We start from the raw sequence: 57,671 nt of genomic DNA, 5'->3' as shown, positions 1-57,671 counted from the left end.
AGCTAAAGCAATGCTAATTTGACGAGTCCAACGAATACCATACTCTGAAGGTTGACGGGTTCCGACAATTCCCACCATCGGTTTTTGTCCAAGATTTTCTTGTAAATCAACTTCGCCTCGATAGTATAAAACTGGTGGCGGACTGGGTGTTTCTAATAGCAAGCGAGGATAGTCTGCATCAGCTGGTGTCCAGAAATGGGGGTTTTCTTGCTGGTGTTGGATGAGTAATTGTTCTGGATGTAACTGCGATCGCATTTTGATTACTTTGTTCAAGGTTTGCAAGCCAAAACCTTCAACTTCTCCCAACTCGGCCTTACTAGCCTCCCAAGCTGTAGATAAACTGCCAAAATGCTGTTGTAACCGTTGTAATAAAACCGGGCCAATTCCCGAAATTTGCGCCCAAGCTAACCAATATGCGCGTTCTTCTACCACTTGCTGATCCTCACACCCACTATCGTTGAGTATTCCCAAATCATCCGCAGTAGCTACAGTTTTTTCAAAAATAGGGGATAGGTTACAGGTTACAGGGAACAGAGTTAACAAGCATGTCTCAAGTACTTGGCTATTGCTGTATTGATCTGTTTTGTTTGAGCCAATCAGTTAAATTAGACAGATTGGAAAAATCTAACAAGGCTTCTCCTAAAGCTTCCAGTTGATGTAGAGATAAAACATCAATTTGCGATCGCACTTCTTCTGGTAATTCTCCCACCTTGCGGCTCAATAATCGCAAAACTAGCGATCGGGCTTCTCGCTCGGCGTAAGATTGGGTTTCGATATGTACTAAAAAGCCAACTTCTTCTCCTGCTTGTCGCACTTCTACCAGCAAGTCAATTATTTTATCTTCGCCTGCGGTGAGGTCAGCAAAGTATTCTTGGGATAGAAAGCGGATAGAGTTACGATCAATTGTGCTGACAATTTACGGTAGAAATAATTCCAGAAATTCAATGAAGAAAGTCGAAAGTAATTTTTAAACAGGCGATCATGTTCTGGCATTTCAATCCCTTTTTATGCGGCAGCACCCTAATTTTGAACAACTTTTAAAGTTTGCAGACTTGAATCTGCACATCCACTAATTATCCCACCCATTGTTTGAATTTGTTGCAGATATGCTAAAGCTGCTGTAGTAATTACTTCTCCCGGCATTAAAACGGGAATTCCGGGAGGATAAGGACAAACAATTTCGGCACAAATGCGATCGCCTGTTTGTTCTATTGGTAACGTTTCACTAGCAGCAAAAAAAGCTTGTCGAGGAGATATCTGCACTGCATACTCCCAGTTATGCACAAAATTTTGCCCCTTTACAATTACTCTGTTACGGCGATATTTCTGAGCCAGAATTTTAAAACCCTGGACTAATTGCTCAATATCGCTGGCGGTGTTTCCCAAACTAATAATAAAAGTCAGATTCTGCAATGAGGCGAATTCTGCCGTCACACCTAGTTCCTCGTCTAAAATTTCCTCAGCCTCAAATCCAGTTAAACCTAAGTTAGTAACGTTAACTGTTAAGCGAGTTCTATCTAATTCCCGAAAACCAGGTGATAGTTTTGGCGACAAAATTGATAAACCAGGAATTTGGCTGATTTGGCTTCTGGCTATATCTGCAAGTTGCAAAGTCCGCGACATGAGTTGTTCACCATTCAGCGCCATTTGTTGACGTGCAGCATCTAACGAAGCTAAGAGTATGTAACTCGGACTGGTAGACTGAACTAGTTGCAAAGCTTTATTGATGCGATCGCGATCGATTCTCTCTCCTTGAATATGCAGCATCGATGCTTGGGTCATCGCACCAAGAACTTTATGAATTGACTGCACAGTTAAATCTGCACCTGCGGCTAAAGCTGGGGTAGGTAATTCAGTATGAAAAGCGAAGTGCGCGCCGTGGGCTTCATCTACGAGTAAAGGAATATTATATTGATGGGTAATGTTGGCGATCGCACCTAAATCTCCGCAGACACCGTAATATGTAGGGTAAACTGTCAACACCGCTTTGGCATCGGGGTGCTGTTGTAAGGCAGATTCTAGAGTATTGGGCGTGATGCTGTGAGCAATATCAAAAACTGGGTCATATTCAGGATTGATAAAAATTGGGATCGCCCCAGAAAGAATTAAACCCGCGATCGCTGAAGAATGTACATTACGCGGCAAAATGATTTTATCGCCCACACCACAGGTAGCGAGAATTGCCGCCTCAATGCCACAAGTAGAGCCATTGACAAGAAACCATGTTTGTGCAGCAACAAACGCCTCTGCTGCTAATACTTGGGCGGCTTGAATTACACCTTGGGGCGAAAACAAACTATCTAACTCAGCTAATTCGGTTAAATCTGCCCGAAATAACTTTTCACCCAGTAAATCAGCTAAGACTGGCGATATTCCTTGACCTCGCTTATGCCCAGGAGTGTAAAACGGCGCGTGAGGCTTGATTGTACAAGCTTTGAGCGCATCTAATAAAGGTGTTTGGTATTGATCAGGCATGAGTAAGTTTCAGACTTCACACTTCATACTTTTAATATTTTCTTAATCTCCGCTTGATTGTCGGTTGATAAGTTCATCGCATTTATACAGCAAATTCATTAAGGGTGGATATGGATTTTATCAATTGCGATCGCCTATTAGCAAATCGTTATAAACGGCGGAGTGTTTTACTTGGTGCGGGATTTTTTACAGGTTTAGCATTAACCAGCCAATGGGAACCAGCATTAGCAACATCGAGATTTTCTAGCTATCCCTTTACCTTGGGTGTAGCGTCTGGCGACCCATTACCCGATAGTGTGGTGTTATGGACAAGGTTAGCACCCGACCCCTTGAATGGCGGTGGAATGCCACCAAGAAACGTGGTGGTACACTGGGAAGTTGCCCTAGACGAGAATATGCGAAAAGTTGTCCGACGTGGTAAAACGTTAGCGATCGCAGATTTAGCGCATTCAGTACACGTTGATGTTCAAGGGTTAGAATCTAATCGTTGGTATTGGTATCAGTTCCGCGTCGGGAATGAACTTAGCCCCATCGGTCGAACACGGACAGCACCAGCATTTCATAGTTTTATCAAACAACTAAACTACGCCTTTGTTTCTTGCCAAGATTGGCAAAATGGCTTTTACACAGCTTACCGACATCTGGCTGAAGAAGATATTGAATTAGTTGTACATCTGGGTGATTACATTTACGAGTACGGGCCAGAAACTAATGGGCCGCGTCAGCATAATAGTCCAGAAATTATGACTTTGACTGATTACCGTAACCGTCACGCGCTGTATAAAACCGACCCAAATCTGCAAGCAGTTCATGCAGCCTTTCCTTGGATAGTCACCTGGGATGACCACGAAGTAGAAAACAACTACGCCAACTTAATTTCCGAAGATAACGTCAACCCACAAGTATTTGCCCAACGCCGCGCCAATGCGTATAAAGCATACTACGAACACATGCCATTGCGCCTATCTTCACTACCTATTGGTGCTAACGCCCAGCTTTATCGGCACTTGAGTTATGGGAATTTAGCCCAGTTCCACGTTTTAGATACCCGTCAATTCCGCACAGACCAACCTTGTAACGATGGACTCAAGCCGCGTTGTCTGCAAGCCTTTGATGAAAATGCAACCATGACAGGCTTAGAGCAAGAACGCTGGCTATTCCAAGGTTTAGATAAATCCCTCGCCCGTTGGAATATTATTGCCCAGCAGACAATGTTTGCTCAATTTGATTTTGATGCACGTCCAGAGATTGGGGTGTTTAACTTAGATCAATGGGATGGCTATGTAGCTGCACGTCAGCGAATTGTGAACTATCTCAACTATCGCCGTCCCTCTAACCCTGTGGTGATTACTGGTGATATCCATTCGAGTTGGGTACACGACGTAAAAGTTGATTTTAATAACCCGTCCTCCGCAACTGTAGCGACTGAGTTTGTCGGTACTTCCATTACTTCCGACTTTCCCACCTCATTCATCGCACCAGTCCAAGCCGCTTTGAGTGCTAATCCCCATACCAAGTTTTTCGACGGTGCATTCCGGGGTTACGTCCGTTGTCAAGTCACTCCTAAACAGTGGCAAAGTGATTATCGGGCTGTTTCTAGCATAGTTGACCCCAATGCTTCTATCAGCACCCTAGCTTCCTTCGTTGTCCAAGATGGGCAACCAGGAGCATATCGACAAGCTTAATTCTGGCGATCCTGTTAATAACTAGTAGTCTGCCAAGAGAACTTTGCGTGGTGGACAGCAGAGGGGCTTCGGGGCAGAGGAGTAATACCATTTCACGAAAAAAATGAGACAAATTTATGGGTTTTTCATTCTTTCCCCCTGCTCCCTGCTCCCTGCCCCCTGCCTCCTGCGGTCTATTTGTATCAAACTTAAAGTGAAACATAAGTACCTTCATTCCCCCCTGCTCCCATGCTCCCTTGCTGGGTCTAAACGGCAATATTGGGTTGTTGAACTACTAGATTGTTGTAGGTGGTATTTGCCCACCTACACTTTTTGCGTAATTTCATAGAGGAAAATCTGAAGTTTTGTTAAGCAATGCGTAATTCTTCGGAGTCACTTTGAATTTATAAATAGAGAGAAAAAGGTCACACCTTAAGCTTGTGACTAGTAACTCAGCAATGCTAAACAGCTAAATTCATTTGTCTACTACATTAAAAGGCCAAACAAAATCTATGCAATCCCAAGAAACAGAACCAACAGTTATTGATTCGCAAATATTACCAGAGTTACACGCTGAGTTGTCCAAAGAAATATACAGCAATCTAAATCATGATAAACTAGCTCAATTATTAGAAAAATATGGTCTGTCAGATCTAGAATCATTTCAATTACAGTTCTTAATCGACCTAAGTCAAGTTAAATCTAGCCAAGAAAATCAAGGAATTTTGCCTAGTATTACCCCACCAAAGGTTAAATTACAGGGTTATTACTACAATGGACAATGGTATAGCTGTGGTTTTCCTTAAAAATATACTGTGTCTTGCTCATACAAGGCAAAAAAGCAGATTGAGAAACATATTTCTGTAGTAAATATTAGAATGGAGTAATCTTTTTTTTAATATTACTAATAAGTTATGAGAACAAAATAAAAATTTTCTCAATCCAAAAAAGCGGTGTTGTCCCTATTAAAATATGGATAACACCGCTTTTTTTCATAAATTTAGTACTATTTGATAAAACTCTTTTCTCTACAAATAAAGTTGCAGAATAGCAGTAAAAATAAATATTGATAACTAAGCATAACAAACGAATTTTGTCAATTATTCAACAGATGATTGCATTTTAAAAGTACAATCACAATTGTTCAGTGAGTTATGCGGAGATATGAGCAATCTTCATTGGTGGTCAAGAATTTTAGGCAGTGCAATAGGTAGTGTTATAGCTTTTTCTGCTAACTCAACTTCTGCCCAAATCATGCAGGATAGGACATTGCCCACCAATTCTCAAGTCACAACCCAGAACAATACTACAATAATTACAGGGGGTACTCGCGTCGGTGATAACCTCTTCCATAGTTTTTTGAATTTTTCTGTCCCTGCTAACACTACAGCTAGTTTTCAAAATACTGCTGGTATTCAAAACATTATCAGCCGCGTAACAGGTAATTCTATTTCTGAAATTGATGGTACTCTCCAGGCTGGAGGTACAGCTAACCTGTTTTTGATTAACCCCAACGGAATTGTGTTTGGGTCTCAAGCTACATTAAATATTGGCGGTTCTTTTCTGGCAAGTACAGCTAGTAGCATTAACTTTGCTGATGGTAAGACATTTAGTGCCACAGATACACAAGTTTCATCTCTATTATCTGTCAGCATTCCCATTGGTTTACAATTCACAGCGATCGCAGCGCCTATCCGCAATTTATCTCAAGCAAGACCCAATGGTGCAACTAATGTGATTGATCAACCTGTTGGCTTACAGGTGCAGTCAGGTAAAACATTAGCACTAGTGGGTGGTGATTTATTCTTAGATGGAGGAAATATAACAGCGAAGTCGGGAAATATTGAATTAGGAAGTGTTGCCCCTAATAGTCTAGTTACTCTCAAGCCTATCAGCCAAGGTTGGGTCTTGGGATATGAAAGTGTCAATAATTTTCAAAATATTCGACTAGCTCAACGAATAGTTGGTAGCACGGCGGTAGGTTCTGTCCTCGATGCTAGTGGTGTAGATGGTGGCGGCAGAATTACAGTACAAGGTAACATTGTCGAACTAATTAGCCGCCATGCAATTGTTACAAGTCAAACTCTAGGTATGAGAGACGGCCAAGACTTAACAATTAACGCTAAGAACTTAATTCTTCGGGATGGCGCACAAATTCGTGTTTCTACTTTCAACAAGGGAGATGGGGGAAATTTGAATGTCAATGCTTCTGATTCAGTGGAGTTAATTGGTGGGATTGTTGAGCCAGATACAAATCGTTTTATAGCCACTGCATTGGTGAGTGATACTGCTGGTGAGGGTCATACGGGTAATATTACAGTTAACACTATTAGATTGCGCCTACAAAACGGCGCAGAAATTTCAGCTGGCTCTGGTGGTAATTTAGATCGTTCAACTTCGACCTTGATACCAGCTAGAGGTAACGGAGGAAATATAACAATAAATGCTTCTGATTCAGTGGAGATAACTGGTATCTTAGCAGTAGGTTTTCCTAGTAATTTATCTGCCACAACTATAGGCCCTGGAGCCGCAGGTACAGTGACAGTTAATACAGAAAAATTATTGATCAGAGATGGTGGTATAGCTGTTACTAGTCGAATTCCAAGACTTTCACCTGGTACTAAATATCAAGGAAATGTCAATGAACTAGGTATAGCAGGTGAAATAAATGTAAATGCTGGCTCTATTCTGCTGGATGAGAAAGGACAAATCACCTCTAATAGTCAAGGTGGTGGAGGTGGAGATATTACGTTGCAGGTGCAAGATGTATTATTATTACGCCGCAATAGTCAAATTTCCACAAATGCAGGTACAGCAAACGCTCCAGGGAATGGTGGCAATATTACTATCAATGCACCTAATGGTTTTATCGTCGCTACTTCCCAAGGGAATAATGACATTACAGCCAATGCCTTTTCTGGTGCTGGTGGTAGGATTTTCATCAACGCTAATAGTATATTTGGATTTGTGCAACGGAGTCGCGCTGACTTAGTACAACTGTTAGGTACTGAAGATTCCAGACAACTAAACCCCAACCGACTCCCCACCAGCGATATTACCGCCTTTTCCCAACAAAACCCTTCATTAAACGGTACTATTCAAATTAATACACCCGATGTTGACCCCAGTCGAGGTTTATTAGAACTCCCCGCAGAACCAGTTGATGCTTCGCGTCAAATTGCCGCAGATTGTAAACCTGGAAGTAAACTCAAAAAAGGTTCTCTTATCGCCACAGGTAGGGGGGGAATTGTACCCAGTCCCACAGAACCTTTTATGGATGATTCAATCTTAGTAAATTGGATTACTCTCAATGCTGAACGTGAGAATAGCGCAAGTTATTTGCCTCATCATGTAAGTACAAGTACACAAAAATTAGATTTTGCCCATCAAGAAACTCAAATTATCCCCGCCCAAGGATGGGTGAGAGATGGTAAAGGTAATGTGACTTTAGTTGCACAAGCACCAACTGTTACACCCCATAGTCCATTACTTAATCCGGCTTCTTGTGCTGCTAATTTATAATTTGTAGTTTGTAATTACTATGCAGAGAACTTTTTACAGTAGACGAGGAAACTCCACAGCCAAACTCTCAATTTTCCACAATAACTAACTATAGAAAAAATCAAAGTCTTTCAAAGAAATAATTCTGGCTTTGTTTAAACGGTAATGATAAGCCAATTTTCTTTGCAGAAGATCCCATTGTGTCCTTTGAGATTTACGATCAGAAGCATCTAGATGTTGTCGGACTGAATTAATCTTACCTAGCCAGGAGGGATTATATACTTTTAATCCGGCTTTAGCTGCTGCCATACCAATAGCGTTACCTTCCCCAGAATGAATTCCATGTATTTCTAAATAACGCGCTATGAAATCCCAATATTTGATAAATTCTTCAGATTTTTTGCTATCTGCGGTAACGGCAAATAAAGATTCTCCAACATAGCTAACATTCTCTAATGATAAATCTAGCTTGTCTGCTATTTTCTGAAGATATATCAACCTTTCTGGGTTATATTTCTGTGCGTGTTCTACAATATTTTCTATATGTCCTGCTGCCAAACCTTCTAAATAGCGGATTTCTGGTGATATATCAGCAATAATTTTTGTATCTGCATCAATTTGGATAACGGTGGGAAACTTTTTTAAAGCTGCTTGAATTACAAATCGCTTGTCATGATAACAATGCAAGATGCCTGTTTGTTGTAACTTAAAAGCAAAGACATTAGAATAGTTTTGGAATTCTTGAGGTTGGTCTGTGCCAATTACTAATGTAGTTCCTGGAGAGTGTTTGTCTAGAGTTTCGGCAAGTTCTTTTGCTAAGTTACGATATTTAGCTCTAAAAGCAAGGATGCAAAAGCAGAAATCTTGACTTAAGTAATTAGACATATACTAAAGTAGTAACAAAAGTTAGCTTGAGCAAGACACTTGGGTGTATTTGGTAGAGCTTCCTGCTGGATCAAGCTACTTTATTAAATGCTTTTAGGTTTACTACGAATTCGCTTATTCTAGTAGCCTTTTCAATGTACGCATATCAGTAATTATATTGAAATTTATCACAACTCTATCTAGATATTTCTGAAGTTTATGTAAAAAAACTGCCCTGTTAACTAAATAATTGTAGTTACAGTGAGCAGTTAATTGAATGATTTTACTAGTATGTAGCTTTCTTTTATCTAAGACAAAGAATCTAAATCAAGGGCTTGCATTCCTTTATTTTTGGCAAAACTCAACATACTACTCAACTGCAACCATAACAGCAAGCAAGTTAATAACCCAAGTGGTAAACCAACTCCCAAGGCGAGTAAGGTAGGAAAGCCAAAGATTGCTAAACCGGAATAAAGAAAGAGAATAATGCCAAAAGTTATGCCTAAAAATGGCACTAATAACTGTCTAGAATAAAAATTAGAGTCGGATTTTTCTGCACTATCTTTGCGCCATTTCTGTACAATTACTTTGAGTGTTCCTGTTAAACCAAAGCCAGAAGTTACAGCTATAAATAACCCAACAGCTAGGAGCAAATAAGGCGGTTGTTCGGGAAAATAATACATGTAAACTCCAAAGTATATTAAAAGTGAGAAAATTTTTTGTAATAATGTGCTAGTCAAAAAATAGGAGGTAAAAGTACCTCCTGATCTAAGACTGCAACTTTAACTTTCAACGCATTACACCTGATGCAGAATTGCCCGGATTAGCAAAGGCTGTAGCTTTTGGTAAAATGGCAGCTACACCTTCTCTCGAAAACTCTGTTAACAAGCCGATCGCCACATCTAATAAACGATTAGGCTTGATATCATCTTTGACTAAATCCCATAGACGTTGCACTTCTTCGGTATGCAGGCGATCATCTTCTGTCAGGGCTAATACTAATTGTCGCCGCAGAAATTTACCTTCTTCTGATAACAAGAATTGCAGTCCCATCTGGGCTGTAGGTAATACGTCAAAGTTACCATCAGTACGGGCGATCGCAATCAAATTTTCCAACCTCTGCCACTGAAATTTCCCATCTTTAAACAAGACGTTCAGCAACCGTCGCCGTAATTCAGGAGACTCACCAGTAAGTAAGCGTCTGGCAACATAAGGATAACCAACCTCTACAATTTTAAAATTCCGGTTGAGGCTGAGGGCAATTCCTTCTTGTGTGACCAACGAACGAATAATTAAGGCAAACTTTGCAGGAACTCGGAAGGGATATTCGTACATCAATTCCGAAAATTCATCGGTAATTGTTTTGAAGTTAAAATCCCCGACATTCTTACCAATAGCATCCCCTAATACTGCTTCTAATGCCGGCACAATGGGGCAAATATTCGTGTCGGAAGTGAGAAAACCCAAATTGACAAAATCGGCGGCTAAGTCGAGATAGTCTTTGTTAACCAGATGGACTAAGGCATCTACTAAAGTCTCTTTGGTGGTTTCTTCTAACTGATCCATCATGCCAAAGTCGATGTAAGCCATTCGACCATCGGGCATAGCAAATAAATTACCAGGGTGGGGGTCAGCGTGGAAAAAACCGAATTCTAGCAGTTGTCGTAAACCAGAGGTGACACCAATTTGAATAATCGCTTCTGGATCTAACCCAACGGCGCGAATACTTTTCGTATCTGTAAGTTTGAAGCCGTTAATCCATTCCAGGGTTAAAACATGATTGCTAGTATAACGCCAGTAAATCGCCGGGACTTTCACCTGGGGGTCGTTACGGAAATTATTGGCAAATTTTTCGGCGTTGCGACCTTCGTTGATGTAGTCAATTTCTTCAAATAACTTGGTGCCGAACTCGTCCACAATTAAGGTCAAGTCGTGGCCAAGATTCAAGGGTAGCCAAGGTGCCAGCCAAGCCGCAGCCCACCGCATTAAATAAAGGTCTAAGGTGAGAATTGGTCGTAGGTTAGGGCGCTGTACCTTCACCGCTACTTCTTCACCACTGAGCAAACGACCACGGTAAACTTGACCTAAACTAGCCGCAGCGACCGGTGATGGAGATAATTCGCTGTAAACAGCCGATATCGCACAGTCGAGTTCTTTTTCGATAATTGCGTAAGCGATCGCATTATCGAAGGGTGGTAGTTGGTCTTGTAGTTTGACCAACTCTTCTAAGAAATCTTTGCGGATTAGGTCAGGACGGGTAGAGAGGGCTTGACCAACTTTAATAAAGGTGGGGCCTAGGCTAGTGAGTAGTTGTCGCAACTGGGTAGCTCGTTTTCCCCGATTCTGCTCTACTTGATTTTGCCATTCATCCCACTTTAGACTCAAAATGAATCCAGCAAAAGACCAGATTATTCTCAGCAAGCGTCCCCATGCTAACCAGGGGCGGTAACGATAGTGACGAGCGATCGCTTCTGGATTGTAGCGCTTTAGCTGAGCAGGTTGATACTGACCCACGCTTTTGTTTGCCTCTTCAACTGGGAAATCTACACTGTTGTTTTTTGGCATCCCAAATTACAAGCTAATTGCTTGTTGAGGATAACCTTAGTTTTTTATAAAAAACTATTAAACTTTACCTTTTTCGGGTACACACTCGGCGATAAAAGCCTACCGTGCTTACCTAACTTTGTTATGTTTTTCTTAATTATACTTTATAAAAGTACAAAAAATCCCCGCGAATGGGGCGAAAACAAACTCTCAATAATTAAAGAATTGTTAAGATAAAGGTTTTCCTGGGTATATTGTTACTGAGCGTGGATGTGATTATGTTTATTTGCTACAAATTATCATCCACCACAGAAGTTAGAAGATGACTTGTAGTGATCGCACTCCCTCATATCACTAGCGGTGCTTGTCGATCTGCTGCATTTGAGTCTTAGGTCGCGCTTGGCTGACAATTTAACAACTGTTCTGTCACTTTCGGCTTGCTTCTTTTGCCAGTCTGCAAACATCGCGTTTAAGTCGCAGTTAAAAGACTCGACGTGTTCTTCACGAATTTTATGAATTTCTTCTAGAATCTCATCTGGCAACATGGCGAAATCTTCTAATAGTTAGTGCTGCTCAATAAACCTCGTCATGGCTACCGATATCTACAAATACAGCTTTTCCATCTTCTGTAAAGTAGAAAAGGACTCTTTCATCGTAATCTACACTAAAACTCCAGAATTCTTGAAGCTTGCCTGATAGTTTGTGCGTTTTCAAGCTCGGATCAAATGGATCTACAGTGAATTGTTCCAGTTTTTGCCAAAACTTTGCTTCTAAATCTATGTTGCCTTTGATGCGCTTTTTAAAAGCACGTTTGAATGCAGAACTGAAACTAACTTCCACAACTACTCCTCTATCAGTTGTCTCAGCTCATCGATGTTGGATGAAAACTTCAGTTCACCTTTTTGCTGTTCCATTTTTGCCGACTGAAAGTTGTCGTATATTTCTTCACGGCGCTCTTCACGGAGGTATTGCTGCAACAAAAGTTGAAGTTCAAGCTTCTCATCTACGGAGAGACTTTTGATTACTTCGACCACATCACTAAAAGTCATCGATTGCAAAACCTCATTGTACTCACTAATCATTCTAGCTGGCGAGAAACCAAGCTCTCAATATTCAAAAGGTGCATGAATGAAATATCACGCACCCTATATGTATAAATACCTCTAACCCCCAGCCTCTACTTAGACTTAGCCTCCAAATTTTCTAAACGACTTTTGAGTTCTTGGTTTTGTTGTTTGAGTTGGTCGAGTTCTTCGCGCAATTGACGCAGGGCAGTTTCTGAGCCGATATGCTTTTGGACATTGGCAATTTCTTCGTCAGCATAGCGGCGTACCCGGCCATCAGGGGTTTGTTCAGCAAGCGATCGCAAAACCCCAATCGCTTTTGGTGTTTCCATCTGTCCCAAGGCTGCAACTACCGCCATTTGAGTTAAAAAGAAAGTTTCTTTGGCGATTTCGGCTAATCTGTCTAAAATCCGTTCTAGATTCACTGGTGTTTGACCGACAGAAATTTTACCTAAAGCTCGAATTGCTGCTAAACGTAATGCTTGGGGAACTCCTTGTTTTGTATATTCCAGCAACAAATTTACAGCGGCTTCGGAGGTTTTGAGTTCTGCTAAACCGCCAACTGCACCACTACGCACTACTTCATTCCACCCAGCTTTCTCTTCTAAAACAGACTTTAGCAGCTTGATGACTTTTTCTTCTTTAGGCTTGTCATCTAGATTACCAGCTGCAATCGCACCAATTGCACGGGCGGCGGCGGCTTCTACATAATAACTGCGATCGCCTTCCTGCACTATTTCTTTCACAGCTTTATAACTGTCATGGGTTTTAATGGTCGCCAATGCAGTAACTACAGCACGGCGCACATAAGGATTTTTATCTTTTAATCCTGTCACTAACCCATCAAAAGCTTGATCTAATTTGACTTCTGCGAGTTGTTTCGCCACTTCTACCCGCACACCCCAAAAAGGATCGTTTTTCAATGAGGTTGATAAGGCTTTAGTCGCTTCCAAACCGCCTTTGTTCGCTAAAGCCGCAGCTGCATAAATGCGGGAAAGGGGGTCAGGATCAAATTCTAACTGTGCTTTTAACTCTGGAATGGGATATTCCAAGGTTACAGTTTTCAAGAAATGATTCCCGACATCAAAGCTAATAAAATCAGGCTTGGCTGACAGTGGGAAGTAGAAGCTTTGTTCGTGTTCGTGAACTCGGACTGTGAACGTGGTTAGGGGGGAGTCCTGATTGCTGTAGCCGAAACCAATGGGGATTTTCAGGTCAAATAAATTTTTACTGCTATTGTTATCAGCTTGGGTTTGGGTAATTGTGACCTTGGCTAAATTTGCATCCCCATCCCAAGAGTAAGCCACTTTAAAATCAGGATGGCCGCCACGATAAACATATTGGTCGAATAAAAAAGCTAAATTTCGCCCTGTTGCTTTGTCAATGGCGCGGAGTAAGTCTACTGTTTCCACAGTTTTATGGGCATTATCTTGGACAAATGTTTGAATAGCGTGCCAAAATAATTCTTCTCCCAATTCCGCCCGAATCATGTGATAAACACAAGACCCTTTTTCGTAGATGTGACGGTCATATAGTTCAATGGCTTCGCGGTAAACATGCGTTACCATTGGGCGGCGGTAGCGGCTGCTATCTTCGCTTAAATAACTCCGCGCCTCTAATAAACGATAATATGCTGCTTCTGCGGCACTATATTCCTGTTCCGTCCACATAACTTCGGAGTAAGAAGCCATACCTTCTTTGATCCAAGCATGAGACCAATGCTTAATTACTAGCAAATCACCAAACCACTGATGCGCTAGTTCGTGAACAACTAAACTTTCGGTGTTGCGGTTATCTAAAGCGGCGCGTTCATCTAAAAGACAACGGTCTGTTAATAAGGTGGTGGAAGTATTTTCCATCCCGCCAAAAATGAAGTCATCAACGCAAACTTGAGCATATTTGGGAAAAGCGTAAGCATAACCATACTTTTCACTTAAAAATTCAATCATACGGGGAGTTTTACCCATGCTGCGTTTAGCATCGGCTTCCCTGCCTTTTTCGACGTAGTAGGTGACAGGTTTACCTTTCCATTCATCTCGAATTTCGGCAAAGTCACCCACAGCCAGAGTCATTAAATATGTAGGATGAACTTGCTGCTGTGACCAATGATAAATTTTTTCTGCACCTTCCTCAGCGGTATCAATTAATTCACCGTTGGAAATGGCGACTAATGCTTTAGGAACCCGCACCCGAATTTCTGATGTTGAGAGTTGTCCGGGATAGTCAAAGCAGGGAAACCAAAAACGTGAGTCTTCGTCTTCTCCTTGAGTCCAGACTTGGGTGGGTTTGTGGGGATAATGCTTGTCTGGTTGGATAAAGTAGATACCACGTTGGGGTTTTTCGGCTGAATAGGCGATCGCAATCAAAATTCTTTTACCCAGTTGTGTGGGTTGGTCAAGTTTGATCGCCAGCTGTTCACCATCATAGTCAAACTTTTGCGCCACCTCATCTACTTGCACAGACTGGATATTTAAATTCACTGCATCCAGTATCAAACGGTCAATCCCAGAGCGAATCGGTAATAGGCGAATACTACAACTACCGTGATAACTTTGCTTAGGGATATCTAAGTGCAAGTCGAGAAAAATATGCTCTACCTGTCCAGGGCGATCTGGATTATAGTGTGGTCTGGCTCCTGGTAACTCAAAAGATTTGTGTCCGTTATTATCTGTATCAAAATAGGAATGTGTCATTGATGCTGACTGACCTTGTAATCCTAAAAAATCTAAGTAAGTTTACGAGAATAATGCTATCGGTGATGTTTGTTCATCTAAACAGCGGATAGAAAATATGCGATCGTTGCAATTGTTTGACAGATTCTCATGAATCTTCTGCGGGGATATTTGTGATGATTTTTCCTTGAGTACAAATACTCGGCAAATTTTCTTATTAGCTTAGGATAGCCTGCCTCTTTACCACAAGCTATCTCTCAAGATGAATAACCTAGCATTTACGGATTTGCCTCTCATTTCTTTGAAGTATTTTTTTGGAGTTTTTTCCCAGATCTATGTGTAAATTCACTAATTTTATCAGTATAAACCGAATACTTAGTGAAATTTATTCATAATTCCGCGAACTCAACAATGACGTTTTTACTAACCTCAGTAAAAATCTGAGGAAAAGAGGACAGTAACAATGCCTGAACGTAAATCGAAGTTTTTAATTCCTGCTATTGGTGCAGTTGTTGCAGTAGTAGGAGGCGTGGCAGTTTATACCTATCTTTTTAAAGGGCCTGCTGGAGATATTTCTGGGGCTTTAGGCAGTGCTAAATTAGTTCCAGCATCAGCATTGATGGCTACATATATTTCTACTGATGCACAAGCTTGGTCAAAATTGCAGCAGTTCGGTACCCCAGAAGCGCAAAAGCTGCTGACAAAAAGTCTAGAAGACTTGAACAAAGATATGTTTAAAGGCAGTGATATTTCTTACGAAAAAGATATCAAGCCTTGGGTTGGTGGTGTAATGTTTGCCGTGTTACCTCCCAGTACAATTAAACCGGCTCAGTTCCCAACTCCGGGGAATGCAGCCAAGCCCCCAATAAAATTACAACAAGAAACAAATATTTTAATGGTGGTAGGGATCAAAGATAAACTTACTGCTTTAAATTTTGCCAATAAATTAAAAAGTCAAAAAGGAGTGAAAAGTAAAGAATATGATTATAAAGGTGAAAAGATTACCGAAACAATAGAAAATTCAAGACCAACATATAATGTAGTCGTCAATAATAGTTATTTGTTATTAGCTCCAGAAAAACAATCTGTAGAAAAAGCAATTGATACCTTAAAAGGGCAACCTTCCTTTGCTAATAAAGAAGGGGTTAATAATCTTCTCAGCAAGAGTGTAAATCTGCAAAATACTCTGGCGCAAATTTATGTACCAGACTATGCTGGCATGATACAGCAATTTGCAGCAGCCAATGGACAGGGCAAAGCAGTACCGCCACAAACATTGTCACAGTTGAAACAGGTAAAATCAATGGTGGCTGGTGTTGGTGTAGATGATCAGGGCGTGCGGGTAAAAGCGATCGCTAATTTAGATCCGCAACTAAGCAAATTTCAGTATCAAAACACACCAGCTAAGATATTGGCACAATTTCCTAGTGATACCTTTGCGCTGATTAATGGTAATGGTATCAGTCGGGGCTGGCAAACACTCGTAGAACAGTCAAAAGATTATCCAGAAGTTCAACAAACCCTGCAACAAGTCCGCAGTCAATTAAAATTAGCCAATATTGACTTAGATAAAGAAATTTTTGGTTGGATGGATGGGGAATTTGGCGTTGGGGCGATTCCCTCTAATCAAGGCGTGTTAGCAAGTGTAGGTTTTGGTGGTGCTTTTGTGTTTGATACAAGCGATCGCAAAACCGCAGAAGCCACCTTTACTAAACTTGACGACCTAGCCAAAGCCCAAAGAATTAACATCGCCACCCGCAAAATTGGAGGTAAAGATGTCACAGAATGGCAAATACCCCAACAAGGAGCATTATTAGCTCATGGTTGGTTAGATCAAGATACTGTCTTTTTAGCACTTGGCGGCCCTGTTGCTGACGCTTTAGCAGCTGGTAAAAGCCCTTCTCTCGATCAAAGCGATACCTTTAAAACTGTTACCAGTTCACTGCAACAACCTAACGGCGGTTACTTCTACTTAGATATGGATAAAACTGTATCTTTAGTTAATCGTTTTGCTGCCCAAGGTAGACCAATTCCACCTGAGACTACTGCCCTTCTAAATTCGATTCGTGGTTTGGCTGCAACCGCCACTAGTCCCGACAAATCTACTAGTCAACTAGAAGTGCTGTTGGCGCTCAAACCAAGTAAAAATTAAGGTGTAGGGATTGGGAAAGAGTTTTCTCTAACTCAATCCTTAATTGTTTACACTCAGCACTTTGTTATCACTACTGTTTTACAGGAATTTGAATTCTAAACTCAGTTCCTTGGCCGGGAGTAGAGAAACAATCTAACTTGCCGTGATGCTTTTCGGTAATAATTTGATAACTAATCGCCATACCCATACCTGTACCTTTCCCCACAGGCTTAGTTGTAAAGAAGGGGTCAAAAATGCGGTTTTTTACTTGTTCTGGCATTCCTGTTCCATTATCAGCGATCGCAATTTCTACCCATTGGCCATCAATAGCTGAGGTGCGAATAGTAATTTGCGGTTTTTCTGGTGTAGACTTTTGACTGTTAAAAAATGACTCTTCCAAAGCATCAATTGCATTTACTAATATATTCATCAAAACTTGATTCATCTGTCCAGCAAAAGATTCTACTGGAGGTAAATTCCCATAGTCTCGAATAACTTCAATTCCGGGAAAGTCTGGCTTTTCTTTCAGGCGATATTGCAAAATTAATAATGTACTTTCAATACCTTCATGAATATCAACTGTTTTAAAATCCGCTTCATCCATACGCGAAAAGTTTCGCAATGACAGCACAATGTTACGAATTCGCTCAGTTCCCATTTTCATAGAAGGCAGAATCTTATCTAAATCTGCTATCAAAAAATCTAAATCAATTTCTTCAGCTAGTGCTTGGATTTTTGGGTCTTCATCAGGATAGCATTCTTGGTAAAGATGCAGTATTTGAACCAGACTTTGAGTGTATTCGCTCAAATGAGTAATATTACCGTGAATAAAATTTACTGGATTATTAATTTCATGGGCAACTCCTGCAACTAATTGACCAAGACTCGACATTTTTTCATTTTGAATTACTTGTGCCTGGGTACGGGTTAATTCGCTTAATGCTGTCTTTAGTTCGGCAGTACGTTCTTCCACTCGGTCTTCTAATTCTGCTTTACTTTTTTCTAAGGCAGTAAAAGATTGCCGTAATCCTTCTGCCATATAATTAAAAGATTGAGCTAGTGTATTGAGTTCTGCAATGTGTCCAATATTTACGGTTTGTTTTAAGTTACCTGATGCCATTGCTTGACTAGCACGGTTTATCCGCAAAATCGGCTGTATTACCCAGCTAGAAGTGAAATAACCGACGACTGTTGCTACAACTAATGCAGCTAAACAGAGCAAGATTGTAATTTGAGTATTGGCACTAATTTTTGCCATAAAGGCATTTTCTGGCACGCTCACTATGACTAACCAATCAAGTCCATATTGATCACGCCAAGGAGTGACATATAAAAATTGTGTTTCCTTCAGAAGTTTCAATTCCAGTTTTTTTTGTTCAGTAATTGACTGGAATCCATGAAATTTTTGTTCAATATATTTAGCAGTATTTTTAACTATTGGATCAGTACTTTCTGTAGCTTTGATTCTCTTAACTTCATCATTAACTACGAAAAAAGTTTCTTGTTTACTAGAGTTGGCAATTAACATACCATTTCGTTCTACAATAAACACCTGTCCAAAATTGCTAACATCCAAACGCCGCAAAAATTCACTTAACTTCAATAAATGGATGTCTGCACCAACCATTCCTAGTAAACGCTGATTTGCGTCATAGATTGGACGACCTGTCGCAGCAGTGATATAAGCACCACTAGGAGAATTCCAGGTGTAAATGCGCGACCAAATTGGTTTACCAGCCTTCATGGGTTCTGTATACCAATTTTCTTTGAAGTTATTGTATTCAAAAGTATTATTAATGTGGAGGCGATCGCCTTGCTGATTAGTTGTATAGTTGCGGCCATTATTTGGTAATTTAGCACTCCAATCATCAATGGTGACAGTTTTGCCATCGTAGCGGGCGGCTCCTAATCCCTCACCTGTAGTCAATCCTAGACCAATGTAAGTGAGGTCATAGGCTTGCATTTGTTTCCAAAAATACTTAGCAATAGTTTGGCGATCGCGTACATTCAATAATCCCATTGCGATCGCATCGGCATTAATCTGATTTACCTTGTGGGGAATAGATAAATAAGCATCTAGATGTTGTTGTACTATAGTATTAGTACGATTCATTAACTGATCTGCTAAGTCATTGACTGCTTGTCGCCCATTTTTAAATGACAGATAGCCAACTAAACCAACGGCTCCAAATATTTGCACGGTAAAGGGAATAATCAGCACCAGCTGTAATGGAAAAGCTTTAACTTTGCGAGAGTCAGTTCTACTCATTTAATTTCTATCCTCCAACATTGGATAGATTAAAATTTACACTCCGTGAGTTAGTATTCCCACAGGTACTAGCGAACTCAACATTTAGAAAAAAAATTAATTTTTATTAATTACGGATGATCTGATGTAGCGTCTTCCAGACTAATTTAGGACGGTTATTCCCACCGGAAATTATCAACAGCATTTGTCAAAATAAAAGGTAACTTGAGGGCTAAAAAATGAAATTTTCAATTGAGGCTGTATACACTTGGTATCGCAATTTAATTCGTAACCCAAAATATCGCTGGTGGGTAATTTTAGGAACACTAGTTTATTTTGTCAGCCCTATTGATATTGTTCCTGATATTTTTCCCATCGTTGGTCAAATTGACGATGTTCTGCTAATGACACTGTTAGTTAGTGAAGTTTCTGGATTAGTACTTGAAGGTTGGAAAGCTCGTAAAGGTGTAGACACAACTGTGAATACTGCTAATACCGCCACTACTTCCGATGATGCTACTTCTGGTGCCAAAACCGTTGATGTTGATGCTGTGTCAGTTAAATAGTTTTTTACAAAAAATACATTAATCCTCTGTTTGTCAAACCGAACAGGGGCTATTTTTTTAACATAGAAAGGTGTAGTAAATTAGGCTTGGCGTTAATTGCAAATTTAGCGATCGCCACAAAGTTAACTCCCCTACTATCCAGTGGCTGAGGATCTATAGAACTTACGCATAAAAACGAAAAATCAAGGGTTTTGGGAAGGGTGTATGTATCTAAAACCCTTAGACCCTATACCCTTACACCCCCACACCCAGTCTCCACAGACAATTGTTGTGCGTAAGTCCTGATCTAGTTTAGGAAAAGTCTCACTGATGGCAGAAGTTTTACGGAGTCAGTTTTTCTACAATCAAGCATGGAAAAACTGATACTAGCTAACAATGCGAATACTTCTGGTAGAAGATGATACAGCCCAATTAGAACCCTTACAAACAGCATTGTCTCAAGCTGGACATATTGTAGATGGTTTGGAAAATGGCGCGATCGCTCAATGGGCAATTACCCAGCGAGACTATGACTTATTGATATTAGACTGGATGCTACCGGAAATCAGTGGTTTAGATTTATGTCGGCAATATCGCCAAGCAGGGAAAACTGCACCTGTATTGATGTTGACGGCAAAAGATACCACAGGAGAAAAAGTTACAGGTTTGGATGCTGGTGCAGATGATTATTTAGTCAAACCGACAGATTTATTTGAATTATTAGCCAGAGTGCGGGCTTTAGGTAGGCGATCGCCTGTTTGGCAAGGTGAAAAACTTCAACTTGCAGATCTACAATTGCACATTTCAACGCTGACAGTAGAACGAGGTCAAGCAACAGTAGAATTATCTACCCGCGAATTTCAGTTATTAGAATACTTTATGCGTCATCCATATCAAGTTTTAAGCCGCGATCAAATTGAACAAGCTTTATGGGAATGGGGTAGTGAACCAGAAAGTAACGCCACAACAACCTTAGTACGTCGTCTGCGTCAGCGTTTACAGTTGTTAGATGTAGCAGACTGGCTAGAAACTATTTATGGGATGGGGTATCGTCTCAATCCTGATCAAAACAATAACGCTTAACTTTTTGAGTCATGTTCAACCGTAGCCGTCGTAACTTGGCTAGTTGGTTCACTCTGTCAATGGGCAGTATTCTCTTAATTTTTGCCGGGATTCTTTATTATCAAGAATCCATCCAACAGTTAGAAGTTATAGATTTAATTCTCTACAAAAAAGCTAGAGTTATTACATCCAGTGTGCGGTATAAAGACGACCAAGGAGAAAAACGAGTATTTCTCAAACATTTACCAGTTTTAGGAAATAACCCGCCACCCGAAGATAGTGAAATTATTTATGCTCGTTGGTATGACACCAAAGGTAATTTGAAGCGTTACTTTGGTCAGCTTCCTCACAAAAAAATCACCCCAATATTTGCATATCAGACATTAAAAGTTACTAATCCTTCAGGTATTTCCTCACAAGTTATTTGGCTACGCGAAATCACTTTACCAGTGCAGTATCAAGGTGAGTTAATTGGTTATTTGCAAATGGCAATGCCGATGAATCGTGTCCAAGAATTACTCCATAAATTTTTACTTTTACTAATATCAACGGTATTCATTGCTTTAGGAATAACCAGTTTAACTGGATGGTTTCTTAGCGGCATAGCAATGCAACCTATATACCTGAGTTATAAACAACTCGAACGATTTACAGCCCATGCTTCTCATGAATTACGTACCCCTTTAGCGGCAATTCTGAGTAATGCTCAAGTTGGCTTACTTGCACAAATGGAAGATAGTGCGAGTAAACATCTGCGTCTAGAAAAAGTTGCCGAAGTAGCTAAATCAATGAATACATTGATTGGAAATCTGCTATTCCTCGCACGCCGAACAGGACTTTTAACTCCAGAATCTTTAAAAGCAGTTGATGTGAGAGATTTACTAAAGGAAGTACTAAATTCATCTTCTGTGAAGACTGCGGCTAAACATTTAAATCTCAAGAGTGATTTACCAAAATCTCCAATTATGGTGCGTGTAGATGCCGAGTTAATTTGTTTAGCTGTGATCAATTTGCTGGGCAACGCCTGTAAGTATACTCCGGCTGGCGGTTTGGTAGAGTTACGTTTGTTGACTAAATATAATCAGGCAGTAATTGAAGTAGAAGACAATGGTATAGGGATTGCCGCAACAGATTTACCCCATATCTTTGAGCAATTTTATCGAGTAGAACAACACCAGACAAATTCGACTAATAGCTTTGGGTTAGGATTAGCGATCGCTCAACAAATTATTGAAGTACATAATGGCCATCTCAGTGTGAAAAGCAAACTAGGTCAGGGTTCTGTTTTTCAAATTAAATTACCTATGTAGCTAATTAGGCAGATTTTGTCACTTTCCTGTCACATTTATCCTTAACCATAAAAAGTAATTGATATTTTCTTCCATAACATTGCTCGTTACATTCAATAACCGAGCAGGAGTCCATGTGAATAGAAATGAAAAGTACAGATTACTTGAAGGTTTAGCAACTACAGAAGCAGCACCAAAGCCATCACTGACCTTATCAGATGCTGTCGCATTGATTGTTGGTATTGTCATTGGTGCAGGAATTTTTGAAACTCCTGCTTTAGTAGCAACTCAAGCAGGAAGCAGTTTTGCTGTACTGCTGTTTTGGTTCATTGGTGGATTGGTTTCTCTGATAGGAGCATTGTGCTACGCAGAGTTAGCCACAACATATCCCGATGTGGGTGGAGTTTATTATTATCTCAAACGTGCCTTTGGGCGAGAAGTTGCCTTTTTATTTGCCTGGGCGCGGATGACAGTTATTCAAACTGGCTCTATTGCTTTATTGGCATTTGTTTTTGGTGACTACGCTTCGCAAATTTGGCAGCTAGGAGGCTTTTCAGCTTCGATTTATGCCGCAATTGCGATCGCATTATTAACTGCGTTAAATATCATCGGCTTACAACAAGGTAAGTGGACGCAAAACTTACTCACGGCGGCGAAAGTCCTGGGTTTGTTGCTAGTGGTGTTAATTGGCTTAACTATTACCCCTAATGCTCCCACGCCTGTGGAATCTACCTCAATAGGAACCTGGGGACTAGCGATGGTGTTTGTCTTGTTGTCTTATGGTGGTTGGAATGAAGCCGCTTATATTTCCGCCGAAATTCAAAATCGTCAACGGAATATTGTGCGATCGCTTCTTTGGAGTATTGGCACAATCACTGTAATTTACTTGCTAATTAATCTGGCTTATCTGCGGGGATTGGGGTTAGCAAATATGTCCAACTCCCAAGCCGTAGCAGCTGATTTAATGCGGGCCTTTTGGGGTGAACCAGGGGCTTGGTTTATCAGTTTGTTGATTGCGGTTTCCACTTTGGGCGCACTCAACGCCACTTTATTCACTGGGGCGCGGACTAATTACGCTTTAGGACAAGATTTTGCTATTTTCAGTTTTATGGGACACTGGCGGCAACGTCCTAGCACACCTAGTTATGCTTTATTATTGCAAGCTGCGATCGCATTGGCGTTGGTTTTGTTAGGTACGTTCACCCGCAAAGGCTTTGAAACAATGGTGGACTATACCGCACCCATATTTTGGTTTTTCTTTTTACTTTCAGGTATATCGCTGCTAGTGCTACGCAATCGAGAACCGCAGATTACACGACCATTTCGCGTCCCATTTTATCCCTTGACACCATTATTATTTTGTGCAGTCTGTGGATACTTACTTTATTCCAGCTTGGTGTATACCGGGGTGGGCGCAGTTGTGGGGGTTTTAGTCGTAGCCGCAGGTATTCCCCTATTGTTGTGGAATCGTTACCGCCAAGGTAGAGCGTAATTCATCCAATTATTCACCTATTTTTGCTTTAGGAGTAGATTCATGTTGAAAAAAATTCTGCTTTCATTAATTACAGGTGTGAGTGTCACCACTTTAGCAATTGCAGGATGCACCGCCCAACAACAAGATTCAGCCGCAGAAGTGCAACCGCCAGTTTTAACTGCTCAAACTGAAGCACCGACAACAACTCAACCTCAAGAACGCCCTGGTGATGTTCCTTATGTACCCACACCACAGCCTGTAGTTGATGCAATGTTGCAAGTAGCCAAGGTAGGTAAAAATGATGTACTTTATGACCTGGGTAGTGGTGATGGGAGAATTGTTGTAACAGCCGCGCAAAAATATGGCACACGCGGCGTAGGTATAGATATTAATCCTGAACGGATTCAAGAAGCTAACGCCAACGCTCAAAAAGCAGGAGTAACAGACCGCGTACAGTTTCGTCAACAAGATTTATTCAAAACTGATTTAAGTGAAGCGACTGTCATCACACTATACCTATTACCCGAAGTTAACCAAAGACTCCGCCCCGAATTATTAAAACTCAAACCGGGTACCAGAATTGTTTCCCACGCTTTTGATATGGGCGACTGGAAACCACAACAGACACTACAGGTAGATGGAAAGACTATTTACTATTGGGTAGTTCCAAAAGAAGTACCTGCTAATTTGCGATAAGCAATCTTATCAAGGCTGGGTGTAGGGGTTTGAAATACCTACACTCATAAACCCTTCATTTGCGGAATGTGGGTTTAATGTTCTCTGACAAATTGTGTCAAGAATCTGAAGGCTTTGAGAATATAAGTCGCGCAATCTTGCGGTGAAGTATTGTAGAAAGATCGCCACGCGTTTGCTTTATCTTCATCATAGCGATCGCCGCGTTCTGGGTGTGCATCTAACCACGCCAAGCGCACAGCATGACCGATTAATACATCTAACACAATATATTCTTCAATTTGCAAGCTAGGGTTTTTAGATGCGATCGCGCCTAACTCTATTAATGCTTCAATATTAACTTGGCGATATTCTGGCGCTTCGATTTTATTTAATAAATGCTCAACTCGCAAAGCAAAATTCTTTTCGCCAGCGGTCATTTCGGATAACATCACCTCGCTATCTAAACGGTTACGGCGCTCTAATTTATCCCCAATAACTAAGCCTTTGCAATGTTTCATCAACAGCCAAACTTGCTGAAAAAAGTTTTTGGGTACACGGTTAATAGCTCCTCCGGCTTGGCGAAAGCGTCGCCAACCACCCGCAGGAACTTCGATTTCTTCAGCAATTGTTGGTAGCACTACCCATTCAATATCGCTTTCTTTTTGCTTGACGTGCAATGATTCCTGTTGGCGCAACAAATTACTCATCCCGGTATAACCAGTTAATACCTGACGCAAGCGCATTTTGATTTCAAAGGGCGAAAGTTCCATTAACTGTTCGTAGGCTTCATCTTGGGTGGCGCGTAATTCTTGTGCTAGTTCGCTGGTAATTAATAAGATGAGATAACCAACACGTAAAGTTAACAGTCCTTGAAATAATTCTGTTTCCGAGCGAATCAGAGTCCCTAGATACAGTAATATTTCTTGTGTGAGAACGCGATCGCGAATATCTTCACGACAAAAATGCTTGATTTTCTCAGCAATTTCGTTATGAGGCATGGGTACAGTAATCAATGATGCTTCGCTATACGCTCTCCCTACAGCTATTTGCTTACCACGCACCAAAATACTAGTGACTGCATCTGATAAGCCAATATCAACCATCTGTAGTAACCCAGCCGCCCGACGCACTACCGCCCAAAGACCTAAATCGCCGGCTTTGGTGTAAACTTCATCCAGTAAACTAGCGACTGTAACGCGAGTAAGTGGGCCAGCAAACCCAGTGTCAAAGTCTAATCCTTGCAAGCGAGTTAAAGTCTGCAATAACTCAATTTGCTCATAAAGATTTTCCGAAGCCCGCAAAGCAGATAATAAAAATCCTAAGTTAGTTTGGCACTCCATTTGAAATTCTTGGGTATGCCCTAAGCGCCAACTTTTACCAGGATGATAAGCCAAATAATAACAATGTGGTGCAGCATCTTGCATTGCTGACTGATAAAATTCGGCATCTTGCAGAAAATCAATTCTTTGAATTGCACCTGTCAGCATTAACTGATTCAGTCTACCTAATTTGACGCGTACACCATTGCAAACACCATCTTTGAGTTCTTGCATCAATTCGAGTAATGCTTCCGCACCAATTTCTAACATGGTGTGCGTCAACATTAAAGTTAAAATCGGACGACCTAAATCACTCCAATATTGTTGAATATAAGCCAGTTCGCTTCTAATTTGATCGACTAAAAAATGGTAATCAAGAGTTAAATAAAACTGTTGAGCATCTAAAAATGATGGCAAAAATACCACTGTTTCCCCACAAATCCGAAAGATGCGGGATGTTGTTAAACTCCGCAATCTTCGCACTGGCCGCCCAGTTAAACCAAGTTTATCATTGCGTCCAATTTGGGTATAAATAGTTGATAATTCCCCAGCTTTTCTGACTTGAATTGGTTCTACTTGCTTGGGGGTTTGAGTTTCAATTCCCTGAACTGCTAGTTTTGCTTGTAAGTCATCGTCTTCGGCTAATAAGGCAATTTGGACTAGGGCTTCGCGGCTTTTGCCCATAGCTAAATGTCTGCCTAATGGGTCAATATCACCCACAGCCAGTAAACCTTCACTTAACATTTGTCCGAGAAAATATAAACTTTGCGCCCACACTAAGGGGATATTTTCATTCGGTAATCTTGGTTGACTTTGAGGGGCTAACTTTTCTGCTTCTATGTTTTCTGCTGGGACATAATATAGCTCTGGCAGTAAATAATAACCGTCACGTTCTACTAATAGTGATGTTAAAAGTTCCTGGTATTGTTGAACCTGCTTTTGATCATTATGAAATAAGCCATCAAGCAGTAAATAAGTGAAAAATAACGGCCACTCACATTCAATATGCTCAAACTGCTTTAATTCCCAAGGTTCGTAGTGTAAGCGTTGGTTATCTTCTAAAACAGTTTGATGTCCGTCACGCAAGAAGCGTTTGCAGCCGTATTTGCCTTGGAGTTTGTTGATGATATCGTTAAAAGTGCGATCGCGTAGCGTCTCCTTAGGAGAATCGCGTAAATCTACATTCTCCACCGCAAAAGCTGGATAGCTAATAATACTCAATAGTGCCGCATCAATTTCTTTAGATGCAGATTCTCTTGGTAATAGTGATTCTAAGGTACTTCGGGCGCGGGCAATCTCATCGGGTAGCACATGAATTACCGATGCTTGACTTCCACGTACTCCAAATAAATCTAGTTCATTTATGGCTTCTAGTGCTGCTTTCGCCATCCCTACAGAACTAGCATTCAACTCAGCACTACCATGATTGATTTTATTACCCCGTTCCCAGATACCATAATCGGGTGTGCGGTAAGCTCGTCCAATGTAGTAAACCAAGTTCTGCACAAAGTTTACTTCATCAATTGTATAAATAATCGGCAATCCTGAAGCGGTCATTTGTGCCAGCATCAGTATAAATATAGATGTGGCATCAAGTTGTAAATGTCCCCACTCATCATCACCTACTACAATGTCTCCAGTTGCAGTGTTGTATTTGGCGTGTAAGCCATCTAAAGGTGATTGAGTATGTTTAAACTGCTCAACTTTATGCGCCTGTCGCATCATCGCAAACAGCAACCCACGCATCAGCTTAATTACACTGTGTTCTAATTCGTAAGTGCGTCCCTTATCTTCATCCACTTTGCGGTACGCCAGCGCTAAACCCCAAACCGCCAAAATACTGTAAACATTGTCTCTTACCCAAGCATCTGTATAATCACCATGAGCCGTAATGGCGGTACTCGCAGGTAGCAAACCAGTAATCGGATTTTGACGCGTGAGAATAATAGTTTTGATTTGCTGGTAGTAATGCTCCAGTCGAGTTTGTAATTCGGTGGCTGTTTTCATACTCATTCAAGAAACCTGGCAAAATTTCACCCTGTGGCTGTGCAGAGAATTGTTCTGTAATGGGTAATGAGATTACAGCTAAGGGTAGTAGAGACTACTTATTATCTCGTGTTAGTAGCCATTTAGTTACACAGTTGTGAATGAATTTTTCACAGAAATGGAGATTTGTGGCAAGCTTTATGAATACGCAGATAATTTTATACTCACATTCATCGCCACGATTTCTTCTGTGCAGGATGTGAATCACAGCTAAATCGAATTAGTACAATTTGAACTTTATGCAGATGTTTCACGCAAAAAACCATTGATTCAAGCAAAGTTACAAAAAAAATTTATTTTCTGCCTAATTACTGAAGATTAACCACAAGCTAACTCTTTCTACTTAAGTAGAAAATAGTAGCTCATCCTTAGTCCAGATTCCTAAGATATTGATGGAATCTGAACTTTTTGCTATGGCTCAGTTTTGTAACTCAATATGTAATGTGAACATGCTATTACTGAGACCAAAAGTCTTTTCTATTACTGATTAGGTACTACTGTAGGGTCAAAATTTTAGTTGCTACAGGGTCTTCAGTAGAACTCCAAGGGTCGGAGTGCGATTAAGAGTGATATCATAGAAGTCGTCACTGAAGACATCAAAATAATCATCACTACATGAAAGCCGAATCCGTTCGCACTACACTAGCAATACCACGGGAACTTTTAGAAGCAACTGACCAGGCAGTTTTAGAAGGCAAAGCAAGAAGTCGTAATGATTTTATGGTGCAAGCAATACGTCGAGAATTAGCAGCACAGAAAAGAGCCGCAATTGATGCTGCTTTGGCAGAAATGGCCAGCGATAATGATTATCAGGCAGATGTACTCAAACTAGAAACTGAATTCGCCGCTGCTCAGTGGGAGGCTTTTCTGTTAGAGGAATCTCTGTAATGAGAAGGGGTGAGGTCTATGATGCTCGACTAGAGTCCAATGAAGGTTCAGAGCAAGGAGGGACTCGCCCAGTGATTATTGTTAGTCGTGATGCAATTAATTCTTCGAGTCCGGTCGTTTTAGCCGTTCCCTGCACTACTTATCAATCAGGAAAGCGAGTTTACCCAACCCAGGTGTTAATTTTAGCACCTGATGGTGGACTCAAGAGAGATTCGATCGCAATGGCAGATCAAGTGCGGGTATTATCGAAAACCCGCTTTTTACGTTTAAGAGGTGCAGTTTCACAATTGGTAATGGCTCATTTATCTCAGGCTTTGTTGATAGCCTTAGATTTACCAATGCCAGATGAGGAATGAAGCAGGGGAACAGCAGAATAGTTTTAGAAGCACTTATAAGTATATGTAAGTTCCGATACGCTACACTATCAGGAATTTGCCTCTAAAGATAGTGCTTTTGTTCTTAGCTTTGTCTTTCTGGAGAAAGTTTTATACGCTCTAAAGCTAGTGTTTGATGAATATGGTAGGTTTGATAGTTTTCATGAGACCTAACAAATCTACCTTGAATCTTCAAGCCAATACTAATGAGTATATGTAAATATTTTAACTCTGTAAATTTTGCCAATAAACCGCTACATTTGCTTGACACAAATTTTAGCAATAGTAAAATCGACACTAGTTAAGAGAAAATCAGGGTAATCAATAGTGTACTTGTACGAAATACTACAAATTTGGTACATAGATACTGAAAATTGATCAGAACGCACGATTCCAAGTTACGATGATCATTTAGCGATGCCTTGATGGGCTATCGATATTGAGTTGTTGAGATTTTATGGACAAAAGTCCACAAGACGGCAGTACGAACCTCCTCTAAGCTAGTGAGCGTGTCTCTCGGCGCGGGGGAGGCACATAGGAGGTATCATGCTCATACAGGACATTCGTGATTCACTGTTTGATGTCAGTGATTTAAATCAACTTAAGTGTGATTTGAATCGGTTACAACCCGTAGATGTCGGGGAATATATTACACAATTACCAGAAAAACAGCGAGCGATCGCTTTTCGTCTTTTAAATAAAGCTCAAGCAATTGATGTTTTTGAATATCTACCAACAGAATTGCAGGAAGAACTAATTAATTCCCTGCATAATGTCCAAGTAGCCCAAATCATGGAGGCGATGAGTCCCGATGAACGGGCAGAATTATTTGATGAGTTACCGGCTGGGGTAGTTAAACGCTTATTACAACAGCTAAGTCCAGAACAAAGACAAGCTACAGCGACAATTCTAGGTTATCCCGAAGGTACTGCTGGCCGGGTAATGACCACAGAATATGTGCGGTTGCAAGAAGGATTAACTGTCGGTGAAGCCTTAAGCAAAATTCGCCGCCAAGACGAAGACAAAGAAACAATTTACTATGCTTACGTCACAGACAATAACCGCAAACTTGTTAGAGTAGTTTCCTTGCGTCAGTTATTGTTTACCTTCCCCGATGTTTATATTCGGGATATTTCCAGCGATCGCGTCATTAAGGTAAAAACGGAAACACCGCAAGAAGAAGTTGCCCAAATTATGAAGCGTTACGACTTAATCGCTATCCCAGTGGTTGATCGGGAAGAGAGATTAGTCGGGATCATCACTATTGATGATGTGATTGATATTTTGGAAGAAGAAGCTACCGAAGATATCCAAAAGTTAGCCGGGGTGAGTGGTGATGAAGAAGCTTTGTCTGCACCTCTAGTCACGATGCGTAAGCGCTTACCGTGGTTATTGGCAATTATGGCATTATATATAGGTGCGGCAAGTGCGATCGCACCTTTTCAATCTGTAATTGCAGCTGTCCCAGTTTTAGCCGTGATTATGCCAATTTTTTCTAACACAGGCGGGACTGTGGGAATTCAAGCCTTAACTGTGACAATTAGAGGTTTAGGTGTAGGGGAAGTCACACCCAGAGATACTTTTAAAATTCTTCGTAAAGAAATTCTCGCTGGGTTAGGTACAGCAGTAGTCTTAGCTTTAACCATGATGGCGTTATCAATGATCTGGGCGAAACCTCAAGAAAGGTGGGTAGGTTTAATTGCAGGCACAGTCATGGCTACTAATACAATGGTGGCCGTAACTCTCGGTACACTACTACCAATGGGTTTAAAACGCCTCAAGCTTGATCCAGCTTTAGTAAGTGGGCCGTTAGTCACCACTATGCTAGATACTATTGGCTTTTTAACCTTCCTAACTTTAATTTCTGTAGCTTTACACGTTTTCCATCTACCGCAATAATTACAGCATAATTCAGAAGTCATACAAATTCACCAAAATCTTGACACATATTAAGTAATCAGATATACATTACGCCGTGTGCAACTTTTTCTCAAACCTAATCCCCAAACCGTTCCCTTGTAGGGAAGGGGAGCAAAAATCAAAGCCTCTCTCCGTTGCGGGGAGCCAGTGCGTTGCGGTGAGCAGTCCGTTGGGCGGGCAATGCTCGACTTGTTCGCGCAGCGTCTCCGATTAGGAGAAGGAACTGCGAACCCGAAGGGGGGTTCCCCCCGTTGTAGCAACTGGCGTGAGAGGTTTGGAAGTGGGGTTTCAAAAATAAGTTGCACATCACGTTACATTGCAAGACGCTAACGCTCGCAATGACTATAAATATTTTTGTCCCATTACTGACAAGAACTCATACGGGCATTTACTCTTAGCCTTCCCACCACGTACAGCGATCGCCTCTACACCTATATTTGTATCGTCCATAAAGAGAAACGACCTTAATAATAAGTCTTTCACCGGACACGATATTACAGAGCAAACGCATCTTAACTTAATGTGAAATTCAGTTTGATAGCGTATGATGTTTGGTATGATAATTTGATGCTAAGGCTTACGCAAAAAACTGCTACAACCCTATTCCCTACGTTTGCTCTGTGTCTTCTGTCGCTCTGTTTTCCATTTCCTGTATGTAAGTCTTGAGTTTAAGCATGTTAATGACGAAGACATCAATGTTTGGGGTGAACAGCGAATGTTCAAAACCTTCAAACCATTGCGTCAATACTATTAATGCAACCACCCCAATTTAGGTGTTACTGATTAGCGGAATAAATTTTACTTCGAGCAACGGCGCGAAGAATTCATAGTGCATTTATGCAATAGATGAGGAATACGTGCTATTTAGTTAGATTTAGATCTGACTTTAGTTTTGTATCATACTAGCTATTGAGAATACCTCTTAACAATAACTATTGATTAATATTGTGAGTGAAATTTTGTTAAATCTATTTACTGCTTTAAAGTTATGTGCTGTTTTGAGAGCATTTCCCAATGCTAACTGGTGAAATTTTGTTAAATCTATTTACTGATTGAAAGCTATATGCTTTTTTAAAATAGATTATGGATAAGCAAAATCCATCATGGATAAGCAAAATCCATCAAGGTTCTTAACACATAATATTGCTGGAAAGTCAACCTTAATAGATACAAAGATTCAATGTCGAGGCTGGATATAACAGCCTTGTATTGTGTGTCTATTAGTTAACTAGCAAATTCATCAGCAAACTTAGACGTAGAGTATCTTTCGCTCTGCTATATCAATTCATTTACAGTTGAGAAAACTATTGTGGGGCAAGCAATATGCTTGCTTAATTAAGTAATGTAAAAATGAAGCATACTATAGTAAAGTCTCTAATTTTGGGCTATTTCGCCCAATTTTTAGCTGTAGATATCAAGCCTGTAAGCATTCACTTTCTAGCAGCATATTCTTTCTTAATAGTTATTTCTTTAAAGATTTTTTTAACTTTGTGAGGGAAATAACTTGAATTTAAAGATTACATAAACTGAGCTTTAGCGTGACATTAACTTCATAATATCTTGATGTATTCTCGATAGTTTATGTAGAAATATTTAACAGTATATACTTAACAAAAATTTCCTTTTACTCTGATATTGTAGTAATATACAGTGTAATTAGTTACCCAGGTATTTGCGAACTTAAGTTCTAAAGTATTGGGATAAATGCTTTGCTTGTTTTCTTCGTACTCAGTTACGAAAAAGCTACAAATCCAATGCGGAATAGGTAGCTTTAAGTTTGTATTACTCCTAATACGGAATCGGTAGCCTTGAGTTTGTATTACTCAAATATTAAATAAGCTTGGAACTTAGTTAATGCGAAAACAACAAAGATTTCTCTTATTGATAGTGGGTTTATCATTAGGCCTTTCAGTACTCATTGGCTATATAAACCCACAAAAGGTTTTCGGTCAGATTGCCTTACCTGACGAAGAAACCTTATTTGCCCGCAGACGAGCCGAAGTAGCCACTAACTTTGTGGTTGAACCTCCTACTCGCCCTCTGCGTCCGGTGGAGCGTGTACGTCGTGATACTTTTGGCGATGTAGGCATTACACCAGTTAATACGGTGGCTCAGTTGGATAGATTAGTTTTTCCTTCTCTGCCAAACTCAGTGAAGGAAAGAGAACTAGAAGGGTCTGAGTTCTTTACTACCCCAAACAGAGTTGAGAATGGTTTTGGGTCGATGGCCATGCAAACTCGATGTGCGGGTTGTCACCTGAATAACCTGGAGTCAGTTCCCAATGAAGGGCTACTCACAGGTACTTCTACCGTCAGTAGAGCTAACAGATCAACTCCTACTAACTACAGTTTTGTATCTGGCGATACTCAAGTTAATGGTGGTAGAGCGCCTGGTAGACGCTTAGATCCGGTCAATCCAGATGGTACGGCTGACTTAAATCGTCGTAGTCTAGCCACAAATCCTGAACTACGTGAACTAGATGCGGTAAATAGTACAGGAAGAACCGCCGCATTTACGGTATTTGGTGACTTTAACGCTTCAGCATCACCAGTCATTTTTGATGCGTTAAATGCTACTAGTCCTAGTGGTCAAGATTTTGGTGGTTTCTTACAGCACGTACGCCCTCCAAGTGAAGAACTCAGAGCGCGGTTTGGTCTAGATTGCAAACCAGATGCTATCCCCAGCGTTACGGAAGATAGAAACCTCATTGGCTTCGATAAAGCTACTGGCAAGAGTGCAAGTGGATTTAGACGTGCTATTACTGAACTGGCGGGCCCTCCATATATTGGTCGTGGGTTGATAGAAGCGATTCCCAACCAGGATATTATGAACGTTTCTGACCCCAACGATATTAGAGGTGACAATTCTTCCCTCAGAACTCCTTTCTTCCAATGTACGGGTGATTGCGTCACAGGTGTGACCAATACAATTCCTCCGAATGTGGATCGTAGCCGAGAAGATGCCCTCGCCCTTGGGCTAGGACGTTTTGGTCTACGTGCTAACGGTACGGAGATGATGCAGTTTATTGTTGGAGGTATGTTTGGTAGTCTGAGTATGACTAACCGCATCTCTCCTTTTGAGCAAAATATTGCTAACCCCGCGATTGCTCCTTATAATGCTGGTTGTCGAAACGAAATACCTGACCCAGAACTGCCTGTTAGCAGACCATTTAGTGAGCGCAACTTCATTCGCTCGTTGGCTCCCCCAGAATTCGGCAGAAATCTCTTAGCTGTCCTCCGAGCTAAAGATCCTTCTAGACCTCTACCTGGTAACAATCCAGCTGCTAGAGTTCAAAGAGGAGCGCAGTTATTTGGTATTGATTTGGTTGCCTTTAGCAACCGGATGATTGCTGGTAAGATGCCTAGAGGCGGCGATGGTCTAGATCCCAATGCGATTAACCAGAGCGATCGCATGGTTGGTTGCGTTAGCTGTCATATTCCCGTTCAAAGAACTGGTCAGTCTCCGGCTGTTGGCGACCCATCCTTGGGGCCTGATGCACAAGCACTGATCGATGCTCTTAGCTACCGTTGGGCGCCTATTTTCTCGGATATTAATATCCATAGAGGCCCAGTTATTGATGTTGAGAGAAATTCCCCAATTCCCCGCGATCCATTTCTTGTCAGCCGTGCTGATGTATTTGGTCAAAGACCAAGTGGTAACAATGTTGCTACCTTCATGACCTATGACCTAATGCGTAACTTTGCTAGTGATTCCTTCTCCAACGTGCGAGGAACTGCTACAGGCGATCGCTTCCGTACACCACCTCTAATGGGAATTGGTAGAGTTGGCCCTCCATTCATGCACGATGCGCGTGTTTTCTTAAGCATCCTCAACCGTGATACCACACCTGCGGGTACTGTAACTACCAATAGAGACGCAACGAATGAACCTTTGGTTGTTCGCAATGTAGACGAAGCGCTGTTGGCAGCGATTGAGTTACATGACCTACCTGCACCCGATGACTCTAAGACTTCTACTCTACCAGGTGGTGGATGTCCTGTACCTCCAGGTGGTAAAGTCGTCAACAAACTTGGCTATGACGGTAGTCTTACCAGCAGTGACAAGATTGTCGTAGACTACGGCCCAAATCCTCAGAATGTCATTTGCCCACCATATAACAGTCCTCTTTCAACCACTAATCGAAGTGAAGCACGGGAATCTATAGCTCGTTTCCGTTCTCTCTCACGCGATGATCAACGAGCAATTATCGCCTTCTTGAGAGAGTTGTAAAGCTTCTTGATCTGACATTTAGTGTTTGAAGATTGAACACAGGGGCGTTTTGAAAACGTCCCTTCTTTTTTTGTCTCTGACCTGTCATATAAGTAGAGGGACATAAATAATTGTAATTAGGACTAGGCAGGAGGCAAAAGGCAGAAGGCAGAAGGCAGGAGGGAAGAGATTTTTAACTATTTTGTCTAAGACTTATCTAGTTAAGTTTATTTGTGTCTTCTTACTTAGCGTAGTCAGATATGTTAATACAACTTGAAAGCTTTAATGCCAGAAATAGTAAGATTCTTCCTTCTGTCCCCTGCCTTCTGTCTCCTGGTATAATTTGTGTGTTTGACTACTGATTACAATTCGGTTCCTGTATAACCTGTAACTATCCAAAGAAGGGAACGAGCAATATCCCGAAGAGTGCGGTCAGTAGATTCTAATTCACTTGCTTCAGATGGTACAGAGACAGGAGTAAAAGCAATACCTCGACTACCAAGAACTAAAGTAGCGATCGCCTTTGCTCTGGGCAAATGGAATTTAGAAGTAATGAGGAATATATGTTGTATGCGCTGCTGCTGGAAAACTTCGACTAAAGTAGTAAAGTTAGTGACTGTATCCGTAGCACGGTAGTCAAGGTAAAATCTATCATCAGTGATACCTGCGGCATGAAAAATTACTCGTGCTTCGCGGGGAGGAAGTCCAGAAGAAACCCAAATTTTTATACCTGGATAAAATTTAGCAAATAGGGCAGTAAACTCTTGTCGGTTTGCGCCACCACCGAGGGTTAAGATAGCTTGGGGTTGAGGAGTTTGGTAGTAAGCAATTGCTAGTCTGACAGGAATAGTCAGTAGTAAAGCGAGAATCAAACCCACTAGTAACCACATCAATTTTCTTCTCAGTCGGTATATTGGCAATTTCATAACTCCTGCTCTGTCTGATTAAGTTTGAGAAGTTTTGTCTTATACTAATTGCAATTTGCAGCACTAAAATTCAACATCGATTAATCCTATTTCACGCGATGTGCAGGTTATTTTTACAACCCCACTTCCATTCCTCTCCCCGCAACGGAGAGAGGCTTGATTCTTGCTCCCCTTCCCTACAAGGGAAGGGGTTGGGGGTTAGGTTTGAAAGAAAGTTGCACAAAGCGTTATTTCTATGGAAATACACCCAACCAAGAACTAAATGCGAGGTTTTTGCTCAACTTAGTGCCATACGATATTGGTCTTTATGTTTAAATCAAGTGCTATCATTACCTCTGCATACTTAAAGTAAATATTGGTAGAGAAGCGATGTCTACGGACAAGCCGCTACGCGTCTACGCATCTTTACACCGCAACGCACAGTTTATGCCTACTACCACCTGGAACCGTCATCACGTAATTTCCCTAGCTGATTTTACTCCTGCTGAATACAATACTGTTTTACAGACTGCTGCCAGCTTTCAAGAAGTGCTATCACGACGGACAAAGAAAGTACCAACCTTGCAAGGACAGGTGGTGGCGAATTTATTTTTTGAACCTTCTACGCGGACTCGCAGTAGTTTTGAACTAGCGGCGAAACGTTTAAGTGCAGATACCTTAAATTTTGCGGCTTCGACATCTTCAATGACCAAGGGCGAGACTATTCTGGATACAGCCAAGACTTATTTAGCGATGGGTACTGATATTATGGTCATCCGCCATAAAGAAGCAGGTGTACCAAATGCGATCGCTCAAGAAATGGATCGTTTAGGTGTGCGAGTTAGTGTGTTGAATGCTGGTGATGGTCAACATGAACATCCTTCCCAAGCATTGCTTGACTTATTTACAATTTGTACTTTAATTGACCGCGATCGCCCGAATATAGAAATGTTGGCTGGGAAAAAAATTGCGATCGTGGGGGATATTTTACATTCTCGTGTAGCGCGATCAAATATTTGGAGTTTAATTGCCAGTGGCGCACAAGTGCATCTCGCTGCACCACCTACACTTTTACCCAAATTATTTGCTGAGTATATATATAGTGAGAAAACAGACATCTTAAATGGGCAATTATTTTTACACTGGCAATTAGAGCCAGCCTTGCAAGACGCTGATTTTGTCATGACTTTGCGTCTACAAAAAGAACGGATGACAGCCCATTTACTCCCCAGTTTGCGAGAATATCATCAGTTATTTGGCATTACCCGGCAAAAATTACAACTGTGCAACTCTAACGTTAAAGTTTTACACCCCGGCCCCGTGAATCGCGGTGTGGAAATTAGCTCTGATTTAATGGATGACCCAGAGTTTAGCTTGATTCAGTCACAAGTTACCAGCGGTGTAGCCGTAAGGATGGCGCTGTTATATTTGATTGGCAGTGGTAAGACTTAGTAGAAAAGGTATAAGGGTTTAAGAGTGTAGGGGTGTAGGAAAGAAAAATTCATAACAAATGACCATTGACTATTAACCAACTTCGCTGATAATTTCTTGCAAACTAAGTAATAATTCATTCACCGTGTAGGGTTTAGATAAAAATTTATTGACCCCCATTTTCATAATCTCTGCCAATTTATCTTTAGGCATGAGTCCGCTTGTGGCAATAACTTTGACTTTGGGGTTTATTTTTTGTAAAGTCCGGATTGCAGTTACCCCATCTAATGAGGGCAACATAATATCCATGAGGACGACACTAATTTTATCGGCATTTTTGGCATATTGAGCGATCGCTTCAATGCCATCGCTGGCAATTAAAGTTTTGTAGTCATGAGTTTCTAGAGATGTTCTCGTAATCTCCTGAATTGAGGGTTCATCATCCACTATCAAAATTAATTCTCCATGACCTACTTGCAATGTCACTTCTTCTTGGTAAAAGGTTTCTTGTTCACCCACTGCTGGTAAATAAACCCTAAAGCAAGTGCCATTTGCTACTTGACTTTCTACACTCACAAAGCCACCATGACTTTTGAGAATTCCCAAAACTGTGGAAAGTCCTAAACCTGTACCTTGTCCTACCGCTTTAGTTGTGAAAAATGGCTCAAAAATTCGATCTAAAATTTCCTCTGGAATGCCAATCCCAGTATCGCAGACACTAATCACTATGTATGGGCCGACTTTAGCATCTAAATTCATCCGGGCATAATTTTCGTCAATTAACAAATTTTCAGCCGTAATAGTTAAAGTACCACCATCAGGCATCGCATCACGGGCATTGACGCAGAGATTCATCAGCACTTGATGGAGTTGGGTACTATCTCCCGAAACTACCCACAATTCAGGTGATAAGTCAAGGCGAACCTCAATAGATTTTGGTATAGTCTCTTTTAAAATCTTGGAAACTTCCACAATTAAGTGTCTAGGTTGTAAATTGATGCGATGACCTTCAACACCCCGTGCAAACGATAATACTTGTTTAACTAAATCTGCACCTCGTTTGGCATTAATTTCTAAAATTTCTAACAAATGTTGCGTTCGCTCATCAGCATCAGGAAATTTCAGCGGTAATAGTTGCGCTCCCGCTAAAATCGGCGTAAGGATATTGTTGAGGTCGTGGGCGATACCGCTGGCTAAAGTCCCAATGCTTTCCATTCGTTGGGCGCGAAATAACTGCGCTTCTAAGTGTTGTTTCTCAGTAATATCTGTATCAACAGTGAGAATTGATTGGGGTTTTGCGTGGGAATCACGGACTAAACTCCAGCGACTAGCAACTAATACTTCTTTGCCTGTTTTAGTGCGTTTAGTTAATTCACCTTGCCACTTACCTTTGCTGATAACGTTTAACCAAGCTGCTTCAAATTCTGGACAAGACTCATCAAATAATAACTCACTGACATTTTTACCCCAAGCCTCTGATGCTTGCCAACCATAAAGATTTTCTGCGCCTTTGTTCCAAAAAAGAATTTTATTTTCTAAATCGCGCACACAAATAGCATCAGTGGTAATGTCTAATAATGCGGCTTGTTCGCGGATTTTTGCTTCAGCTTGTTTGTTTTCACTGATGTCGATACTAGCGCAAGTGATCCCCACAATATCTTGTGATTCATTCTGCAATGGCTCAACAGTCAAGTCATAATAGCGAACGCCTTGAGGAGTAGTTAAGGCTACTTCTGCTCTGGTACCTATACCTGTAGTTAGTACACTATTTTTAATAGTGGTCAAATTTTGAGCATCTTCATCTGGGAGCAGTTCTGAGTCGTGTTTGCCCAACATATCTTGTGTTGTCCACCCAGAAATAGAGTTATAAACCCAGGTGTAACGTAACTCTCTATCTTGATTGAAAACGAAAATCGGTGAATTTTTCAGGGCTACGCGAAATCTTTCCTCGCTTTGACGTAGGGCATGTTCAATGCGTTGACGCTCAATCGCATAGCGCATAGAACGCACTAACAAATCACCAGTTACTTTTCCTTTGACTAAATAATCTTGCGCTCCTTCTTGCATAGCACGGAGTGCTAAAGTTTCATCATCTAAGCCTGTTAGGACAATAATTGGCGTAGCTTTTGCTTGGCTGGTAGCCTTAACAAAGGTGTCAATACCTTGACTGTCAGGTAAAGATAGGTCTAGCAACATCAAATCAAAATTATCTTGCGCTAACAACTTGAGCGCTGCTGACAATTGCTCAACGGGATACAACTCTACTTTTACAGTATTAATTTCTTTTAATAACTCCTGTAAGAGAAAAACATCTCCAGGGTTATCTTCTACTAATAAGACTTTTATTAATTCTCCTGCCATATCCCTTACTCCGGCGGCAGTTTTACGATCGCAAACCAGAAATTTTCTATGGATTGTACAATTTTAACGAATTGATCAAAATCTACTGGCTTGGTGATATAACAATTAGCAGCTAAGTTATAAGCTTTAAGTATATCTTCTTCTGACTGAGAAGTGGTCAGCACAACGACAGGAATCCGTTTGAGATTGTCATCAGATTTAATTTCTGCCAGTACCTCCCGTCCATCTTTTCTCGGTAAGTTTAAATCTAACAGTACAATATCAGGATGGGGTTTTCTGGCATAGCTATCCTGCTTACGTAAAAATGCCATTGCCTCTACGCCATCTTCTACAATATTCAGGTTAATTGAGATTTTGCTATCTTGGAGAGCAATGCGTGTAAGTTCAGCATCGCCAGGATTATCTTCGACTAACAAAACCTCAATTGGCATAATTATTGGTCTATTATTCACGATTGTTGACCTGCTTGATCTGGAATTGTGAAACAGAAGTTCGAGCCTTGACCCGGTTCTGACTCAACCCAGATATGTCCGCCGTGGCGTTCTATGATTTTCTTACAAATTGCTAAACCAATACCAGTACCTGGGTACTTACTTCTACCATGTAGGCGCTGAAAAATGACAAAAATACGTTCAGCGTACTGTGCTTCTAAGCCAATTCCATTATCTCTGACAGAGAATAGCCATTCATTTTGAGTGGGGAGTGCTGTTAGCGGTAGCGGGGCGTTCAGCCCGTGGGGAGTAATTGAGTTTTGAGTAGTATATTCTCTCTTGCTTTCTTGCTCCCCTGCTTCGTCTGCTCTCACAGCCTCAATATGAATCTGTGGTGGTATTTCTCTGCGGAATTTAATGGCGTTAGCGATGAGGTTTTGCAAGACTTGTGTTAGTTGTATGGGATCGGCTGTGATTATTGGTAAATGATTATATGTAATTTCTGCGCCACTATCTTCTATAGCAAATTTTAGGTTAGCGATCGCCTGCTGTAAAATTTCTGCACAATCCACATGCACAAAAGGTTGTCCGCGTGTCGTCACCCGTGAATAATTTAACAAGTCGTTGATCAGGCTTTGCATTCGCCGCGCCCCATCTACGGCATAGTTGATAAACTGATCGGCAGTTGCATCAAGTTGGTTACTGTATTTCCTCTCTAGTAGCTGTAAATAACTTGTCACCATCCGCAACGGTTCTTGCAAATCATGAGAAGCTACATAGGCGAACTGCTCTAACTCTGAATTAGAACGTGCTAATTCTTGAACATGGCGGGTTTCTTGTTCTAAAAGTTGCGCCTGGGATAAAGCTATGCCAATTTGATTGGCTAACTGTAGCAATAATTGGGTTTCAAAGTTTGTCCAGTGGCGGGGGTGAGCGCATTGATGAGCAATCAATAAGCCCCAAATCCCATCTCGAATTAGAATTGGCACTACGAGGTTCGCCTTGACACCAAACTGTTGGAGAAATTCTCGATGACAGTCTTGGATATCAGCTTTTTCAATATCGAAAATTGCACTGATGCGTCCTTGACGATACTTTTCTACGTAATCTTGTTGAACACAAGGGTCAAGAATGTTTTTTCCTAAAACCACAGGCCAACCTGGTAAAACGGCTTCTTTAACTACTGTGCCTGAACCATCAGGCCAAAGCTGAAAAATCAATACTCGGTCAGCGTGCAGCAGTTTTTGAACTTCTTGAACTGTCGTTTGCAGAATTTCTTCTAATTGTAACGATTCTCGAATTTTGAGGGTGATTTCGGCAAATAATTGCGATCGCAAATTCTGCCGTTTAAGTTCTTCTTCTGCTTGCTTGCGGTCAGTGACATCTAGAGTCACACCAATTATTCGCATTGGCTGATTTTCACTATCGTAGATGACAGTACCCCGTGCTAATATCCAATGAATACTGTTATCATTCGGCCAAATGCAGCGATATTCTGCTTCATAATCGCCGTGATTTTCTATAGCTTGTCTGACACACTCCTGCATATTCGAGCGATCGTCAGGATAAATACATTCCAATAGCGTATTGTAGGTGAACTCGGTTTCTGAAGGCAGACCAAAGTTGAGATAGCACTGACTAGAAGCTGATAATTCCCATGTTTTGAGGTTGAGTTGCCAAGAACCAAGTTTAGCCGCCTGTAATGCTAACTTCAGCCGTTGGTCACTTTCCCGCAAAAAAGCCTCAGTTTGCTGCCTTTCGGCTAAATTCCGCCTCAGTTCTAACTGACTAATTACCTGACGACCTAAAGCCAACAGCGCCTCTACTTGTTGTTGGTCTAGTTCCCGTGGTACTGGGTCAATTGCACACAGAGTTCCTAATATCTGTCCGTCTGGAGAAATCAAAGGTACACCTGCATAAAACCGGATATATGGATAGCCCGTTACTGCGGGATTAACAGCATATTCTTGATTTTCTAATGTATCTTTTACAACTACAACTTCCTTACGTTCTAAGCAAAGATACGATAATCCCACATTTCGAGGCATTTCTGACGCATCTAAACCAAGTTTGGCTTTAAACCATTGACGGTCTTCATCAATGAAATTTACCAAAGCGATAGAACTACCACAAATAAAGGCCGCTAATCGGGCAAGATTATCGTAGGCTTGCTCTGGTTCAGTATCTAAAATCTGATATCGGCGCAGGGCTTCTAGCCTCGCCTGTTCGTGATTATAAGATTCATCTGGCATTAATTTTTGGGAAAAGCTTAAAAAAGGTTTGATTAAAAGTTTTGAAAAATGTGCTTTTTTATAAAATCAGTTAACTAACTCTGACTTTTCAGCAGAGTTGGTTGAGATTTTTGGGTTGTAAACAACAAAGCGATCGCCCCATACTTTAAAATTGGGCATAATTCTAGTGTAGACGCAATAAATTAGGGAGTAGGGAATGGGCAATAGAAACTAGGTAAGAAAATCCCACACCCTAACCCTCTAAACTTCTAAACCCCCACCAAAGCCACCTCTCGCAATTTCGCACTCAATTCGCACAGATTACCTGTATTGATGCGATAACTTAAAGGATGTCCAATCAACCGCGCTGTACTGTGATACAAAGTTTCAAGCTCAATTAGACCATTTTCTCGCAGAGTCCGCCCCGTAGAAACCAAGTCTACAATTGCTTCTGACATTCCTGTAATTGGGCCAAGTTCCACTGAACCGGATAATGGCACTATTTCTACAGGTAAATCTAGACTTTGGAAATATTCTCTAGCACAATTGACATACTTAGAAGCAATTCGACAATGCGGTGAGAAATCTAAAGGTGATTTGTAAGGACTTGATGCTTTAACTGCCACTGACATGCGACAATAGCCAAATTGCAAATCAACCAAATGTGCAACTTGTGGCTGTTTCTCTCGCAACACATCGTAACCAACAATACCCAACTGTGCCTGACCATATTCTACATAGACAGGTACATCCTGTGCGCGTACCAACAAACCCTTAGCTTGTCCACTAGCATCAAGAATCTGAAGTTGGCGATTTCCAGAATCTAAAAAAGCACTAAAATCTAATCCTACAGATTGCAACAGGCGGATGCTATTTTTTAGTAGTTCCCCTTTCGGTAGTGCAACAGTCAACATTCTTTTTCTTGATATCCTTAGCGTGTTGGCAGTTCATTTATTATTGAGAATATCTCGATTGCTTACCATAAGCAGCATGAGAATTTTATTAGTTGACGATGAAGTAGAATTAACTGACCCCTTAAGTCGCGTGTTAACTCGTGAAGGTTACACCGTAGATGCGGCTTATGATGGGACGAATGGTAGTCAACTGGCAACAGCCAGTAATTATGACTTACTAATTTTAGATTGGATGTTACCAGGAAAAACCGGGTTAGAGATTTGCCACGAATTGCGACGACAAGGCAAAAATACACCTGTGCTGTTTCTTACTGCCAAAGATACTTTAGACGATCGCGTGCAAGGTTTAGACGCTGGTGCAGATGATTATTTAGTCAAACCCTTTGAATTACGGGAGTTATTAGCGCGAGTCCGGGCTTTATTGCGGCGTGGTGGTTTGCAAACCTATGAAACTACTCCAGGAAGGCTAGTTGTTGCTGATTTAGAACTTGATTGCGACAACCAAGTAGCTTACCGTCAAGGACGCATTATTGAACTATCGCAAAAAGAAAGCCAACTGCTGCAATATTTTATGGAACACACAGGACAGTTGCTAACTCATGTTCAAATCATGGAACATCTATGGCAAGATGAAGAACAACCAAGTAGTAATGTTATAGCTGCATTAATTCGCCTGTTGCGCCGGAAGATCGAGGTAGGTAAAGAAACTACTTTGATTCACACGGTTTATGGTAAAGGCTATCGCTTTGGTGCTGCTTTTGTCGAGTCAATGTGAGAGACAACAAGACTTACTTAAAAAAATTTGTTTATACTCTTCAACTCTTGATTAAGTTGAGTTTGTAGTTTATCTCGAAATTTCTGTGCTTGTTGATAAGTATCTGCACGGTCTTTACCCGAATAAATCTGCTGTTCTAAAGGCTGGATAAAATATTTTAAGCGAGTTTTCATTGCCCAAATTCCCATTGAGGGAAATAAAAGCAAAATCAGCATTAATGGAGATATGGGTAAGAATGGTAATTTAATGATGCGTTGTAATTTTTTACTATTAATAGTCCAAGGATGTAAAAACTCGCTACCGATGCAAAGTACTGGCAGAATGGGAATATGATAGCGATCGCTCAACTGCATAAAGCTGATATCAAATTTTTGTAGTTGATGGCGTTTGTGCCAACCTTTACCCGGCCCGCGGATACCTTCAGGTGCATATAGTAAAATTTTACCCTGAGCGATCGCTGCCTCAAAATCACCAATCTCTGCCCGCACTCCACCTAAAACCTGTGACCATTGTGAAGGTAGCCACCAAATTATCCAAGGATGTTCAAATAAAGATACACTGGCTAATGGTTGCACTACCCATTCGCGTGTTTCACTTAATAAATAACCTAAAGTAAGAAAATCCCAAGGAAAACACATCCCTGCATGATTCATGGCGACAATCATCGGCCCTGTTTGCGGTAAGTTATTAATCTGTTGCAGTTCTCCCTGAAAATAATATTTAACGATGGGGGCTAAAATTTCTTTGCGAAAAGCTTGTTGATAGTTGGGATTAAATTCTCCGACTTCTTTTCTTGGTGAACGACAACCCAAGCGCAACCATCGCATCAACAGTGCTAAATAAAATCCGCAAGGTAGCAAAAATAAGATATATTCCCACCAATTCCAACCATCCTGGTCGCTATGATAATGTTGCCAATGCCGATTAAACAAAACTAACCATCCCGGTGGATACCAAAGACAAAACCAATCAAACCAGCTAAATTGATAACCTTTGTTTGAGGATATTTTTAACGGCTCGTCGATGATGCTGTCGGAATGTTGATTAATCACAACGGTCATACGGATTAGACAACAGATACTTAACTGTATATCTTAAGTTCTAAGATTTAGAATAGACATCCAGCTATAGATGTAAAATTATTTACATTCAGCAATGTTTTTTATGAGTAGTGTTTCTTGGTAGATAAGAGCGATCGCCTCATACATAAGTCCACTAAATCAAGAGTGGGTCGGTGGTAGAATAGATATGAGTACGCACTTAAATTTCCGCTGTAAATGAATAAAGCATTGGACGAAACCCTTTCGCTGGAAATTGCTAAACGCATCAAAAGTAAAAAAGATAAAATTTTTGATAATGCTTATAAAGCAGCATTATCCACAGAGGGAGCAATTTATGTTCAAGGGTTTTTAGTTTATTCAGGTAAACCTTATCGCCCTGTTGAACACGGTTGGATTGAGTTAAAAGATACTTCTGGGGAAGACTCTATCACGCGCATCATTGACCCTAATTTACCCCACATACGTAAAAACAACCAAGAAATTTGGTACTTTTCAGCACAAAGTTTGACCGCCAAACAACTAAAAGCCATCATCGAAGAATCAAAAGAAGATTATCCTGAAGATGATCCCCTACCAATTTACGGTACAACACCTTATGAATACTATGGTGATGTGATGTTGGGCGGTAAAGAATATTTAGCTGCTTATCAAGCCGCAGAAGCTAAATGCAAAGAGTTAAAAGAACTCAATTAACATTTGTTCATTGACCCTTGACTAATAAGACTTACCATCGCTACCAAAATATTCTCGATAGCTACAAATTTTATCGCCGCACACATCAAAAGAAACTGCAACACGATTTTTATAAGGTTGTCCTAATAATAGCCCTTCGTCACGAAACTCAAAGACAACGGTTGTCTCATTACTAGTAACACGGTCTAGAGACGTTAACGTAATTCCCGAACCAAAAGATTCCGAAACATATTGCAAAAACTCTTGGGCGCGTTCTTTCCCCTCATTCAACCCGTGAAACTTTCCCATCGGAAACCAAAAGGTAAAGTCTTCTGTAAGCATATCGAGAAATGCTTGCCAGTCTCCCGTAGCTAGACCAGATGTAAAATGCTCAAATGCTTGCTGGGCAACTTTTAAAGTGTTTGTAGGGTCTTGTTTCATCATACTCGATTAGTTATAGCAGTTATAGCGTTTCTCGTTTTCGTAAATATTAAGTAACCTAACGCACCAGCGCATCACAAGGTACACTATCCCGTAGGGTAGGCATTGTCAATAAAAATCTCAATTAATCTAGAAGATATAGCAATCCGAATTGACTTATGAGAAAATTTGATATCAAAACTAAGAATCATATTTTATTCAGCCTTGGCAATTAGAAATCGCGGCCATACAGACATAACCAGCCTACGCAGGTTATTTTATTAGTCCACTTAGGTGGACTTTAGTTTGTGTAGTAGCGAATTTTATTCGCATAATTAGTTATTCTTATTTCTATCAAATTGTCTATGATGGATATCTATACAAAAAATAAATATTTCCTAACGCAAAATTTGTGATTTATGGTGAATCACAAATCCAACGAATATAACTTACAATTTTTTAGTATTTATTTAGCTAAAACCCGCGGAAAAAGATATGACAACCATACCGCATCAACCAGGACTTGATGCTTTAGCAACACCAGATAACAATCAAGCATTTGATTGGAAAAACTGCTGGTATCCTATCGCTTTTGTTCAAGATTTACCAAAAGAATATCCTTACAGATTTTCTCTCTATGATGAACCTTTGGTTTTGTTTACAAATCAGGATGGAAAATTAGGATGTTTAACAGATCGTTGCTCCCACCGTGCTGCTAGACTTTCTGATGGACAAATTATTAATGGTAAAATTGAGTGCTTATATCATGGTTGGCAATTTGGGACTGATGGTCAATGTTTGCATATTCCACAATTATCTGAAGATGCCAAAATTCCCGCAAATGCCTGTGTGAAATCTTTTCCAATTGTAGAACGTCAAGGTATTGTTTGGATGTGGGCTGGAGAAGAAAAACCTGCTGAGGAATTAATTCCCACAATACCAGCGTTAGATCAGCCAGGTTTGTTCTGTACAGATTACATTAGAGATTTACCTTATGACCAGACATATTTTATTGAAAATATCATTGATCCAGCCCACGTTTTTATTAGCCATGATGGTATTCTCGGCAAGCGAGAAAATGCCCAACCACTAGAAATAGAAGTTATTGAGAGTTCAATTCAGGGAATTCGTAGCCGCTGGCGGGGGATACGACAGCCAAACCAACCTTGGATTGTCATAGATTTTATTGCGCCAAATTTAATTATTTATAAGTTTGGCAATCAAGAAAAAGGTAGATTTGGCGGAACAGTTTTATATTCACTTCCTTTGAGTAAAGAAAGATGCCGAATTTTCCTGAGAAATTATGGAAATATGTTTCCCTGGCAAATGAAGCTAATGCCGAAATGGCTAGATCATATCTTGGTACGCAATTTAATTTTAGAAGGTGATTTACAGGTTGTTGTCGAACAAAAAAGACAACTTCAGCGATTGGGTAAAAGCCTCAAAGAAGTTTATTTACCAATCAAAACTTCTGACACCTTAGTAATTGAGTACCGTAAATGGTTAGACAGATTTGGTAAGGGTTTACCATTTTATCAAGGTTATTCTTCGGCTAAAAACTTTCATCCAGATGAGTTACCAGCAAATTCCTTGACCTTAGATAGACTGTCACAACATACCCAAATATGTAGTTCTTGCAATCAAGCTTATCAGGTGACACAGCTAGTCAAACAAATTTCCCTTGGGGGAGCGATCGCCCTCGCTGCTTTAGCTATACTTACAGATAACTCTTGGGTTTCCCCTATGGCTGTTGCATCTGCATTATTCGCAGTAGCTTTAGCCTTCGCAGCACAAAAATTAAAAACTAAGTTTGAACGTGCTTATACTCGGCATTAGTTTTTAAACTAAATAAAACATTTGTTATGAATAAATTAGTGGATGCAAGTAATCAATATGGTTCAAGCACCGGAAGATAATAAAAGCGCATATTCTCTCCCTAACAATGTGAACCTTTCACAGACAGACACAAATATACAAATAAATAATCAAACCTCAACAGGACGCAACCATGTAGAAACTGAAGAGTCACTCAATTCAGTTTGCAACTTTGCCCAAGTGCCTTTTGAGGTGAAAAACTTTGTGACTAGTGAACATGGTACTGCTCAGATTCTCTCTATCAACGAAAGTACAGGAGAATCGACACAGCGAGTTATCCTCAAAAAAGGTTGGAACGCACCTATCGGTCATTTCACCACTGATGTAGAGATTTTTGTACTCACGGGTAAACTTTGCCAAGGTGGGTTTAAACTACGTAATCTCAGTTACTCATTCATTCCTGCTGGTATACCTACAGGCCCTTGGCAAACCGAAGAAGACGCGATTTTCTTATGGATGCCAGATGCTACCCCTAATTACATTACCGAAGAATACGCCAGTCTGGAGCAAATTCCCGCCACTTCTGTATACCACGCAAATATGCAGACTCATCCACGGATGGCTGAGTATGTACCATTACAAGAACTCCACGCAATGAAGTGGGAAAGCACAACATTTTTACCTCCTGGTTCAGCACGGAAAAGTTTGTATACCAACAAAAAAACTGGACGCGCTACATGGGTTCTTGGCTTAGTACCAATGTGGATTGAAGGTAACTTTTATGCAGGTCATCCAACAACAGAAGAAGCCTATGTCATCAGCGGAGATGTTCTAGGACATTGGTCTATGAGCGATGATCCATTTAATAGACGCTATGCAGCTATGTGCAAAGATGGTTATTATTGGCGACCAGCCCACGTACCCCACGGCCCCTTTTGGACAGAAAGCGGCGCACTACTTTTGTTTCGGACTAGCGATCGTCTAGATTGTTATTGGATATTACATAACCCAGATATTACCCAGCAAGATGAGGCGCGTCTCCAATCTGCGCTGAATAATAACCAGTGAGTAGCAATAACAGGCGAAATTCAAAATTCAATAATCTAGTTGGCTTTTTCCTGTTATTTAATTCAACTTACAAAGCTTTATCCCACTCTAATTGATGAGCTAAACCATATTTAATAAAATCTTCTTGCTTCGCTTTATCGCTCTTACCAAAAACACCTAAACTGTAAGGATTATCTTGCATACGTTGTGTAACTTGTTCTTTTTCAAACCCTATTACTTCATCTCTAAGTTTATCTGGTTTAAAAAAGTCTACAACTAAAACAGTTCTATCGTAATTAGTGTAATTGTGTGGGCAGTGTGGATAGCTGTGATCTAAAATCAAGAATTTTCCTTCATGCCAATAAAGTTGTTCATGGCAGATTTTCATAGCAACATCACCCTTCGGCACAATTAATCCTAAATATCCGCGATTTGTATGTGGGTTATAGTTGACATGGAGCTTAATATCTAAGCCAGGATGGAATGTGCCAAAATACACGTTTCTGAGAATATTGTCATTGCCAAAGTTTACTTTATCTATAGCATCAGCTAGATTTGGGAAATATTTATTTCTTAAGGCAAGTGCTTTTGCTGAGGCTTCATTGGTTCCATAATCTGGATATTGTATTTGATGTAATTGAATATATTCTTCAATAAATAACCCTTGGAATAAAATTCCAAAAGCACTATATTTTGAATCACCTTTAGTTTTAATAGTTTTACTTTTAGGGCCTAAAACATTGTAAGCAAATTTTAACTCTTCAGGCGATGCTTGCTGAATAAAGATAGTAAACTCATCTCTAATTACTTCCCATTCATCTTGAAGACCTTTGAGAAAAGAAAATTGCTCTGGGTTGAGATGATATTCATTAAAAGTTTCCATTATTTCTATCCTGAAGATGATTGAATAAAAAACTGTTACATAATAATGGGTTTTAGCTTAGGTTCCGGTACTATGTTGAAATTCCTGGTTTAACCAGAACTTGAGCTTATACACTCATTTTAGTGTGGGATCTACTGTGTCTGAACCTCCTTTACTAGATAAAATTATCAAAAATGTCCGCGTTGTTCATCCTTCTGCTGATGCAGTCGAACTACTTGATATAGGTATTAAAAACGGTAAATTTGCGGAAATTGCTCCTCATATTAGCGCAAACCAAGCTATAGAAGTATTCGATGCCAAAAACTTGCTAGGTTTTCCTGGGGTAGTGGATGCTCATACGCACATTGGGATTTATCAACCCCTCGATAAAGATGCAGTGACGGAAAGTAAAGCCGCCGCAATGGGGGGAGTAACTACAACTCTCAATTACATTCGTACCGGACAATATTATCTAAATAAAGGTGGTTCCTACCGCGATTTTTTCCCCGAAGTATTGGCGTTATCCGCAGGTAATTTTTTTGTTGATTACAGCTATCACGTTGCACCTATAGCTAGTCAACATATCGACGAAATACCTTTATTGTTTGAAGAATATGGCGTATCTTCGTTTAAAATTTTCATGTTTTATGGCGGCTATGGTTTGCATGGTTTATCAGAACAGCAAAACTTGTTTTTGATGATAAATAAAGAAGAACGCTACGACTTTGCACATTTTGAATTTATCATGCGCGGGATAGCTCGCTTAATAGAAAAGCATCCAGCCGCGCGAGATACTATTAGCTTAAGTTTGCATTGTGAAGTTGCCGAAATTCTCAACGCCTATACAAAAATAGTAGAAAACGATTCTAGCTTGAGTGGTTTGCACGCTTACAGTGCTGCGCGTCCTCCTCATTCGGAAGGGTTAGCAATTTGTATTGCATCTTATTTGGCGAATGAAACTAACTGTGCAAATATCAATTTGTTGCATCTAAGTTCGCGCAAAGCAATGGAAGCAGCGTTGACGATGCAAACTGCTTTTCCACATATCAATTTTCGGCGAGAAGTGACTGTAGGACATTTATTATTAGATGTTGATACCCCTAATGGTACTTGGGCAAAAGTCAACCCGCCAATTCGTCCTCGCGCTGATGTGGAATATTTATGGCAAGCGGTACTAAATAATCAAGTAGATTGGATAGTGAGTGACCATGCTTGCTGTTCTGCGGAACAAAAACGCAGTGCAAAAGACCCGAATAATATTTGGTTAGCAAAGTCTGGTTTTGGTGGTACAGAATATTTACTTTCGGGTGTGTTGAGTGAAGGTAGCAAGCGGGGAATGTCTTATAACCAGATGGCTAAGTTGTTATCGTGGAACCCATCGCGGCGGTTTGGGTTGTTAGCAAAAGGGGATATTGCTGTTGGCTATGATGCTGATTTGGTGTTGGTAGACCCTAATGAAAGCTTTGTGGTGCGTGCGGCTGAGTCAGAATCACAGCAAGGTTACACCCCTTTTGAAGGGATGGAATTAAGTGGACGGGTGAAGAGTACATTTTTAAGAGGAAATTTAATTTATAACAATGGACAAGTTTTGGGTTCCCCGACTGGGCGTTATTTGAAACGCGCTCATTTGGCAATCAAGACATAGATATCTGTAAGATTAAATCAGAATTTACACTCTAGTAAAGTAGAAAGTATAAAAATGAGCCAACGGATTAAAAGAGCATTTTTAGACACAGAAGATGGACAAATTCTTTACCGGATAGGTGGAGAAGGTAAAGCCATACTTTTACTGCACATGATTCCTCGCAGTAGTGATGAATTTCAGGAATTGATGAGTATTTTGGCAGAGAAAAATTTAGTCATTGCAATGGATTTGATGGGTTTGGGTGATTCTGACAAACCACCTAGAGTTTATTCTGTTGCTGACTATGCTAAAACAGCGATCGCCCTTTTGGATGAATTAGGAATTCAAAAAGCAAATATTTTCGGTAGTTTGACAGGAGGTTATATCGCCGGGGAAGTAGCCGCAGCTTATCCAAATCGGGTTGATAAACTGATTCTCTGCAATTTATTTGGATTTGATGCAGAGGAAAAAGACAAAATTCTCCACAGATATTCTCAAGGATTTCAAATTAAAGCAGATGGCTCTCATTTGATGGAACAATGGTTATCTCGTTTGAATTACATCGGTAACGGAGAATTAAATCATCGTTGTGTTTTAGAGGATTTGAAGTGTTTTGGCTCTCCTGTGTATCCTGGGATAGCAATAGCTAATTATTGTCTTGCTGCTCCAGAAAGATTTCGTTTAATTCAGTGTCCAACTCTGATTTTATCAGGGGAAAAGGCCTTAGAACCATTAGAAAAAGCTGGTTTAGCTAAAGCTGAAAATCAATATTGGCTCAAAGATGTAATTCCTCATAGCCAAAGAGTAGAACTAGAAAGTGGAACCCTTTGGATGGTAAATCAATTACCAGAAGAAGTATTAAAAGTAGTAATTGATTTTTTAGAAAAATAGTATAGGTATTTTAACTATCTTACGTAGTCAAGCAAAAGTAGACAATGACAGACGCATTAGGATGGCGAAAAAATTTGGCGCTAAAAAGTATCTTACTTTTATTCAGTTTTCCTCTAGAAATTTAATTACTAACTTTGATATTTCAGTAGGTTTTTGATTCATCATCGACATATTTCCATCTTCAATATCAACCATTTTGGCATGAGGAACTGCTGTTAAAATGAATTTTCGATTATCTGTCTTAGCAAAACCTAGCTTTTCTATTTCTTTTAGGTCTTCTGTACCAGATAATATTAATGTAGGAGATTTAATTAAACGGAATCTTGCCTCCATTTTTTGGCAATAGTCGATAACAGCCAAAGGTGCATACCAAGGATAACCAAAACATTTTAATTCATCTAAAAGCCAACGATGTTTTAATTCAGCATAATTTATATAACCTGATCTAGCTAACCACCTTTCCATAAGGTATGAACCATCCACTTTTATATTCAAATTTTCACACATTTTGGAGATAGCTGCTTTTCCTTCTTCGCTAAAATTATCTATATTGCATAATATAATTTTCTCGATTCTCTCAGAGTAAGCTGCTGCTACTTCTGCTGCAATATAAGCTCCTGTATGGTTTCCAAGAATACTTGCAGTTTTGATTCCTAGTTCGTCTAGGAGTAAAATAATAGTTTTTGCATAATCCTCAATTGAATACATTCTTGGCGGTTTATCAGAATCTCCTAACCCTAATAAGTCCATAGCAATGACTAATCTTTTCTGAGCAAAAATTGGTATTAACTCACGAAATTCATCACTACTTCTGAAGTTTTGATGAAGTAAAAGCAGAGGTTCTCCCTCACCACTAATGCGATAAAGAATTTGTCCATCTTCAGTATCTAAAAATGCCCTTTTGATTGGTTTGTTCATAGCACCCTGCCTATTAATTACTTATACTAGTCTGCGTTTAATTTCCTCCGCTAAATCTGCTAATGCTACTTCTGTTTGTTCGCCTGATTGCAAATCTTTGAGTGATGATTTTTGGGCGGCGGCTTCATCAGCACCGATGATTACACAAAATCTAATTCCTTGTTTATCTGCGGCTTGAAATTGTTTACCTAAAGGGCGTTTCTCAAAGTTTGTAACTACATTAATGCCTGCTTGACGCAACTGTTGGGATACTTTTAAATAAGTCGGCATTAAATCTTCCTGCATATTGACTACTACTACCTGGGCTGGTGTTGCAGGTAGAGTGTTTAAGATACCTGCTTTGAGTAGTCTGCTAATTAAGCGAGTTAAGCCGATAGAAATGCCCACACCCGGCATTTTCTCTCCGATGAACATCCCAACTAATTCTTCATATCTGCCGCCAGAACAAATACTACCTAAAGCTTCATGACCGATGAGGGTGGTTTCGTAGACTGTGCCTGTATAGTAATTTAAACCACGGGCGATCGCTAAATCAATACAAAACCGTTTATCAGCAACGCCTAAGTTACGCACCCCAGTAATGACTGTTTCTAATTCAGTTACGCCTAAACTAAATTGTTCTGCGTCTGGTAAGTTTTGTGATAGGTGTTTAAGTTTATCTAATATTTCATCAGTACTGCCATTAATTTTAATAAACTCAATAATTTTTTCTGTCTGTTCTGGTGAAATCCCTTCTTTTTCTAATTCTTGTTTAACTTTGGTTTCGCCAATTTTTTCTAAGTTATCAATAATACTAATACAAGTTTTAATTTGAGTTTCGGCAATACCCAGTGACTGAAAAAATCCAGTTAGAATTTTGCGGTTGTTGATGCGAATTAAAAAGTCACCAATGTTCACTGCTTCAAATATTTCGGTGATAATGGCTGGCATTTGCGCGTCATATAATAAGCTGAGTTCCCGCCGTGCAATTACATCAATATCACACTGCCGAAATTGCCGGAAACGTCCATCTTTTGCCCTTTCTCCCCGAAATACTATATCCATTTGATAACGGGCAAAGGGAAATGTTAATTCATTTAAGTGACGAGCAATATACGCCGCTAAAGGAACAGTTTGGTCAAACTTTAAAGCCCGTGCTTCTGAACCTGTTTCGCCAGCTTTATCTCTTTCTGCTTGGCGATTGGGTGGCAGAATAGGGTCAATACCATAAATAATATTGTCGCCTTGATTACCTTTGGCTTGTAATACTTCTAACCTTTCAACGGCTGGGGTTTCTATGGGTGTAAATCCATAGCTTTCGTAAACTTTACGAATGGTATCTAGTAAATATAATTCCAAGCGTTTTTCACTAGGTAAAAATTCGGGAAACCCGCTAGGAGTAGAGAAGTTAATTTTGTCAGTCTTTGCCATATCTGTAAGTTATATATTTAAATTTATATATATTGAACTATCTATTATGTCATAAAATAGTGCGTTACACTATGTTAACGCACTTTAATTTGTTACTATTTTTCAATTTTTAGATAACTATCTAACTCTTTGTTCTTGGATAAGAGTACGTTGATAAATTTGATGATTTTTAAACCAATGCCATGTGCGGGCGCGATGATTATTATCGGGGCTGATTTGAATCATTTCATATAAGTATGCTGCTGGAACTGTCTTATAAGAAAACCACAAAATCAAAGTAGAATCGTCTATTTCCCAGGATTTGCCTTCGATGCGTTCTGTATCAAAATAGAGGAATTTATCACGATAGGTTGCGGGAAATTTATGTTCTTCTTGTTTACCGTCAGCCCACTTATAGCGATTGATTTGGTAATAAGAATAAGGACTATCATCGGGGAACTGACAGCTTAAATGCGATTCATGTTTATCTAAAATTTTGCCTTCTGTATCTACAAGTGTATAGGTTCCTACCCAATCGCCTTCATGACGCGCCAGTACAGGCATTTCTTCACGTATGTTAGACATGATGCAACTCCTATAAGTAGGTTAGCGTGAATATAATCGTTAGGATAAGGTAGGAACTGAATATTAGCCAGCTATTGTTGTATCATTTTAAAAAATCGGGTGAAGTAGTCAGGGAAAGTTTTAGCCGTACAACCTGGGTCTTTAATGACAATTCCGGGAGCCTTTAAGCCAGTGACAGCGAATGCCATTGCCATGCGATGATCGTGATAAGTTTCAATGGCGGCTGGTGTAATGGGACTAGGTTCAACTTTTAACCCGTCTGGGAATTCTTCAACTTTGACTCCTAAGCGACGCAATTCAGTGACAACAGCGCGAATACGTTCTGTTTCTTTGTAGCGGATATGTTCGACATTACGAATGGTAACAGGTGAACTGGCAAAAGGAGCGATCGCACCTAATGTTTGTACTAGGTCAGAGATATCGTTCATGTCAATATCGATACCCTGTAACTGTTCTGGCCCTGTAACTTCAATATAGCCATCAGCCTCACGTACTTGACAACCCATTTGTTCCAGCACATTCAGCCAAAGAATATCACCCTGATATGATTGCTTTGTTAAATACTTCACCCGCACCCGTCCACCAGTAACAGCAGCCGCAGCAAAAAAGTAAGAAGCATTAGACGCGTCTGGTTCTATAGTGTAATGTTTGGCTTGATAACGCTGTCCCGCTTTGATGTGAAATTGATTGTCACCGATTTGATTCACCTCTACGCCGAAATCTGCCATGAGGCGACAAGTCATTTTTACATAAGATTGGGAAACTAATGTGCCTTCAATCTCAATAATTGTGTCTTGTTGAGCATAAGGCGCAATCATCAACAAAGCTGAAAGTTGCTGACTAGTTTGATTGGCTTTGATGCGAATATGTCCACCAGCAAATTGCTGACCGTAAATAGTGTAGGGCATATAACCAGCATTACCTTCAAAATTAACAGTTGTTCCGCCTGTTTGGAACACTGTCAACATATCGCCCATTGGTCTTTCCCGCATTCTGGGTACACCATCTAAACGATATTCACCATTACCTAGTACCACCAAAGCTGAGATGAACCGTGCGGCTGTACCTGCTAAACCTACAAATAAATCCGCTTGGGTTGCAGGAATTTCACCGCCTTTTCCTGACACCTGCATCTGGGCTAAATCAGGATTTAGGCTGATAGGAATGCCTAAATTTTCTAAACATTTGGCAAAATATTTACTGTCTTCGCTAAACAAGGCATTTTCTAAAATTGAGTCACCTTGTGCCAAAGCTGCAACGAGTAATGCCCGATTAGTAATACTTTTAGAACCAGGAATCTCTACCGTGGCATCCACTGGGCGATTGAGAGTAGGGATAGCAATGGTATCCACGTTATACCTCTTAGATGGTCAGCTACACCTTAAATATACGTGAGTTTGCGGGATTAAGAAACATGGGGAATGGGTAGTAGGTGTAAGGGTGTACCGAAATCAAGAAACGACTGCCCGAAATCAAGAAACGACTGCCCGAAATCAAGAAACGACTACCCGAATTCAAGAAACGACTGCCCGAATTCAAGAAACGACTGCCCGAATTTAACTAAGAGGATGTCTGCTTTTTGATGTTGTACTTGAGACTTGTAGATCCCCCTAAATCCCCCTTAAAAAGGGGGACTTTGAGATTATTCCCCCCTTTTTAAGGGGGGTTAGGGGGGATCTGGCGAAATATTTAATACTTCTCAGACATCCTCTAAGATATAAATTCGACAGACCTATTCCTCCTAAAGTTTACACAGACAGCATTACAAAAATATCAAGTGTTGTTAGTTGTCTACCACCCCGTAAACGAGGTGATTGTGCAATGGATAAAATAGCTAAATACCGAGAGTACATTCAGACCTTACTTACTAATTATGCCAATGACGATGTTTCTAATGAGCAGGTTGAAACTCAACTTATCTTTGACACAGAACGAGATCATTATCAGTGGATGAATGTAGGTTGGCAACAATTTAACCGTGTTTATCGCTGTGTTATCCACTTAGACATTAAAAACGGAAAAATCTGGCTTCAGCAGAATTTAACAGATCAAAATCCGGCTGAGGAGTTGGTGAAGATGGGTGTTCCTAAAGATGATATTGTTTTGGGGTTGCAACCTCCGTATAAAAGGCAGTATACAGATTATGGTGTATTTTAAAAAATAGTCATATTTAAATTAGAGGTGTAGTTTGTTGCACGGGCAACAATGCCTCAAATTACTTCATTAAGATCAACTAAATCTATTTCCTCAATGTAGTGAGTAGTTGTGGTACTCACAGTTTGGTTTGAGACTTGCTCTGACTCAAATTCTTGGCTGCTCAGTTTGCGGTGAACTATAACGTGACATTTAAGTAGAACGACTTAAAAAAACCAAAC

The 57,671-nt window shown here is 40.4% G+C and carries 44 protein-coding genes (1 of these 44 running past the window's edge); 21 read left to right on the top strand and 23 right to left on the bottom strand.

Annotated features, from left to right (window positions below; genetic code table 11):
* The 3 genes from dprA to NCWK1_RS10750 all read right to left on the bottom strand — a co-directional run.
* Positions 1-432, bottom strand: partial view of a DNA-processing protein DprA gene (gene dprA / locus NCWK1_RS10760; RefSeq protein WP_103124763.1) — the beginning only. The gene continues 687 nt to the left of window position 1, outside the view; the window shows 432 of its 1,119 coding nt (coding positions 1-432); the start codon lies at positions 430-432; its stop codon lies off the left edge, out of view.
* A 130-nt stretch (positions 433-562) separates the two neighbouring features.
* On the bottom strand, positions 563-826 hold the full coding sequence (locus tag NCWK1_RS30100; RefSeq protein WP_245894876.1) for a DUF4351 domain-containing protein: 264 nt from the start codon (positions 824-826) through the stop codon (positions 563-565).
* A gap of 194 nt (positions 827-1,020) precedes the next feature.
* Complete coding sequence (locus tag NCWK1_RS10750; protein ID WP_103124715.1) at positions 1,021-2,475, bottom strand: aminotransferase class I/II-fold pyridoxal phosphate-dependent enzyme; 1,455 nt, start codon at positions 2,473-2,475, stop codon at positions 1,021-1,023.
* 110 nt (positions 2,476-2,585) lie between these two features.
* Between NCWK1_RS10750 and NCWK1_RS10745 the strand changes: the two genes are divergently transcribed.
* From NCWK1_RS10745 to NCWK1_RS10735, 3 genes are all read left to right on the top strand, one after another.
* Positions 2,586-4,160 carry an alkaline phosphatase D family protein gene (locus NCWK1_RS10745; protein ID WP_103124714.1) on the top strand — a complete coding sequence of 525 codons (1,575 nt, stop codon included), beginning with the start codon at positions 2,586-2,588 and terminating at the stop codon, positions 4,158-4,160.
* A gap of 491 nt (positions 4,161-4,651) precedes the next feature.
* Positions 4,652-4,945, top strand: a complete 294-nt coding sequence (locus NCWK1_RS10740; protein WP_146033975.1) for a hypothetical protein — start codon at positions 4,652-4,654, stop codon at positions 4,943-4,945.
* 358 nt (positions 4,946-5,303) lie between these two features.
* Positions 5,304-7,661 carry a two-partner secretion domain-containing protein gene (locus NCWK1_RS10735; RefSeq protein ID WP_103124712.1) on the top strand — a complete coding sequence of 786 codons (2,358 nt, stop codon included), beginning with the start codon at positions 5,304-5,306 and terminating at the stop codon, positions 7,659-7,661.
* Between the two features lie 84 nt (positions 7,662-7,745).
* Here the strand turns inward: NCWK1_RS10735 and NCWK1_RS10730 are convergent, their stop codons facing one another.
* The 6 genes from NCWK1_RS10730 to NCWK1_RS10700 all read right to left on the bottom strand — a co-directional run bounded on the left by NCWK1_RS10730 (position 7,746) and on the right by NCWK1_RS10700 (position 14,805).
* Positions 7,746-8,525, bottom strand: a complete 780-nt coding sequence (locus NCWK1_RS10730) for a hypothetical protein (protein WP_103124711.1) — start codon at positions 8,523-8,525, stop codon at positions 7,746-7,748.
* 287 nt (positions 8,526-8,812) lie between these two features.
* Positions 8,813-9,187 carry a hypothetical protein gene (locus tag NCWK1_RS10725; RefSeq protein WP_096575466.1) on the bottom strand — a complete coding sequence of 125 codons (375 nt, stop codon included), beginning with the start codon at positions 9,185-9,187 and terminating at the stop codon, positions 8,813-8,815.
* A gap of 106 nt (positions 9,188-9,293) precedes the next feature.
* On the bottom strand, positions 9,294-11,018 hold the full coding sequence (locus NCWK1_RS10720; protein ID WP_103124762.1) for an ABC1 kinase family protein: 1,725 nt from the start codon (positions 11,016-11,018) through the stop codon (positions 9,294-9,296).
* A gap of 603 nt (positions 11,019-11,621) precedes the next feature.
* The gene (locus NCWK1_RS10710) at positions 11,622-11,888 is read right to left on the bottom strand and encodes a type II toxin-antitoxin system RelE/ParE family toxin (protein WP_103124709.1); all 267 of its coding nucleotides are present in this window, start codon (positions 11,886-11,888) and stop codon (positions 11,622-11,624) included.
* Between the two features lie 2 nt (positions 11,889-11,890).
* On the bottom strand, positions 11,891-12,130 hold the full coding sequence (locus NCWK1_RS10705) for a hypothetical protein (RefSeq protein ID WP_245894875.1): 240 nt from the start codon (positions 12,128-12,130) through the stop codon (positions 11,891-11,893).
* A 95-nt stretch (positions 12,131-12,225) separates the two neighbouring features.
* Entirely contained in the window at positions 12,226-14,805 is a 2,580-nt protein-coding gene (locus NCWK1_RS10700) for a M1 family metallopeptidase (RefSeq protein ID WP_103124708.1), read from the bottom strand.
* 442 nt (positions 14,806-15,247) lie between these two features.
* Here NCWK1_RS10700 and NCWK1_RS10695 point away from each other — a divergent pair, with 442 nt between their 5' ends.
* The gene (locus NCWK1_RS10695; RefSeq protein WP_103124707.1) at positions 15,248-16,936 is read left to right on the top strand and encodes a DUF3352 domain-containing protein; all 1,689 of its coding nucleotides are present in this window, start codon (positions 15,248-15,250) and stop codon (positions 16,934-16,936) included.
* A gap of 70 nt (positions 16,937-17,006) precedes the next feature.
* Here the strand turns inward: NCWK1_RS10695 and NCWK1_RS10690 are convergent, their stop codons facing one another.
* A complete protein-coding gene (locus NCWK1_RS10690) occupies positions 17,007-19,184 on the bottom strand; it encodes an ATP-binding protein (protein WP_103124706.1) in 2,178 nt (725 codons plus the stop codon).
* Between the two features lie 218 nt (positions 19,185-19,402).
* Between NCWK1_RS10690 and NCWK1_RS10685 the strand changes: the two genes are divergently transcribed.
* From NCWK1_RS10685 to NCWK1_RS10665, 5 genes are all read left to right on the top strand, one after another.
* Positions 19,403-19,729: a YkvA family protein gene (locus NCWK1_RS10685; RefSeq protein WP_103124705.1), complete on the top strand. Its 327-nt coding sequence runs from the start codon at positions 19,403-19,405 to the stop codon at positions 19,727-19,729.
* Between the two features lie 375 nt (positions 19,730-20,104).
* Entirely contained in the window at positions 20,105-20,791 is a 687-nt protein-coding gene (gene rppA / locus NCWK1_RS10680; protein ID WP_103124704.1) for a two-component system response regulator RppA, read from the top strand.
* Positions 20,792-20,802: 11 nt separating this feature from the next.
* The gene (locus NCWK1_RS10675; RefSeq protein ID WP_103124703.1) at positions 20,803-22,080 is read left to right on the top strand and encodes a sensor histidine kinase; all 1,278 of its coding nucleotides are present in this window, start codon (positions 20,803-20,805) and stop codon (positions 22,078-22,080) included.
* 115 nt (positions 22,081-22,195) lie between these two features.
* Positions 22,196-23,551 (top strand): APC family permease, encoded by a 1,356-nt coding sequence (locus tag NCWK1_RS10670; RefSeq protein ID WP_103124702.1) that lies wholly within the window; start codon positions 22,196-22,198, stop codon positions 23,549-23,551.
* A 42-nt stretch (positions 23,552-23,593) separates the two neighbouring features.
* On the top strand, positions 23,594-24,229 hold the full coding sequence (locus tag NCWK1_RS10665; RefSeq protein ID WP_103124701.1) for an SAM-dependent methyltransferase: 636 nt from the start codon (positions 23,594-23,596) through the stop codon (positions 24,227-24,229).
* 74 nt (positions 24,230-24,303) lie between these two features.
* Here the strand turns inward: NCWK1_RS10665 and NCWK1_RS10660 are convergent, their stop codons facing one another.
* On the bottom strand, positions 24,304-27,534 hold the full coding sequence (locus NCWK1_RS10660) for a glycoside hydrolase family 15 protein (protein WP_103124700.1): 3,231 nt from the start codon (positions 27,532-27,534) through the stop codon (positions 24,304-24,306).
* 654 nt (positions 27,535-28,188) lie between these two features.
* Here NCWK1_RS10660 and NCWK1_RS10655 point away from each other — a divergent pair.
* From NCWK1_RS10655 to NCWK1_RS10640, 4 genes are all read left to right on the top strand, one after another.
* Positions 28,189-28,461 (top strand): ribbon-helix-helix domain-containing protein, encoded by a 273-nt coding sequence (locus NCWK1_RS10655; protein WP_103124699.1) that lies wholly within the window; start codon positions 28,189-28,191, stop codon positions 28,459-28,461.
* A complete protein-coding gene (locus NCWK1_RS10650) occupies positions 28,461-28,817 on the top strand; it encodes a type II toxin-antitoxin system PemK/MazF family toxin (RefSeq protein ID WP_103124698.1) in 357 nt (118 codons plus the stop codon). Before NCWK1_RS10655 ends, NCWK1_RS10650 begins: the two co-directional genes overlap by 1 nt.
* Before the next feature lie 564 nt (positions 28,818-29,381).
* Positions 29,382-30,734 (top strand): magnesium transporter, encoded by a 1,353-nt coding sequence (gene mgtE, locus NCWK1_RS10645; RefSeq protein ID WP_103124697.1) that lies wholly within the window; start codon positions 29,382-29,384, stop codon positions 30,732-30,734.
* A gap of 1,875 nt (positions 30,735-32,609) precedes the next feature.
* Positions 32,610-34,985 carry a cytochrome c family protein gene (locus NCWK1_RS10640; protein ID WP_103124696.1) on the top strand — a complete coding sequence of 792 codons (2,376 nt, stop codon included), beginning with the start codon at positions 32,610-32,612 and terminating at the stop codon, positions 34,983-34,985.
* Between the two features lie 341 nt (positions 34,986-35,326).
* Here the strand turns inward: NCWK1_RS10640 and NCWK1_RS10635 are convergent, their stop codons facing one another.
* The gene (locus NCWK1_RS10635) at positions 35,327-35,854 is read right to left on the bottom strand and encodes a YdcF family protein (RefSeq protein WP_103124695.1); all 528 of its coding nucleotides are present in this window, start codon (positions 35,852-35,854) and stop codon (positions 35,327-35,329) included.
* A gap of 462 nt (positions 35,855-36,316) precedes the next feature.
* Here NCWK1_RS10635 and NCWK1_RS10630 point away from each other — a divergent pair, with 462 nt between their 5' ends.
* Positions 36,317-37,321, top strand: coding sequence for an aspartate carbamoyltransferase catalytic subunit (locus tag NCWK1_RS10630; RefSeq protein ID WP_103124761.1), 1,005 nt, complete (start codon positions 36,317-36,319; stop codon positions 37,319-37,321).
* Between the two features lie 72 nt (positions 37,322-37,393).
* Here the strand turns inward: NCWK1_RS10630 and NCWK1_RS10625 are convergent, their stop codons facing one another.
* The 4 genes from NCWK1_RS10625 to hisG form a co-directional block, all read right to left on the bottom strand.
* On the bottom strand, positions 37,394-39,661 hold the full coding sequence (locus tag NCWK1_RS10625; protein ID WP_103124694.1) for a hybrid sensor histidine kinase/response regulator: 2,268 nt from the start codon (positions 39,659-39,661) through the stop codon (positions 37,394-37,396).
* A 5-nt stretch (positions 39,662-39,666) separates the two neighbouring features.
* Positions 39,667-40,092, bottom strand: a complete 426-nt coding sequence (locus NCWK1_RS10620; RefSeq protein WP_187308121.1) for a response regulator — start codon at positions 40,090-40,092, stop codon at positions 39,667-39,669.
* Between the two features lie 17 nt (positions 40,093-40,109).
* Positions 40,110-42,344: a GAF domain-containing protein gene (locus tag NCWK1_RS10615; protein ID WP_103124692.1), complete on the bottom strand. Its 2,235-nt coding sequence runs from the start codon at positions 42,342-42,344 to the stop codon at positions 40,110-40,112.
* Positions 42,345-42,592: 248 nt separating this feature from the next.
* Complete coding sequence (hisG, locus tag NCWK1_RS10610) at positions 42,593-43,237, bottom strand: ATP phosphoribosyltransferase (RefSeq protein ID WP_096575432.1); 645 nt, start codon at positions 43,235-43,237, stop codon at positions 42,593-42,595.
* A gap of 76 nt (positions 43,238-43,313) precedes the next feature.
* Here hisG and rppA (NCWK1_RS10605) point away from each other — a divergent pair, with 76 nt between their 5' ends.
* Positions 43,314-44,012, top strand: coding sequence for a two-component system response regulator RppA (gene rppA, locus NCWK1_RS10605; protein ID WP_096575430.1), 699 nt, complete (start codon positions 43,314-43,316; stop codon positions 44,010-44,012).
* A 17-nt stretch (positions 44,013-44,029) separates the two neighbouring features.
* On the opposite strand, the gene NCWK1_RS10600 is transcribed toward rppA (NCWK1_RS10605), so the two are convergent.
* The gene (locus tag NCWK1_RS10600; protein ID WP_187308120.1) at positions 44,030-45,064 is read right to left on the bottom strand and encodes a 1-acyl-sn-glycerol-3-phosphate acyltransferase; all 1,035 of its coding nucleotides are present in this window, start codon (positions 45,062-45,064) and stop codon (positions 44,030-44,032) included.
* Positions 45,065-45,289: 225 nt separating this feature from the next.
* Between NCWK1_RS10600 and NCWK1_RS10595 the strand changes: the two genes are divergently transcribed.
* Complete coding sequence (locus NCWK1_RS10595) at positions 45,290-45,766, top strand: hypothetical protein (protein ID WP_096575426.1); 477 nt, start codon at positions 45,290-45,292, stop codon at positions 45,764-45,766.
* 21 nt (positions 45,767-45,787) lie between these two features.
* On the opposite strand, the gene NCWK1_RS10590 is transcribed toward NCWK1_RS10595, so the two are convergent.
* Positions 45,788-46,186 (bottom strand): nuclear transport factor 2 family protein, encoded by a 399-nt coding sequence (locus tag NCWK1_RS10590; protein ID WP_103124690.1) that lies wholly within the window; start codon positions 46,184-46,186, stop codon positions 45,788-45,790.
* A 474-nt stretch (positions 46,187-46,660) separates the two neighbouring features.
* Here NCWK1_RS10590 and NCWK1_RS10585 point away from each other — a divergent pair, with 474 nt between their 5' ends.
* A complete protein-coding gene (locus tag NCWK1_RS10585) occupies positions 46,661-48,001 on the top strand; it encodes an aromatic ring-hydroxylating dioxygenase subunit alpha (protein ID WP_103124689.1) in 1,341 nt (446 codons plus the stop codon).
* A 57-nt stretch (positions 48,002-48,058) separates the two neighbouring features.
* The gene (locus NCWK1_RS10580) at positions 48,059-49,048 is read left to right on the top strand and encodes a DUF4437 domain-containing protein (protein ID WP_103124760.1); all 990 of its coding nucleotides are present in this window, start codon (positions 48,059-48,061) and stop codon (positions 49,046-49,048) included.
* A gap of 67 nt (positions 49,049-49,115) precedes the next feature.
* Here the strand turns inward: NCWK1_RS10580 and NCWK1_RS10575 are convergent, their stop codons facing one another.
* On the bottom strand, positions 49,116-49,910 hold the full coding sequence (locus NCWK1_RS10575) for an aspartyl/asparaginyl beta-hydroxylase domain-containing protein (protein WP_103124688.1): 795 nt from the start codon (positions 49,908-49,910) through the stop codon (positions 49,116-49,118).
* 136 nt (positions 49,911-50,046) lie between these two features.
* Between NCWK1_RS10575 and NCWK1_RS10570 the strand changes: the two genes are divergently transcribed.
* Together NCWK1_RS10570 and NCWK1_RS10565 are read left to right on the top strand one after the other, a co-directional pair.
* Entirely contained in the window at positions 50,047-51,534 is a 1,488-nt protein-coding gene (locus NCWK1_RS10570; RefSeq protein WP_103124687.1) for an amidohydrolase family protein, read from the top strand.
* A gap of 54 nt (positions 51,535-51,588) precedes the next feature.
* Positions 51,589-52,404, top strand: a complete 816-nt coding sequence (locus NCWK1_RS10565) for an alpha/beta fold hydrolase (RefSeq protein WP_103124686.1) — start codon at positions 51,589-51,591, stop codon at positions 52,402-52,404.
* Positions 52,405-52,506: 102 nt separating this feature from the next.
* On the opposite strand, the gene NCWK1_RS10560 is transcribed toward NCWK1_RS10565, so the two are convergent.
* The 4 genes from NCWK1_RS10560 to aroA all read right to left on the bottom strand — a co-directional run bounded on the left by NCWK1_RS10560 (position 52,507) and on the right by aroA (position 56,648).
* Positions 52,507-53,322: an alpha/beta fold hydrolase gene (locus NCWK1_RS10560; protein WP_103124685.1), complete on the bottom strand. Its 816-nt coding sequence runs from the start codon at positions 53,320-53,322 to the stop codon at positions 52,507-52,509.
* Positions 53,323-53,343: 21 nt separating this feature from the next.
* A complete protein-coding gene (gene hisS / locus NCWK1_RS10555) occupies positions 53,344-54,732 on the bottom strand; it encodes a histidine--tRNA ligase (protein WP_103124684.1) in 1,389 nt (462 codons plus the stop codon).
* Positions 54,733-54,849: 117 nt separating this feature from the next.
* Entirely contained in the window at positions 54,850-55,296 is a 447-nt protein-coding gene (locus NCWK1_RS10550; protein WP_103124683.1) for a DUF3598 family protein, read from the bottom strand.
* Between the two features lie 71 nt (positions 55,297-55,367).
* Positions 55,368-56,648, bottom strand: a complete 1,281-nt coding sequence (aroA, locus tag NCWK1_RS10545; RefSeq protein ID WP_103124682.1) for a 3-phosphoshikimate 1-carboxyvinyltransferase — start codon at positions 56,646-56,648, stop codon at positions 55,368-55,370.
* A 469-nt stretch (positions 56,649-57,117) separates the two neighbouring features.
* On the opposite strand from aroA, the gene NCWK1_RS10535 reads away from it, so the two are divergent.
* Positions 57,118-57,453 (top strand): XisI protein, encoded by a 336-nt coding sequence (locus tag NCWK1_RS10535; RefSeq protein ID WP_103124681.1) that lies wholly within the window; start codon positions 57,118-57,120, stop codon positions 57,451-57,453.
* The last annotated feature ends 218 nt before the right edge of the window (positions 57,454-57,671 follow it).

It is taken from the genome of Nostoc cycadae WK-1, assembly GCF_002897135.1.
Classification (GTDB): domain Bacteria; phylum Cyanobacteriota; class Cyanobacteriia; order Cyanobacteriales; family Nostocaceae; genus Nostoc_B.
Note: the sequence above shows the minus strand (reverse complement) of the source record. Positions and strands in the feature narration are given on the sequence as shown.

What these genes read in the sequence shown, in the direction of transcription:
- NCWK1_RS10750 (WP_103124715.1), bottom strand. Translation starts at nt 2,475, where the DNA reads ATGCCTGATCAATACCAAACACCTTTATTAGATGCGCTCAAAGCTTGT.
- NCWK1_RS10745 (WP_103124714.1), top strand. Translation starts at nt 2,586, where the DNA reads ATGGATTTTATCAATTGCGATCGCCTATTAGCAAATCGTTATAAACGG.
- NCWK1_RS10740 (WP_146033975.1), top strand. Translation starts at nt 4,652, where the DNA reads ATGCAATCCCAAGAAACAGAACCAACAGTTATTGATTCGCAAATATTA.
- NCWK1_RS10735 (WP_103124712.1), top strand. Translation starts at nt 5,304, where the DNA reads ATGAGCAATCTTCATTGGTGGTCAAGAATTTTAGGCAGTGCAATAGGT.
- NCWK1_RS10730 (WP_103124711.1), bottom strand. Translation starts at nt 8,525, where the DNA reads ATGTCTAATTACTTAAGTCAAGATTTCTGCTTTTGCATCCTTGCTTTT.
- NCWK1_RS10725 (WP_096575466.1), bottom strand. Translation starts at nt 9,187, where the DNA reads ATGTATTATTTTCCCGAACAACCGCCTTATTTGCTCCTAGCTGTTGGG.
- NCWK1_RS10705 (WP_245894875.1), bottom strand. Translation starts at nt 12,130, where the DNA reads ATGATTAGTGAGTACAATGAGGTTTTGCAATCGATGACTTTTAGTGAT.
- NCWK1_RS10700 (WP_103124708.1), bottom strand. Translation starts at nt 14,805, where the DNA reads ATGACACATTCCTATTTTGATACAGATAATAACGGACACAAATCTTTT.
- NCWK1_RS10695 (WP_103124707.1), top strand. Translation starts at nt 15,248, where the DNA reads ATGCCTGAACGTAAATCGAAGTTTTTAATTCCTGCTATTGGTGCAGTT.
- NCWK1_RS10690 (WP_103124706.1), bottom strand. Translation starts at nt 19,184, where the DNA reads ATGAGTAGAACTGACTCTCGCAAAGTTAAAGCTTTTCCATTACAGCTG.
- NCWK1_RS10685 (WP_103124705.1), top strand. Translation starts at nt 19,403, where the DNA reads ATGAAATTTTCAATTGAGGCTGTATACACTTGGTATCGCAATTTAATT.
- rppA (WP_103124704.1), top strand. Translation starts at nt 20,105, where the DNA reads ATGCGAATACTTCTGGTAGAAGATGATACAGCCCAATTAGAACCCTTA.
- NCWK1_RS10675 (WP_103124703.1), top strand. Translation starts at nt 20,803, where the DNA reads ATGTTCAACCGTAGCCGTCGTAACTTGGCTAGTTGGTTCACTCTGTCA.
- NCWK1_RS10665 (WP_103124701.1), top strand. Translation starts at nt 23,594, where the DNA reads ATGTTGAAAAAAATTCTGCTTTCATTAATTACAGGTGTGAGTGTCACC.
- NCWK1_RS10660 (WP_103124700.1), bottom strand. Translation starts at nt 27,534, where the DNA reads ATGAAAACAGCCACCGAATTACAAACTCGACTGGAGCATTACTACCAG.
- NCWK1_RS10655 (WP_103124699.1), top strand. Translation starts at nt 28,189, where the DNA reads ATGAAAGCCGAATCCGTTCGCACTACACTAGCAATACCACGGGAACTT.
- NCWK1_RS10650 (WP_103124698.1), top strand. Translation starts at nt 28,461, where the DNA reads ATGAGAAGGGGTGAGGTCTATGATGCTCGACTAGAGTCCAATGAAGGT.
- mgtE (WP_103124697.1), top strand. Translation starts at nt 29,382, where the DNA reads ATGCTCATACAGGACATTCGTGATTCACTGTTTGATGTCAGTGATTTA.
- NCWK1_RS10640 (WP_103124696.1), top strand. Translation starts at nt 32,610, where the DNA reads ATGCGAAAACAACAAAGATTTCTCTTATTGATAGTGGGTTTATCATTA.
- NCWK1_RS10635 (WP_103124695.1), bottom strand. Translation starts at nt 35,854, where the DNA reads ATGTGGTTACTAGTGGGTTTGATTCTCGCTTTACTACTGACTATTCCT.
- NCWK1_RS10630 (WP_103124761.1), top strand. Translation starts at nt 36,317, where the DNA reads ATGCCTACTACCACCTGGAACCGTCATCACGTAATTTCCCTAGCTGAT.
- NCWK1_RS10625 (WP_103124694.1), bottom strand. Translation starts at nt 39,661, where the DNA reads ATGGCAGGAGAATTAATAAAAGTCTTATTAGTAGAAGATAACCCTGGA.
- NCWK1_RS10620 (WP_187308121.1), bottom strand. Translation starts at nt 40,092, where the DNA reads ATGCCAATTGAGGTTTTGTTAGTCGAAGATAATCCTGGCGATGCTGAA.
- NCWK1_RS10615 (WP_103124692.1), bottom strand. Translation starts at nt 42,344, where the DNA reads ATGCCAGATGAATCTTATAATCACGAACAGGCGAGGCTAGAAGCCCTG.
- hisG (WP_096575432.1), bottom strand. Translation starts at nt 43,237, where the DNA reads ATGTTGACTGTTGCACTACCGAAAGGGGAACTACTAAAAAATAGCATC.
- rppA (WP_096575430.1), top strand. Translation starts at nt 43,314, where the DNA reads ATGAGAATTTTATTAGTTGACGATGAAGTAGAATTAACTGACCCCTTA.
- NCWK1_RS10595 (WP_096575426.1), top strand. Translation starts at nt 45,290, where the DNA reads ATGAATAAAGCATTGGACGAAACCCTTTCGCTGGAAATTGCTAAACGC.
- NCWK1_RS10590 (WP_103124690.1), bottom strand. Translation starts at nt 46,186, where the DNA reads ATGAAACAAGACCCTACAAACACTTTAAAAGTTGCCCAGCAAGCATTT.
- NCWK1_RS10585 (WP_103124689.1), top strand. Translation starts at nt 46,661, where the DNA reads ATGACAACCATACCGCATCAACCAGGACTTGATGCTTTAGCAACACCA.
- NCWK1_RS10580 (WP_103124760.1), top strand. Translation starts at nt 48,059, where the DNA reads ATGGTTCAAGCACCGGAAGATAATAAAAGCGCATATTCTCTCCCTAAC.
- NCWK1_RS10575 (WP_103124688.1), bottom strand. Translation starts at nt 49,910, where the DNA reads ATGGAAACTTTTAATGAATATCATCTCAACCCAGAGCAATTTTCTTTT.
- NCWK1_RS10565 (WP_103124686.1), top strand. Translation starts at nt 51,589, where the DNA reads ATGAGCCAACGGATTAAAAGAGCATTTTTAGACACAGAAGATGGACAA.
- NCWK1_RS10560 (WP_103124685.1), bottom strand. Translation starts at nt 53,322, where the DNA reads ATGAACAAACCAATCAAAAGGGCATTTTTAGATACTGAAGATGGACAA.
- hisS (WP_103124684.1), bottom strand. Translation starts at nt 54,732, where the DNA reads ATGGCAAAGACTGACAAAATTAACTTCTCTACTCCTAGCGGGTTTCCC.
- NCWK1_RS10550 (WP_103124683.1), bottom strand. Translation starts at nt 55,296, where the DNA reads ATGTCTAACATACGTGAAGAAATGCCTGTACTGGCGCGTCATGAAGGC.
- NCWK1_RS10535 (WP_103124681.1), top strand. Translation starts at nt 57,118, where the DNA reads ATGGATAAAATAGCTAAATACCGAGAGTACATTCAGACCTTACTTACT.